Annotated in this window: 54 protein-coding genes and 2 tRNA genes (2 of these 56 only partly in view); 33 read left to right on the top strand and 23 right to left on the bottom strand. The window is 54.7% G+C overall.

Annotation, left to right across the window (positions count from 1 at the left end; all coding sequences use genetic code 11):
* From malX to add, 3 genes are all read left to right on the top strand, one after another.
* Positions 1-1,294, top strand: the 3' portion of a protein-coding gene (gene malX, locus JKP81_RS11580; protein ID WP_200551845.1) for a maltose/glucose-specific PTS transporter subunit IIBC. 320 nt of this gene lie to the left of the window's left edge; the window shows 1,294 of its 1,614 coding nt (coding positions 321-1,614); the start codon falls outside the window, past its left edge; its stop codon occupies positions 1,292-1,294.
* Positions 1,295-1,297: 3 nt separating this feature from the next.
* Complete coding sequence (locus JKP81_RS11575) at positions 1,298-2,482, top strand: MalY/PatB family protein (protein ID WP_200551844.1); 1,185 nt, start codon at positions 1,298-1,300, stop codon at positions 2,480-2,482.
* Positions 2,483-2,583: 101 nt separating this feature from the next.
* Entirely contained in the window at positions 2,584-3,585 is a 1,002-nt protein-coding gene (gene add, locus JKP81_RS11570) for an adenosine deaminase (protein WP_200551843.1), read from the top strand.
* A 40-nt stretch (positions 3,586-3,625) separates the two neighbouring features.
* Here add and JKP81_RS11565 read toward each other — a convergent pair whose 3' ends face one another.
* Complete coding sequence (locus JKP81_RS11565) at positions 3,626-4,666, bottom strand: oxidoreductase (RefSeq protein WP_200551842.1); 1,041 nt, start codon at positions 4,664-4,666, stop codon at positions 3,626-3,628.
* A gap of 203 nt (positions 4,667-4,869) precedes the next feature.
* Here JKP81_RS11565 and blr point away from each other — a divergent pair, with 203 nt between their 5' ends.
* The 10 genes from blr to nth all read left to right on the top strand — a co-directional run bounded on the left by blr (position 4,870) and on the right by nth (position 12,694).
* On the top strand, positions 4,870-5,007 hold the full coding sequence (gene blr / locus JKP81_RS11560; protein WP_200551841.1) for a division septum protein Blr: 138 nt from the start codon (positions 4,870-4,872) through the stop codon (positions 5,005-5,007).
* A gap of 245 nt (positions 5,008-5,252) precedes the next feature.
* Positions 5,253-5,468 (top strand): transcription modulator YdgT, encoded by a 216-nt coding sequence (gene ydgT, locus JKP81_RS11555; RefSeq protein WP_016496264.1) that lies wholly within the window; start codon positions 5,253-5,255, stop codon positions 5,466-5,468.
* Between the two features lie 86 nt (positions 5,469-5,554).
* Positions 5,555-5,995, top strand: a complete 441-nt coding sequence (locus JKP81_RS11550; RefSeq protein ID WP_200551840.1) for a DUF2569 domain-containing protein — start codon at positions 5,555-5,557, stop codon at positions 5,993-5,995.
* 77 nt (positions 5,996-6,072) lie between these two features.
* A complete protein-coding gene (gene rsxA / locus JKP81_RS11545; RefSeq protein ID WP_016496266.1) occupies positions 6,073-6,654 on the top strand; it encodes an electron transport complex subunit RsxA in 582 nt (193 codons plus the stop codon).
* A 1-nt stretch (position 6,655) separates the two neighbouring features.
* A complete protein-coding gene (gene rsxB / locus JKP81_RS11540; RefSeq protein WP_016496267.1) occupies positions 6,656-7,234 on the top strand; it encodes an electron transport complex subunit RsxB in 579 nt (192 codons plus the stop codon).
* Complete coding sequence (gene rsxC, locus JKP81_RS11535; protein ID WP_200551839.1) at positions 7,227-9,674, top strand: electron transport complex subunit RsxC; 2,448 nt, start codon at positions 7,227-7,229, stop codon at positions 9,672-9,674. The genes rsxB and rsxC overlap by 8 nt, the downstream gene beginning before the upstream one ends.
* Entirely contained in the window at positions 9,675-10,727 is a 1,053-nt protein-coding gene (gene rsxD / locus JKP81_RS11530; protein WP_200551838.1) for an electron transport complex subunit RsxD, read from the top strand.
* Between the two features lie 9 nt (positions 10,728-10,736).
* Positions 10,737-11,357, top strand: coding sequence for an electron transport complex subunit RsxG (rsxG, locus tag JKP81_RS11525; RefSeq protein ID WP_200551837.1), 621 nt, complete (start codon positions 10,737-10,739; stop codon positions 11,355-11,357).
* Between the two features lie 3 nt (positions 11,358-11,360).
* Positions 11,361-12,059: an electron transport complex subunit E gene (locus tag JKP81_RS11520; protein WP_200551836.1), complete on the top strand. Its 699-nt coding sequence runs from the start codon at positions 11,361-11,363 to the stop codon at positions 12,057-12,059.
* A complete protein-coding gene (gene nth, locus JKP81_RS11515; protein ID WP_016496272.1) occupies positions 12,059-12,694 on the top strand; it encodes an endonuclease III in 636 nt (211 codons plus the stop codon). The genes JKP81_RS11520 and nth overlap by 1 nt, the downstream gene beginning before the upstream one ends.
* A 6-nt stretch (positions 12,695-12,700) precedes the next feature.
* Here nth and JKP81_RS11510 read toward each other — a convergent pair whose 3' ends face one another.
* On the bottom strand, positions 12,701-13,126 hold the full coding sequence (locus JKP81_RS11510; protein ID WP_200551835.1) for a CopD family protein: 426 nt from the start codon (positions 13,124-13,126) through the stop codon (positions 12,701-12,703).
* A 743-nt stretch (positions 13,127-13,869) separates the two neighbouring features.
* On the opposite strand from JKP81_RS11510, the gene dtpA reads away from it, so the two are divergent.
* Together dtpA and gstA are read left to right on the top strand one after the other, a co-directional pair.
* The gene (dtpA, locus tag JKP81_RS11505) at positions 13,870-15,372 is read left to right on the top strand and encodes a dipeptide/tripeptide permease DtpA (protein WP_200551834.1); all 1,503 of its coding nucleotides are present in this window, start codon (positions 13,870-13,872) and stop codon (positions 15,370-15,372) included.
* Positions 15,373-15,479: 107 nt separating this feature from the next.
* On the top strand, positions 15,480-16,085 hold the full coding sequence (gene gstA / locus JKP81_RS11500) for a glutathione transferase GstA (protein ID WP_200551833.1): 606 nt from the start codon (positions 15,480-15,482) through the stop codon (positions 16,083-16,085).
* Positions 16,086-16,149: 64 nt separating this feature from the next.
* Here gstA and pdxY read toward each other — a convergent pair whose 3' ends face one another.
* The 5 genes from pdxY to anmK all read right to left on the bottom strand — a co-directional run bounded on the left by pdxY (position 16,150) and on the right by anmK (position 20,752).
* Positions 16,150-17,010, bottom strand: coding sequence for a pyridoxal kinase PdxY (gene pdxY, locus JKP81_RS11495; RefSeq protein WP_200551832.1), 861 nt, complete (start codon positions 17,008-17,010; stop codon positions 16,150-16,152).
* A 73-nt stretch (positions 17,011-17,083) separates the two neighbouring features.
* Entirely contained in the window at positions 17,084-18,358 is a 1,275-nt protein-coding gene (gene tyrS, locus JKP81_RS11490) for a tyrosine--tRNA ligase (RefSeq protein ID WP_200551831.1), read from the bottom strand.
* A gap of 142 nt (positions 18,359-18,500) precedes the next feature.
* Complete coding sequence (gene pdxH, locus JKP81_RS11485) at positions 18,501-19,157, bottom strand: pyridoxamine 5'-phosphate oxidase (RefSeq protein WP_175272814.1); 657 nt, start codon at positions 19,155-19,157, stop codon at positions 18,501-18,503.
* 57 nt (positions 19,158-19,214) lie between these two features.
* Positions 19,215-19,535, bottom strand: a complete 321-nt coding sequence (mliC, locus tag JKP81_RS11480; protein WP_017456609.1) for a C-type lysozyme inhibitor — start codon at positions 19,533-19,535, stop codon at positions 19,215-19,217.
* A 92-nt stretch (positions 19,536-19,627) separates the two neighbouring features.
* Positions 19,628-20,752 (bottom strand): anhydro-N-acetylmuramic acid kinase, encoded by a 1,125-nt coding sequence (gene anmK / locus JKP81_RS11475; protein ID WP_200551830.1) that lies wholly within the window; start codon positions 20,750-20,752, stop codon positions 19,628-19,630.
* A gap of 283 nt (positions 20,753-21,035) precedes the next feature.
* Here anmK and slyB point away from each other — a divergent pair, with 283 nt between their 5' ends.
* A complete protein-coding gene (gene slyB, locus JKP81_RS11470) occupies positions 21,036-21,503 on the top strand; it encodes an outer membrane lipoprotein SlyB (RefSeq protein WP_200551829.1) in 468 nt (155 codons plus the stop codon).
* 96 nt (positions 21,504-21,599) lie between these two features.
* Here the strand turns inward: slyB and slyA are convergent, their stop codons facing one another.
* Positions 21,600-22,040 (bottom strand): transcriptional regulator SlyA, encoded by a 441-nt coding sequence (gene slyA, locus JKP81_RS11465; protein ID WP_016496284.1) that lies wholly within the window; start codon positions 22,038-22,040, stop codon positions 21,600-21,602.
* Positions 22,041-22,239: 199 nt separating this feature from the next.
* On the opposite strand from slyA, the gene JKP81_RS11460 reads away from it, so the two are divergent.
* From JKP81_RS11460 to JKP81_RS11450, 3 genes are read left to right on the top strand one after another with little or no spacing between them, the layout of a single operon-like run.
* Positions 22,240-22,476: a DUF1656 domain-containing protein gene (locus JKP81_RS11460; RefSeq protein ID WP_200551828.1), complete on the top strand. Its 237-nt coding sequence runs from the start codon at positions 22,240-22,242 to the stop codon at positions 22,474-22,476.
* A 2-nt stretch (positions 22,477-22,478) separates the two neighbouring features.
* Complete coding sequence (locus JKP81_RS11455; protein WP_200551827.1) at positions 22,479-23,339, top strand: HlyD family secretion protein; 861 nt, start codon at positions 22,479-22,481, stop codon at positions 23,337-23,339.
* The gene (locus JKP81_RS11450) at positions 23,339-25,351 is read left to right on the top strand and encodes an FUSC family protein (protein ID WP_200551826.1); all 2,013 of its coding nucleotides are present in this window, start codon (positions 23,339-23,341) and stop codon (positions 25,349-25,351) included. The genes JKP81_RS11455 and JKP81_RS11450 overlap by 1 nt, the downstream gene beginning before the upstream one ends.
* Here JKP81_RS11450 and sodC read toward each other — a convergent pair.
* From sodC to JKP81_RS11435, 3 genes are all read right to left on the bottom strand, one after another.
* Positions 25,344-25,865 (bottom strand): superoxide dismutase [Cu-Zn] SodC, encoded by a 522-nt coding sequence (sodC, locus tag JKP81_RS11445; RefSeq protein ID WP_016496288.1) that lies wholly within the window; start codon positions 25,863-25,865, stop codon positions 25,344-25,346. The genes JKP81_RS11450 and sodC overlap by 8 nt on opposite strands.
* 77 nt (positions 25,866-25,942) lie before the next feature.
* The gene (locus JKP81_RS11440; protein WP_200551825.1) at positions 25,943-26,839 is read right to left on the bottom strand and encodes an aldo/keto reductase family oxidoreductase; all 897 of its coding nucleotides are present in this window, start codon (positions 26,837-26,839) and stop codon (positions 25,943-25,945) included.
* A 49-nt stretch (positions 26,840-26,888) separates the two neighbouring features.
* Entirely contained in the window at positions 26,889-27,128 is a 240-nt protein-coding gene (locus JKP81_RS11435) for a DUF1289 domain-containing protein (protein WP_200551824.1), read from the bottom strand.
* A 120-nt stretch (positions 27,129-27,248) separates the two neighbouring features.
* On the opposite strand from JKP81_RS11435, the gene JKP81_RS11430 reads away from it, so the two are divergent.
* The 4 genes from JKP81_RS11430 (at position 27,249) to rnt (ending at position 30,245) form a co-directional block, all read left to right on the top strand.
* Positions 27,249-27,845: a TetR/AcrR family transcriptional regulator gene (locus tag JKP81_RS11430; RefSeq protein ID WP_200551823.1), complete on the top strand. Its 597-nt coding sequence runs from the start codon at positions 27,249-27,251 to the stop codon at positions 27,843-27,845.
* Between the two features lie 56 nt (positions 27,846-27,901).
* Complete coding sequence (locus tag JKP81_RS11425) at positions 27,902-28,996, top strand: alkene reductase (protein ID WP_200551822.1); 1,095 nt, start codon at positions 27,902-27,904, stop codon at positions 28,994-28,996.
* A 95-nt stretch (positions 28,997-29,091) separates the two neighbouring features.
* Complete coding sequence (gene gloA / locus JKP81_RS11420) at positions 29,092-29,499, top strand: lactoylglutathione lyase (protein ID WP_016496293.1); 408 nt, start codon at positions 29,092-29,094, stop codon at positions 29,497-29,499.
* A gap of 92 nt (positions 29,500-29,591) precedes the next feature.
* The gene (gene rnt, locus JKP81_RS11415; RefSeq protein WP_200551821.1) at positions 29,592-30,245 is read left to right on the top strand and encodes a ribonuclease T; all 654 of its coding nucleotides are present in this window, start codon (positions 29,592-29,594) and stop codon (positions 30,243-30,245) included.
* Positions 30,246-30,283: 38 nt separating this feature from the next.
* Here the strand turns inward: rnt and JKP81_RS11410 are convergent, their stop codons facing one another.
* Positions 30,284-30,628, bottom strand: a complete 345-nt coding sequence (locus JKP81_RS11410) for a Grx4 family monothiol glutaredoxin (protein ID WP_016496295.1) — start codon at positions 30,626-30,628, stop codon at positions 30,284-30,286.
* A 339-nt stretch (positions 30,629-30,967) separates the two neighbouring features.
* Here JKP81_RS11410 and JKP81_RS11405 point away from each other — a divergent pair, with 339 nt between their 5' ends.
* Both JKP81_RS11405 and sodB read left to right on the top strand, forming a co-directional pair.
* Positions 30,968-31,798, top strand: a complete 831-nt coding sequence (locus JKP81_RS11405; protein WP_017456596.1) for a C40 family peptidase — start codon at positions 30,968-30,970, stop codon at positions 31,796-31,798.
* Positions 31,799-31,922: 124 nt separating this feature from the next.
* Complete coding sequence (gene sodB, locus JKP81_RS11400) at positions 31,923-32,504, top strand: superoxide dismutase [Fe] (RefSeq protein WP_200551820.1); 582 nt, start codon at positions 31,923-31,925, stop codon at positions 32,502-32,504.
* 55 nt (positions 32,505-32,559) lie between these two features.
* Here sodB and JKP81_RS11395 read toward each other — a convergent pair whose 3' ends face one another.
* Entirely contained in the window at positions 32,560-33,729 is a 1,170-nt protein-coding gene (locus tag JKP81_RS11395) for an MFS transporter (RefSeq protein ID WP_200551819.1), read from the bottom strand.
* Positions 33,730-33,897: 168 nt separating this feature from the next.
* Positions 33,898-33,987, bottom strand: a complete 90-nt coding sequence (locus tag JKP81_RS11390) for a YnhF family membrane protein (RefSeq protein ID WP_016496299.1) — start codon at positions 33,985-33,987, stop codon at positions 33,898-33,900.
* 297 nt (positions 33,988-34,284) lie between these two features.
* Between JKP81_RS11390 and purR the strand changes: the two genes are divergently transcribed.
* Positions 34,285-35,310 carry an HTH-type transcriptional repressor PurR gene (purR, locus tag JKP81_RS11385; RefSeq protein WP_065368641.1) on the top strand — a complete coding sequence of 342 codons (1,026 nt, stop codon included), beginning with the start codon at positions 34,285-34,287 and terminating at the stop codon, positions 35,308-35,310.
* An 18-nt stretch (positions 35,311-35,328) separates the two neighbouring features.
* On the opposite strand, the gene punR is transcribed toward purR, so the two are convergent.
* Positions 35,329-36,240 (bottom strand): DNA-binding transcriptional activator PunR, encoded by a 912-nt coding sequence (punR, locus tag JKP81_RS11380; RefSeq protein WP_200551818.1) that lies wholly within the window; start codon positions 36,238-36,240, stop codon positions 35,329-35,331.
* 111 nt (positions 36,241-36,351) lie between these two features.
* Between punR and punC the strand changes: the two genes are divergently transcribed.
* Together punC and cfa are read left to right on the top strand one after the other, a co-directional pair.
* Positions 36,352-37,548 carry a purine nucleoside transporter PunC gene (gene punC / locus JKP81_RS11375; protein ID WP_200551817.1) on the top strand — a complete coding sequence of 399 codons (1,197 nt, stop codon included), beginning with the start codon at positions 36,352-36,354 and terminating at the stop codon, positions 37,546-37,548.
* A 308-nt stretch (positions 37,549-37,856) separates the two neighbouring features.
* Positions 37,857-39,005 carry a cyclopropane fatty acyl phospholipid synthase gene (cfa, locus tag JKP81_RS11370; protein WP_200551816.1) on the top strand — a complete coding sequence of 383 codons (1,149 nt, stop codon included), beginning with the start codon at positions 37,857-37,859 and terminating at the stop codon, positions 39,003-39,005.
* A gap of 32 nt (positions 39,006-39,037) precedes the next feature.
* Here cfa and JKP81_RS11365 read toward each other — a convergent pair whose 3' ends face one another.
* Positions 39,038-39,679 carry a riboflavin synthase subunit alpha gene (locus tag JKP81_RS11365; RefSeq protein WP_200551815.1) on the bottom strand — a complete coding sequence of 214 codons (642 nt, stop codon included), beginning with the start codon at positions 39,677-39,679 and terminating at the stop codon, positions 39,038-39,040.
* Positions 39,680-39,992: 313 nt separating this feature from the next.
* Between JKP81_RS11365 and mdtK the strand changes: the two genes are divergently transcribed.
* The 3 genes from mdtK to JKP81_RS11350 all read left to right on the top strand — a co-directional run bounded on the left by mdtK (position 39,993) and on the right by JKP81_RS11350 (position 41,683).
* Positions 39,993-41,366 carry an MdtK family multidrug efflux MATE transporter gene (mdtK, locus tag JKP81_RS11360; RefSeq protein WP_200551814.1) on the top strand — a complete coding sequence of 458 codons (1,374 nt, stop codon included), beginning with the start codon at positions 39,993-39,995 and terminating at the stop codon, positions 41,364-41,366.
* 151 nt (positions 41,367-41,517) lie between these two features.
* Positions 41,518-41,594: transfer RNA gene (locus tag JKP81_RS11355), tRNA-Val, on the top strand.
* A 12-nt stretch (positions 41,595-41,606) separates the two neighbouring features.
* A tRNA-Val gene (locus JKP81_RS11350) sits at positions 41,607-41,683 on the top strand.
* A 175-nt stretch (positions 41,684-41,858) separates the two neighbouring features.
* Here the strand turns inward: JKP81_RS11350 and JKP81_RS11345 are convergent.
* A complete protein-coding gene (locus tag JKP81_RS11345) occupies positions 41,859-48,662 on the bottom strand; it encodes an AIDA repeat-containing protein (RefSeq protein ID WP_200551813.1) in 6,804 nt (2,267 codons plus the stop codon).
* A 31-nt stretch (positions 48,663-48,693) separates the two neighbouring features.
* A complete protein-coding gene (locus JKP81_RS11340) occupies positions 48,694-49,950 on the bottom strand; it encodes an autotransporter strand-loop-strand O-heptosyltransferase (RefSeq protein WP_200551812.1) in 1,257 nt (418 codons plus the stop codon).
* A gap of 998 nt (positions 49,951-50,948) precedes the next feature.
* On the opposite strand from JKP81_RS11340, the gene pykF reads away from it, so the two are divergent.
* Together pykF and JKP81_RS11330 are read left to right on the top strand one after the other, a co-directional pair.
* Entirely contained in the window at positions 50,949-52,361 is a 1,413-nt protein-coding gene (gene pykF / locus JKP81_RS11335; protein ID WP_016496308.1) for a pyruvate kinase PykF, read from the top strand.
* A 309-nt stretch (positions 52,362-52,670) separates the two neighbouring features.
* Positions 52,671-52,907: a major outer membrane lipoprotein gene (locus tag JKP81_RS11330; protein WP_007374746.1), complete on the top strand. Its 237-nt coding sequence runs from the start codon at positions 52,671-52,673 to the stop codon at positions 52,905-52,907.
* A gap of 70 nt (positions 52,908-52,977) precedes the next feature.
* Here JKP81_RS11330 and JKP81_RS11325 read toward each other — a convergent pair whose 3' ends face one another.
* The 5 genes from JKP81_RS11325 to sufC form a co-directional block, all read right to left on the bottom strand.
* Positions 52,978-53,994: a L,D-transpeptidase family protein gene (locus JKP81_RS11325; RefSeq protein ID WP_200551811.1), complete on the bottom strand. Its 1,017-nt coding sequence runs from the start codon at positions 53,992-53,994 to the stop codon at positions 52,978-52,980.
* A 102-nt stretch (positions 53,995-54,096) separates the two neighbouring features.
* Positions 54,097-54,513, bottom strand: a complete 417-nt coding sequence (gene sufE / locus JKP81_RS11320) for a cysteine desulfuration protein SufE (RefSeq protein WP_200551810.1) — start codon at positions 54,511-54,513, stop codon at positions 54,097-54,099.
* A gap of 14 nt (positions 54,514-54,527) precedes the next feature.
* Entirely contained in the window at positions 54,528-55,748 is a 1,221-nt protein-coding gene (sufS, locus tag JKP81_RS11315) for a cysteine desulfurase SufS (RefSeq protein ID WP_200551809.1), read from the bottom strand.
* The gene (gene sufD / locus JKP81_RS11310) at positions 55,745-57,016 is read right to left on the bottom strand and encodes a Fe-S cluster assembly protein SufD (RefSeq protein WP_200551808.1); all 1,272 of its coding nucleotides are present in this window, start codon (positions 57,014-57,016) and stop codon (positions 55,745-55,747) included. The genes sufS and sufD overlap by 4 nt, the downstream gene beginning before the upstream one ends.
* On the bottom strand, positions 56,991-57,486 hold the 3' portion of the coding sequence (gene sufC / locus JKP81_RS11305) for a Fe-S cluster assembly ATPase SufC (RefSeq protein WP_017456578.1). Its footprint extends 251 nt past the window's final position; 496 of the gene's 747 nt are visible here — the last part of the coding sequence; its start codon lies beyond the right edge, outside the window — the gene reads right to left on this strand; it ends in the stop codon at positions 56,991-56,993. Before sufC ends, sufD begins: the two co-directional genes overlap by 26 nt.

Below are 57,486 nucleotides of genomic sequence, written 5' to 3'. Positions count from 1 at the left end.
GATGAATCTGGCGGTGAATTTCTGGCTCACCGCGCAAGGCATATTGCCCACTACCGATGCGTCTCTGCTCAAAGCACATAACGTGCAGAATGTGCTCGGCATCCAGTCCATTGATACCGGCATCCTCGGCGCGGTGATTGCCGGGATTATTATCTGGCGTTTACATGAACGCTTTCACACCCTGCGCCTGCCGGACGCGCTGGCCTTTTTCGGCGGTACGCGCTCGGTGCCGATTGTCACCAGTGTCGTGATGGGTTTGGTGGGGCTTGCGATCCCGCTGGTCTGGCCGTGGTTTGCCATGGCGATTAGCGGCCTGGGGCACATTATCGATCGCGCCGGGGATTTCGGGCCGATGATTTTCGGCACTGGCGAGCGCCTGCTGCTGCCCTTTGGTTTGCAACATATTCTGGTGGCGTTGATCCGTTTTACGGAAGCTGGCGGAACGATGGAGGTCTGCGGACACAGCGTCAGCGGTGCATTAACCATTTTCCAGGCGCAGCTTAACTGCCCGCAAACACACGGTTTCGCCGAAAGCGCGACGCGTTTTCTCTCACAAGGCAAGATGCCCGCTTTCCTCGGCGGCTTACCCGGCGCGGCGCTGGCGATGTACCACTGCGCACGGCCTGAAAATCGCCATAAAATAAAAGGGTTGATGATTTCCGGCGTCATTGCCTGCGTGGTGGGCGGTACGACCGAACCGATCGAATTCCTGTTCCTGTTTGTCGCCCCGGTGCTCTATTTAATTCATGCCTTGCTTACCGGGCTGGGCTTTACCGTGATGGCCGTGCTCGGCGTGACGATCGGTAACACGGATGGCAACGTGATTGATTTTATTGTCTTCGGCGTGCTGCACGGTTTGGCGACGAAGTGGTATCTGGTGCCGCTGGTTGCTGCTATCTGGTTCGCCGTTTACTACGTCTTATTCCGTTTCGCTATCACCCATTTCGACCTGAAAACACCGGGCCGCGACAACGCCGTGGCGGAAAGCGCAGATTCAGCAACGCAAGGGGTGACGGGCAAATCCGGTTATGACGTGCCTGCCCTGCTTACCGCGCTTGGCGGAGCGGATAACGTCGCAACGCTGGATAACTGCATTACCCGCTTACGCCTGTCGGTCAATGAGATGGATAAAGTTAATGTTGACGCCCTCAAGGCCAACCGCGCGATTGGCGTTATCAAAGTGAACGAACATGACCTGCAAGTGGTAATTGGGCCGCAGGTGCAGTCGGTAAAAGATGAAATGGCGCAGCTCATCAAGACGCAACAATTTGGCACCCCGGTGGAGGCGGAATAAACAATGACTACGGATACGTTCGATTTCTCCACCCCCATTGACCGCCACGGCACCTGGTGTACGCAGTGGGATTATGTCGCCGATCGCTTTGGCCGCGCGGACTTACTCCCTTTCACGATTTCCGATATGGATTTTGCCACCGCGCCGTGCGTAATTAACGCCCTGCAACAGCGGCTTACGCATGGTGTGCTGGGTTACAGCCGCTGGAAAAACGAGGCGTTCCTGGGGGCTATTTCGCACTGGATGACCAGCCGCTTTAATACACAGATTGATGCTGAAACCATTGTTTATGGTCCGTCGGTTATCTGGATGATTGCCGAAATGATCCGCCAGTGGTCACGGCCGGGCGATGGGATTGTGGTTCATACCCCGGCGTACGATGCGTTTTATAAAGCCATTCAGGGGAATCAGCGGCAGTTGCTGGCCGTGCCGCTACAACACAACAATGCAGGCTGGTTTTGCGATATGGCGCAGCTCGACGCCGTGCTGGCAAGGCCGGAGAGTAAAATCCTGCTGCTGTGCAGCCCGCAAAACCCGACCGGGAAAGTGTGGACACGCCATGAACTGGAAACCATGGCCGCGCTGTGCGAGCGCCATAACGTGAAAGTAATAAGCGATGAAATTCATATGGATATGGTCTGGAGCAGCCAACCGCACATTCCCTGGCGCGCTGTTGCACGTGGGCCGTGGGCGCTGTTTAGTTCGGCATCGAAAAGCTTCAATATTCCTGCGCTGACCGGCGCGTGGGGGCTTATTGATGATGCGTCGTCGCGCAATGGCTGGCTTGATGCGCTGAAAAACAGCAACGGCCTCTCCTCTCCGGCAGTGCTGTCGGTCGTCGCACATATCGCCGCTTACCGCGACGGCGCGCCGTGGCTGGATGCGCTTCGCGCATACTTACGCGCCAATTTGGCTTATCTGGCAGAGCGCCTGAATAACGCCTTTCCTGCGCTGAACTGGCAAGTGCCTGAGTCTACTTATCTGGCATGGATAGATTTGCGCCCGTTAGGTATTGATGATTCCGCACTGCAAAAAGCGCTGATCGAGGAGCAAAACGTGGCCATTATGCGCGGCGATACTTACGGCGCGGAAGGCCGGGGGTTTGTGCGCCTGAATGTCGGTTGCCCACGGGTAAAACTCGAGCAAGGCGTGAAGGGATTAATCGCGGCCTTAGCGTCGCTTTATTAAGCCAAAATTTGCGCAACTCGCCCTCTGGGTTGCGCAAGATAGCTTTTTACCGCCTTTTATCTCTATAATGGCGAGCACTTTCTTAAAATAAGAGTGCGACCATGATTGATCCCAACCTGCCGTTAACTGATATTCATCGCCATCTCGACGGAAACATCCGTGCACAAACGATTCTGGATCTTGGCCGCCAGTACAATCTGCCCCTGCCTGCACAAACCCTTGAAGCGCTACGTCCGCACGTTCAGGTCACCTCTAATGAACCGGATTTGGTCAGCTTCCTCGCAAAACTCGACTGGGGTGTCAAAGTGCTGGCGTCGCTGGATGCCTGTCGCCGCGTCGCTTACGAAAACATGCAGGACGCGGCGCTGAACGGATTGCACTACGTTGAACTGCGCTTTTCGCCAGGCTACATGGCGATGACCCACAACCTGCCGGTAGCGGGCGTTGTGGAAGCGGTGATTGCCGGTGTACGCGAAGGGAGTCGTGATTTCAACGTGCAGGCGCGCTTAATCGGCATTATGAGCCGCACCTTCGGCGAGGCCGCATGCTTACAGGAACTCGATGCGCTGCTGGCGCACCGCGACGGCATTACCGCGCTGGATCTGGCCGGTGATGAGCTGGGTTTCCCCGGCAGTCTTTTCCTTTCACACTTTAACCGTGCGCGCGATGCGGGCTGGCAGATAACGGTTCATGCGGGTGAAGCCGCCGGCCCGGAAAGCATCTGGCAGGCGATTCGTGAACTCGGCGCCGTGCGAATCGGCCACGGCGTGAAGGCGATTGAAGATGCCGCGCTGATGGATTTTCTCGCCGAGCAACGCATTGGTATTGAATCCTGCCTGACGTCGAATATTCAGACCAGCACCGTGCCGTCCCTCGCTCGCCATCCGCTGAAAACCTTCCTTGAGCATGGCATTCTGGCGAGCATCAATACCGACGATCCGGCCGTACAAGGTGTCGAAATTGGTCATGAATATCAGGTTGCAGCCCCGGCTGCCGGGCTGAGTCGCGAACAGATTCGCCAGGCGCAGATTAACGGGCTGGAGATGGCCTTTCTCAGCGCGGCGGAAAAACAGGCGCTGCGCGATCGCATTGCGAAGGTATAAAAAGAAAAACCGCTCACGCATTGTCGTGAGCGGTAGTTTTTCAGGTCAGACTCAGCGTAGAACGATGTTTTGCAGATTCAATGCCCAGCTCAATCAGTTCCATTATCTGGATTGCCTGGCTGGCCGGAACCGGGTTTTCCCCCACGCCGTTCAGCGCATCGCGAATGGCCGCGTAATAGGCCGGGTAGTTGCCCGGTAGCGTCAGCCAGTTCTCTTCCTTACGATCTTCACCGTCAACGCGGGTTAACACGCCGTCGCGCATGTCATAACCCCAGTCGGCCTGCGGCAGCCGCGCACCACTTTTCAGGCACTCTTCCTGCGGGTCCAGCCCATATTTCACATAACTGCCGCGCGAGCCATGCACGATATAACGGGCCGATTCTGCGGCGGCCAGCATGGTGCCGTGCAGCACCACGCGCCGCTGCGGGTAGGCAAGCACCGCGTGAAAATAGTCTGTCGATTGCGCGCCAGGGCGCAGTTGCGCCAGATCTACCGTCAGTGATACCGGTAAGCCGAAGAGGTTAACCGCCTGATCAAGCAGATGCGGCGCCAAATCATACCAGATGCCGCTGCCGGGCCCGCCTTGCTCGCGCCAGCGGTTACGCACCTGCGGGCGGAAACGGTCAAAATGCGATTCGAAATAAGCCACTTCGCCCAGCGCGCCGTCAGCCAGCAAGGCTTTGAGCGTCAGAAAATCACTGTCCCAACGGCGGTTATGGAACACAGATAACACACGTCCGAGGCTACGCGCCAGCGCGTCCAGCTCACGCGCTTGTGACAGTGTCACCGTAAAGGGTTTATCCACCACCACATGTTTGCCCGCTTCCAGCGCCGCTTTGGCCAGCGGGAAATGGGTATCGTTCGGCGTGGGGATGACAATCAGGTCAATCGAGGGATCGTTAAACAGATGCTTCGGCTCAGAGACAACCGGCACGGCTGGCCAATCCGCTTTTACTTTCGCTTCGTCGCTGCTGGAAATCGCGGCCAGTTCCATTCCCGCCGTTCCGGCAATCAACGGCGCATGAAATGTTTTGCTGGCGTAGCCATAACCTATTAATCCGACACGGATATTATCGCTCATAGAGTGGTCTCTCCTTATTGGAACGTCTATTTCACACCATCTGCCAGGTGGCGACAACCGCTTCAGCAACCCATTAGCGAAACGAATGAATTTACCGCGCTCAGCCCTGGTTTCTGCCTAAAAAATCTGCTTAAATCTGCAACCGGGCGTCGGTTTTTATCGACAGCCGCAGACAAAAGTAAACATCAGGGAGTAGTAAAAGTATGGTCGGAATTTTCAATCGGATTATTGAATTAATGGGCTGGGTGGTGCTCGGCGTATCGACCATTCTTTTGGTTTTTGCCAGCCATATCGATAATTATCAGCCCCCTGAACAGAGCGTCGCGGCACAAAAGAAATAATTGCCGCCGTAAAACGCGCAAAGTGCAATTAAGCGTCATATGCTTATTGCCAGCCATGGCGAAGGGCGTTAATCTTCACAGCCGGGCGCTGTTCTGGCGCCTGGTTTCACCTGAAAAGAAAACTCTTAATTTAGTGGCAGACCATTCCTGCGCTATTTACGCCCGGGTAATAATGTTTATTATTCGTACAAAATTAGCCCGCGTATATTTTCTGCCTCTTTCTTATTATATGGACACCCCTCGACATGACCGTTCAGGACTATTTATTAAAATTCCGCAAAATCAGCTCGCTTGAAAGTCTGGAAAAATTGTTTGATCACCTCAACTACACGCTGACCGACAGCGGTGAAATTATCAACATGTACCGCGCAGCCGATCATCGCAGGGCTGAGCTGGTTTCTGGCGGCCGTCTGTTTGACATTGGGTGCGTTCCGCGCTCGGTATGGCGCTACGTGCAGTAACGCCGCTGGCATTCGTCGTGTAATGCTTTATACTCCTCGCCCGGCGAAATCATTCAGAGCATTAATGCCCTAACAGAGGAATACGCATGACAACGACTCCCGCAAAAAGAATCGGAGGCTGGTTACTCGGCCCTCTGGCCTGGTTGCTGGTCGCGTTATTAAGCACCTCGCTGGCATTATTGCTGTACGCTACCGCCTTAATGACACCTCAGTCGGTAACGGCGCTGGGCGCACAACCGCTGAAACAAACCATCCTTTGGTTCGTCTCTTTTGCCTTCGCTATTGCCATCTGGTATTACACCTTCTGGCTGGTTATCGCCTTTTTTAAACGCCGCCGCAGCGTGCCGAAGCACTATATTATCTGGCTTTTGGTTTGCGTATTGCTCTCCGTGAAAGCCTTTGCGTTCGCTCCCGTCACCGATGAACTGGCGCTGCGTCAGTTACTCTTTCCGCTACTTGCCGCCGCGTTGATGGTGCCCTATTTCAAGCGCTCAAGCCGCGTGAAAAGGACATTTGTTAATCCGTAATAACCTTACAGTTATCCTGTTGTCGCCCGGTGCTGTTTGACCGATAATAGGCGGCTTTTTTTATTTCAGGCCACATAATGACAGACTATCTGCTGCTATTTATCGGAACGGTACTGGTCAACAACTTCGTGCTGGTGAAGTTTCTTGGCTTGTGTCCGTTTATGGGCGTTTCCAAAAAACTGGAAAGCGCAATGGGCATGGGACTGGCGACCACCTTCGTGATGACGATGGCGTCTATCTGTGCCTGGCTCATCGATACATGGGTGCTGATCCCGCTGGATTTAGTCTATCTGCGCACGCTGGCGTTTATCCTGATTATCGCCGTGGTGGTGCAGTTCACCGAAATGGTGGTGCGCAAAACCAGCCCGGCGCTCTATCGCCTGCTGGGTATCTTCCTGCCGCTTATCACCACTAACTGCGCAGTGCTCGGCGTGGCCCTGCTCAATATCAATCTTGGGCACAATTTCATGCAGTCGGCGTTGTATGGCTTCGCCGCCGCCGTAGGGTTCTCACTGGTGATGGTGTTGTTCGCCGCGATTCGCGAACGCCTTGCCGTTGCCGATGTGCCCGCGCCCTTTCGCGGCAATGCGATTGCGTTAATCACTGCGGGCTTAATGTCTCTGGCCTTTATGGGCTTTAGTGGTCTGGTGAAACTGTAATATGAGTGCGATTTCCATAGCCGTTGCCGCACTGAGCGTGCTGGGGCTGCTGTTTGGCGTAATTCTGGGTTATGCCTCCCGTCGGTTTGCGGTTGAGGATGACCCGGTCGTTGAGCGCGTGGATGAATTATTGCCGCAAAGCCAGTGTGGGCAGTGCGGCTATCCTGGCTGTCGCCCTTACGCTGAGGCGGTCGGTCTGCAGGGTGAAAAAATTAACCGCTGCGCCCCCGGTGGCGAAGCGGTGATGTTGAAAATCGCCGCGCTATTGAATGTCGATCCGCAACCGATTGATGGCGATGCCGCAGCGCTTGAACCTGTGCGTATGCTGGCGGTAATCGATGAGAACAATTGTATTGGCTGCACAAAATGCATTCAGGCTTGCCCGGTTGACGCTATTCTCGGCGCAACGCGCGCTATGCATACGGTGATGAGCGATCTGTGCACCGGTTGTAACCTTTGTGTGGATCCGTGCCCAACGCAGTGCATTGAATTGCGTCCTGTGGAAACGACCACCCATAGCTGGAAATGGGATTTGCAGTCCATTCCGGTGCGTAATATTCCTGTGGAACACCATGCTTAAGTTATTTTCCGCTTTCCGAAAAGAGAAACTGTGGGATTTTCACGGCGGCATTCATCCGCCTGAAATGAAAACCCAATCAAACGGTACGCCGCTGCGCCAGTTGCCGCTGGCGAACCGCTTTGTGATCCCTCTCAAGCAGCACCTTGGCGCTGAAGGCGAACTGTGCGTGTGCGTGGGTGACAAGGTGCTGCGCGGCCAGCCGCTGACGCGCGGCCGTGGCCGTGGCCGTATGTTACCTGTTCATGCGCCGACGTCCGGCACCGTGGTCGCAATTGCGCCGCACTCCACCGCGCATCCCTCTGCGTTGCCTGAGATGAGCGTCATTATAGAAGCGGATGGTGAAGATCGCTGGATTGATCGTGACGGCTGGCCTGATTACCGTTCCCACAGTTATGAAGCGTTAATTGAACGTATCCATCAGTTTGGCGTTGCGGGGCTTGGCGGTGCAGGATTCCCTACCGCAGCAAAACTGCACGGCGGCGGCGATAAAATCGACACGCTGATTATTAACGCTGCGGAATGCGAGCCCTATATCACCGCTGATGACCGTTTAATGCAGGATTGCGCGGCGCAAATTATGGAAGGTGTGCGCATTCTGGCGCACATTCTTCAACCACGTCAGGTGCTTATCGGGATCGAAGATAATAAACCGCAGGCGATCTCGATGATGCGTGCGGTGCTGGCGGGTAGCCATGATATTCAGTTGAAAGTCATCCCAACGAAATATCCTTCCGGCGGTGCCAAACAGCTTACGCAGATCCTCACAGGCAAGCAGGTGCCGCACGGCGGGCGTTCGTCGGATATCGGTATTCTGATGCAAAACGTGGGTACCGCGTATGCGGTTAAACGCGCGGTTATCGACGGCGAGCCGTTAACGGAGCGTGTTGTCACGGTGACCGGTGAAGCGGTTACCCGACCAGGCAATGTCTGGGCGCGCCTGGGAACACCGGTGCGCCATCTGCTGGATTTCGCCGGTTTCTGCCCTTCCGCTGAGCAACTGGTCATTATGGGCGGCCCATTGATGGGCTTCACGCTGCCGTGGCTTGATGTGCCGGTAGTCAAAATCACCAACTGCCTGCTAGCGCCTTCCGCCAGCGAGATGGGCGAGCCGCAGGAAGAGAAAGGCTGCATTCGCTGCAGCGCCTGCGCTGACGTCTGCCCGGCCGATTTGCTGCCTCAGCAACTCTACTGGTTCAGCAAAGGCCAGCAGCACGACAAAGCAACGGCGCATAACCTTTCCGATTGCATCGAATGCGGTGCGTGCGCGTGGGTGTGCCCAAGTAATATTCCGCTGGTGCAATATTTCCGCCAGGAGAAGGCGGAGATTTACGCCATCGCCGGGGAAGAAAAACGCAACGCCGAAGCCAAAGCACGCTTTGAAGCGCGCCAGGCTCGCCTTGAGCGTGAAAAAATTGCCCGCCAGCAGCGTCATAAACAGGCTGCAGTTCAACCTGCCGCTAAAGATCAGCAGGCGATTGATGCCGCGCTTGCGCGCGTACGCGAAAAACAGACGACCGCCGCACAGCCAGTCGTGATTCAGGCTGGTGCCCAGCCCGATAACAGCGAAGCGATTGCGGCGCGTGAAGCACGCAAAGCGCAGGCACGCGCCCGCCAGGCAGAAAAAGTGCTGCAGACGGAAAACAGTGCCGCCACGGACGAAACAGCCGAACCGCGCAAAGCCGCCGTTGAGGCGGCAATTGCCCGCGCTAAAGCGCATAAGCTCGCCCAAAGCCAGCCCAATGCGTCCGAAGCCAACGCTGAGCAGCCGCAAGTGGAAGCCGAACAACAAGCTGAATCTGCACCGGCCGATCCGCGCAAAGCCGCCGTTGAAGCGGCGATTGCCCGCGCCAAAGCACGCAAGCTCGCGCAGAGCCAGCCCGATGCATCCGCAGCCAACGCTGCGCAGCCGCAGGTGGAAGCTGAACAATCGCTGGCTGAATCTGCACCTGTCGATCCGCGCAAAGCTGCGGTGGAAGCGGCAATTGCCCGCGCTAAAGCGCGTAAACTCGCGCAGAGCCAGCCCGCTGAATCTGCAGCCAACGCTGAGCAGCCGCAGGTGGAAGCCGAACAACAAGCTGAATCTGCACCGGTCGATCCGCGTAAAGCTGCGGTGGAAGCGGCAATTGCCCGCGCTAAAGCGCGCAAGCTCGCGCAGAGCCAGCCCGCAGAATCGACCGCAAACACTGAGCAACCACAGGCGGACGCCGGACAATCACCGGCTGAACCTGCACCGGTCGATCCGCGCAAAGCCGCCGTTGAAGCGGCGATTGCCCGCGCCAAAGCGCGCAAATCAGAACAACTACAAGCCGCCACGCAAACTGATGAGGTCTCGTCTTTTGCGCAGGCCGCCAATGACGACCCGCGTAAAGCCGCCGTCGCCGCAGCTATCGCCCGTGTTCAGGCGAAGAAGGCCGCACAGCAAGCCGTTAACGAGGATTAAATGGTTTTCAGAATCGCAAGTTCCCCTTATACCCATAACCAGCGCCAGACCTCACGTATTATGCTGCTGGTAACGCTCGCGGCCGTGCCGGGCATTGCCGCACAACTGTGGTTTTTCGGTTGGGGAACGCTGATACAGCTTATTCTTGCGATTATCAGCGCACTGGCTGCCGAAGCACTGGTACTGAAATTACGCAAGCAGAACGTTGGCGCGATCCTGGCGGATAACTCTGCCCTGTTGACCGGTCTGCTGCTGGCAATCAGCATTCCTTCTTTCTCCCCATGGTGGATGGTGGTGCTTGGCACCGTGTTCGCGGTGATTATCGCCAAGCAGCTTTACGGCGGATTGGGCCACAACCCGTTTAACCCGGCAATGATTGGCTATGTGGTGCTGTTGATCTCCTTCCCGGTGCAGATGACCAGTTGGCTGCCGCCGTATGAAATCGCACGCACCGTCCCAGGCTTTATGGATGCGTTACAGGTGATTTTCACCGGTCACACTGCCGCTGGCGCGAGTATGGAAACGCTGCGCATTGGTATTGATGGCGTCAGCCAGGCGACGCCGCTCGACACCTTTAAAACTTCATTGCATGCCGGACACAGCGTTGAGCAGATCCTGCGCTCCCCTATCTATAGCGGTGTTCTGGCCGGTGCGGGCTGGCAGTGGGTCAACCTCGGTTATCTGGCCGGTGGTCTGTTCCTGCTGTGGCAGAAAACCATTCGCTGGCATATCCCGGTAAGCTTCCTGCTGACCCTGACGATTTGTGCCACACTCGGCTGGATTTTCGCCCCGCAATCGCTGGCTGCGCCGCAATTGCATCTGTTCTCTGGCGCAACCATGCTGGGCGCGTTTTTCATTCTGACCGATCCGGTTACTGCCTCGACCACCAACAAAGGCCGTCTGATTTTTGGCGCGCTGGCGGGCGTGCTGGTGTGGCTTATCCGCAGTTTTGGCGGCTACCCGGATGGCGTGGCCTTTGCCGTATTACTGGCAAATATTACCGTGCCGTTGATTGATTACTACACGCGTCCGCGCGTGTACGGGCATCGTTAAGGAGCCGCCATGCTAAAGACAATGCGTAAACATGGCGTGACGCTGGCGCTGTTCGCCGCAGGTTCTACCGGGCTGACCGCCGCAATAGACCAAATGACCAAAACAACCATTGCCGACCAGGCTGCGCTGCAACAAAAGGCGCTGTTTGATCAGGTGATCCCAGGCGACAGCTATAATAACGCGCTACAACAGAGCTGTTTTCTGGTCAGCGATCCGGCGCTTGGCAAAGGGCAACACCATGTGTGGATCGCCAAAAAAGATGACAAGCCGGTTGCCGCTGTCCTTGAAGCGACCGCACCGGATGGTTACTCAGGCGCCATCCAATTGCTTGTCGGCGCAGATTTCAGCGGCACTGTGCTGGGTGTGCGGGTGACGGAGCACCATGAAACGCCAGGTCTCGGCGATAAGATTGAGCTGCGTATTTCCGACTGGATCACCCACTTCGCCGGAAAGCGGATTGAAGGCGCGACCGATGGTCACTTTGCGGTGAAAAAAGATGGCGGTGATTTTGATCAGTTTACCGGGGCGACCATCACGCCACGCGCGGTTGTTAACGCGGTAAAACGGACCGGCCTGTACGCGATGACACTACCGGAACAGCTTTCCCGTTTACCGGGTTGTGGAGAGTAAGCGATGAGCGAAGTCAAAGAGGTTATTGTTCAGGGGCTGTGGAAAAACAACTCTGCGCTGGTACAGCTGCTGGGTATGTGTCCGCTGCTGGCGGTGACGTCCACCGCCACCAATGCACTGGGTCTGGGGCTGGCGACAACGCTGGTGTTAACCCTGACCAACCTGTTTATTTCCACCCTGCGTCGCTGGACGCCGGATGAGATCCGCATCCCGATTTACGTGATGATCATCGCCTCGGTGGTCAGTGCGGTACAAATGCTGATCAACGCCTATGCGTTCGGTCTTTACCAGTCACTGGGCATTTTTATTCCGCTGATCGTCACCAACTGTATCGTGGTCGGTCGTGCTGAAGCGTTTGCGGCGAAAAAAGGCCCGGCACTTTCTGCACTCGACGGCTTCGCTATTGGTATGGGTGCAACCTGCGCCATGTTCGTGCTGGGTTCCCTGCGTGAGATCCTCGGTAACGGTACGCTGTTTGACGGCGCAGATGGGCTGTTAGGCGGCTGGGCGAAAGTGCTGCGCATAGAAGTGTTCCACACCGATTCTCCATTCCTGCTGGCAATGTTGCCGCCGGGCGCGTTTATTGGCCTCGGTATGATGCTGGCGGTGAAATACCTTATCGATCAGAAGATGAAAAAACGCCGTGAAGCGGCGGCGACTGCGGCAAACGACAGCACTCAGGCCGCGCCCGGGAAGGCATAATGAATAAAGCAAAACGACTGGAAATTTTAACCCGCTTACGGGAAAACAACCCGCACCCGACTACCGAGCTGAATTTCACCTCGCCGTTTGAGTTGTTGATCGCCGTACTGCTCTCCGCGCAGGCTACCGATGTCAGCGTCAATAAAGCCACCGCGCTGCTCTACCCGGTGGCAAACACGCCCAAAGCGATGCTGGAACTCGGTGTCGAGGGGGTGAAACAGTACATCAAAACCATCGGCTTGTTTAACAGCAAAGCGGAGAATGTCATCAAGACCTGCCGTATTTTGCTGGAAAAGCACAATGGCGAAGTGCCGGAAGACAGAGCCGCGCTGGAAGCCCTCCCGGGCGTCGGGCGTAAAACCGCCAATGTGGTGCTCAACACCGCGTTTGGCTGGCCGACCATCGCTGTGGATACGCATATTTTTCGCGTTTCTAACCGCACGCGTTTCGCGCCGGGTAAAAACGTTGAAGAAGTTGAAGAGAAGCTGCTGAAAGTGGTGCCTGCTGAATTTAAAGTCGATTGCCACCACTGGTTGATCCTGCACGGGCGATACACCTGCATCGCCCGTAAGCCGCGCTGCGGCTCCTGCATTATCGAAGATCTGTGCGAGTACGACAGTAAAGTCGATAGTTAATGCCCGTCAGAACGGGCGCATCACTGCCAGTAAAATAATCACCGCAACGGCGACAATGGTTATGCCGGTGGCATTGCGAATAGCCCCCATGCCTTTCACCGCTTCACCTGTCGCTATGCGGCGCAACGTGGCAGAGAGAAAACCATGCAGACCGGAAAGCAGCAGCACTACCACCACCTTGATTATCAGCCACAGATGCGGCATTTGACCGTGCGCAATCACCATTACCGCACCCGCAACCCACAGCAGTAACATTGCAGGCGTGGTGATTTTACGGCTCCAGCGGCGTACATCGCCCGCCAGCGCGCCACGCGCGGTGTTATCTGCTTGTGTTGCGCACCAGCCGGCAACGACAGCCATCACCAGCATTCCGCCTATCCAGACGATGGCCGCTGCGATATGTAACGCATTGAGCCATGGATGAAAGTTCATATTTCGACTCCAGTTTAATAAAGACCGCGGCAAGTCTGACAGCGTATCTGCCCCCTGTCATGAACAATGCGCGGCAAATAGCAGAAAAGGTCTCGTTATTGATCCCGGATTGGTTATCCAACGAATCGCGGATAAGGGAACTCGCTGATTTTATGTCATAACTTTATGTGATAACGCTCACGTCTCTGTAAATTACTCAAAACGTCGAATGATTGCGCACAAATCGTGATATTGAGCAAATAATCGTCCGCTTATGCGTATTTAATAAGGTTATTCCTTTTTTTAGAAGAAAAAAATCAAACTGATGGCTATTTCGGTGACTATTGCTAACACAATGTTAAAAAAGAGATTAACAATGTACATGGAATGGCTGCAGTGCAAACTTTAATCACGTTTAGCAAGAGATATGACCAGATTGATCACATAAACCAGCCCAATACACTACCATTTAGCCAAAATAGCAGAACATATGCCTTAATGTGCAATCTAACCCCCGGACTGTAGTAGAAAAATCCACTTTTATTTCCATGATGAAATTTAACTCTGAATAACAAATAAAAACACCGAGCATTGTAATGCTCTGGATCTATGTAACAGAATATGTCAAAAGACTTGCCTGAACGCGCTGGATAGTGAACATTAACCGCCGTTTTCCCCTCCCAATATAACTATAAGCGTGATGAACTCTGGTCATTGCGCGCTGAACACCCCCGTTAATATGGGATGTAAAAAAAGAGGTATATGTGTCAACTGCAAACAAACCAACGGAAAGCGTTAGTCTGAACGCTTTTAAACAACCGAAAGCGTTTTATCTGATCTTCTCTATCGAGTTATGGGAACGTTTTGGTTACTACGGCCTGCAAGGGATTATGGCTGTTTACCTGGTTAAACAACTGGGTATGTCAGAAGCGGACTCTATTACACTGTTCTCCTCCTTCAGCGCACTGGTTTATGGCCTGGTTGCCATCGGTGGCTGGCTGGGTGACAAAGTGCTGGGCACCAAACGCGTGATTATGCTGGGCGCGATCGTGCTGGCCGTCGGTTATGCGCTGGTGGCGTGGTCCGGTCATGATGCGAGCATTGTATATATGGGCATGGCGGCCATCGCCGTGGGTAATGGTCTGTTTAAAGCCAACCCGTCCTCCCTGCTCTCCACCTGCTATGCCAAAGACGACCCGCGTCTGGACGGTGCATTTACCATGTACTACATGTCCGTTAACGTCGGTTCATTCTTCTCCATGCTGGCAACACCGTGGCTGGCCGCGAAATTCGGCTGGAGTACCGCGTTTGGTCTGAGCGTGGTGGGTCTGCTGATCACCATCGTTAACTTCTCCTTCTGCAAACGTTGGGTGAAAAACCACGGTTCTAAACCGGATTTCGAACCGCTGCGCGTTGGCTATCTGCTGGCGACCATTGTCGGTATCGTGGCGCTGATCGCTATCGCTACCTGGCTGCTGCACAACCAGGGCATCGCACGTATGGTGCTGGGCGTTGTGGCGCTGGGTATTATCTGCATCTTCGCCAAAGAGACTTTCGCGCTGAAAGGCGCTGCTCGTCGTAAAATGATCGTCGCCTTCATTCTGATGGTACAAGCGATTGTCTTCTTCGTGCTCTACAGTCAGATGCCGACATCGCTGAACTTCTTTGCTATCCGTAACGTTGAGCACACACTGTTTGGTATCGCTTTCGAACCTGAACAGTATCAGGCGCTGAACCCGTTCTGGATCATTATTGGTAGCCCGATTCTGGCCGCTATCTATAACAAAATGGGCGATACACTGCCGATGCCGCACAAATTCGCCATCGGTATGGTGCTGTGCTCTGGCGCGTTCCTGGTGCTGCCGCTGGGCACGAAATTCGCCTCTGAGGCGGGTATCGTTTCCGTAAGCTGGCTGATCGCAAGCTATGGCCTGCAAAGTATCGGTGAACTGATGATCTCCGGTCTCGGTCTGGCGATGGTTGCGCAACTGGTGCCGCAGCGTCTGATGGGCTTCATTATGGGAAGCTGGTTCCTGACCACGGCTGGCGCGAACATTATCGCCGGCTATGTGGCTAATCAGATGGCTATCCCGGAAAATGTGACCGATCCGCTGATGTCACTGAACATCTACGGCTCCGTGTTCCTGCAAATTGGTATTGCCACGGCGGTTATCGCTTTGCTGATGATCGTCACCGCACCGAAGCTGAACCGCATGACGCAGAGCGAAGATACCACTCGCGAAACGTCGGAAACCGCTACGGCTTAATCGCCGCGGGGAACTCGAATTATTCAGCCGCTAACGCAAGTTAGCGGCTTTTTTTTTATTCCGCCGCGTAATAACCTATGCCGGAAATCAGCCATAAGGAAAAGATAATGAAACTGTTTTACAAGCCGGGCGCCTGCTCTCTCGCATCGCACATTGCTCTGCGTGAGACCGGAAAAGATGTGGATCTGATAAGCGTTGATTTGATGAAAAAACGTCTGGAAAACGGCGATGATTTTTTTGCTATCAACCCGAAAGGGCAAATTCCGGCGCTGCTGCTGAATGACAACACGCTGATCACCGAAGGCGTGGCGATTATGCAATACGTTGCTGACAGCGCACCTGAGAGCCAGTTACTGGCACCTGTTGGCACCTTGCCGCGTTACAAGACACTGGAGTGGCTGAACTTTATCGCAACCGAGCTGCATAAAGGCTTCACCCCGCTGTTCCGCCCGGATACACCGGAAGAGTACAAACCCACCGTACGCGCCTTGCTTGAGAAAAAATTGCACTACGTGAATGAATCCCTGAGCAATAACGCGTGGATCAGCGGTGCAAACTTTACCATTGCCGACGGTTATCTGTTTACCGTGTTGCGCTGGGCGCGCGCGGTGAAATTGAATATGGAAGGTCTGTCGAATATTGACGCGTATATGGCGCGTGTTGCAGCTCGTCCTCTGGTAGCAGCTGCAATGGCGGCAGAAGGTATTCAGTAAAATGTGATTGCCCGCGAAGGCACTGTTTAGCGGGCATGAAACAAGGCGGGGATCCCCGCCTTGTTTACAGCAATGTGGCGCTAAAAAGATGCTCTGGGTGCGCAATTCTCTCCTGTGCCGCGACCACCTGCAGTTCATATTCCTGCAAATTTTTAGTCGCCAGCATAATTTCATACACTGCCGCCGTTACGTGCTCCAGCGCTTCACGTACGCTCGCACCCTGCAACAATTTCACCAGTAACAACCCGCTGGTCACATCGCCCACACCGACAGGTTGACGTGCGCCAAAATCCACCAGCGGACGGCTAATGTGCCAGGCTTCACTGGGTGTCACCAGCAGCATTTCAAAGCGATCGGTGCTCAGTCCCGCACGCGCAAGATGTTTCACCAGCACAATTTGCGGCCCTTGCGCAATTAGCTTGCGCGCCGCAGCCACCGCGTCTTCCACCGTGTTAACCGCATGCTCGCAAAGGATCTCCAGCTCAATCAGATTTGGCGCAATGATATCGCTGGCAGGCAAAGCGTGGCGGGCATGAAACTCGGCAACCCCAGGCGCAACGATGCAGCCTTTCTCCGGGTGCCCCATGACCGGATCGCAGAAATATTTCGCCTGTGGATTGGCCGCTTTCACCTGACGGACGATGCCCAGAATATGCTCTCCCTGCTCTGCCGACCCCAGATAACCGGTCAGCACCGCGTCACAGCGTTTCAGTTGGTCAATCGCCGCAATGCCCTGCACAATTTCGGTCAGATGGGCTGGCGGCATCACGCTGCCGGTCCATTTGCCGTACTGGGTATGGTTAGAAAACTGCACCGTGTTCAGCGACCAGACGTTAACGCCCAGGCGGCGCATCGGAAACTCGGCGGCACTGTTCCCCGCATGACCAAAGACCACATGCGATTGAATGGCGAGGATATTCTTCATTGTTGGTAGCCTTGCAAGAATGGAGCAATGAAAAGAAGGGAGTGATTTCTCACTCCCTTCGGCAGGTCTGTTTTTATTTCCAGCAGATCAAGCAGTAGTTTTTCTTACCGCGGCGCAGCAGCGTGTAGCGACCAAACAGGCGATCGCCGTCAGTGAAGAAATACTCCGGATCGGATTGTTTTTCGCCGTTGATGGTAACGGCGTTGGACGCGATGGTTTTACGCGCCTGGCCGCGGGACGGCTGCAGCTCAGAATCAACCAGCGCCTGCATCAGATCGGCACCTTTTTCCATCTCAACCATCGGTACGCCATCCTGCGCCAGTTGCTCAAAATCGGCTTCGCTCAGATCACTCAGCGTACCGTTGAACAGGCTTTCGGTGATGCGTTTAGCGGCGGTTAAACCCTCTTCGCCATGTACCAGACGCGTCACCTGCTCAGCCAGCACATATTGCGCACGCGGCGCTTTACCGCTGTTTTTGTCTTCTTCTTCCAGCGCGTTAATTTCCGCGATATCCATAAAGGTGAAGAACTTCAGGAAGCGATAAACATCCGCATCGGCGGTGTTGATCCAGAACTGGTAGAACTTATACGGGCTGGTTTTCTTCGGATCCAGCCACACCGCGCCGCCTTCGGTTTTACCAAATTTTGTGCCATCGGCTTTAGTGATCAGCGGAACCGTCAGGCCAAATACCTGGTTTTGGTGCAGGCGGCGAGTCAGATCGATACCCGATGTGATGTTGCCCCACTGGTCGGAACCGCCAATCTGCAACACTACATCATGCAATTCGTTCAAACAGGCAAAGTCGTAACCCTGCAGCAGATTGTAGGAAAACTCGGTGAACGAGATGCCGACATCATCGCGGTTCAGGCGCTGCTTGACCGCTTCTTTGTTAATCATCTGGTTAACAGAGAAGTGTTTGCCGATATCGCGCAGGAAGGTCAGCACGTTCATGCTGCCAAACCAGTCGTAGTTATTCGCAGCGATAGCGGCGTTGTCGCCACAGTCGAAATCGAGGAACGGTGCGACCTGTTTGCGGATTTTATCCACCCACTCCTGCACGGTGTCTTCGGTGTTCAGTTTACGCTCGGTAGCTTTAAAGCTCGGGTCGCCAATCAGACCGGTTGCGCCACCCACCAGCGCCACTGGCTTGTGGCCAGCCTGCTGGAAGCGTTTCAGGCATAACAATGGAACCAGATGCCCCAAATGCAAGCTGTCAGCGGTAGGATCGAAGCCGCAATAGAGCGCGATCGGGCCCTGCGCCAGTCGCTCTGCTAACGCTTCCTCATCCGTCACCTGGGCCACGAGACCCCGCTCTTGCAATTGTTTAATCAAGTTACTGCTTGCCATCAAAATCTCCATGTATAAAACGGACTGCACCTTTGCCGGTACACGACTTTTCGCCAGATGCGAAAGGATACTTCATGGGGGGCAGATAGAATAAAGCGCCGGAACACGGAGTGCCAGCGCTTATAGCAACATTTTTCAGGGATTACGGCGCGAGGCGGTCAATTTTCCACGCAGCGTTCTCACGCTGGTATAAAAAACGGTCATGCAGGCGATTGGCACCACCTTGCCAGAACTCCATCTGGTCGATACTGACGCGGTAGCCGCCCCAGAAACTGGGTAACGGGATTTCGCCCTGCTGGAACTTTTGCTTAAGTTCAAGGAACTTGCTTTCCAGAATACCGCGCGCGGAGATGCGGCTCGATTGTTTCGATACCCAGGCGCCGATTTGGCTGTCACGCGGGCGACTATGGAAATACTTCACTACTTCCAGCGTTGAAAGCCGTTCTGCTTTGCCAGTGACCATCACTTGACGTTCCAGCATATGCCATGGGAACAGCAGACTGACAGCGGGGTTGTTTTCGATGTGATGCGCCTTGCGGCTGCCAAGGTTGGTATAGAACACCAGCCCTTTTTCATCGTAATGTTTAAGCAACACGATGCGCTGGTAAGGTTGGCCGTTTTCATCCACTGTCGCGACAACCATCGCGGTAGGATCGGCCAGCTGGGCTTCACAGGCCTGCCCCAGCCAGCGTTCAAATAATGTCAACGGTTCGGCGGGAAGGTCGCCGCGACGCAGACCACCTTTAGTGTATTCACGGCGCAGATGCGCGATTTGCTGCAATTGATCGTTATCAGACATGGCGTTAGCGAAAGTAATCATCAGGTGGGGCTTATTATGCGCCCCCCTGTAAAAATCTCAACGCTGCGGAATAAGCTGGCAATTATTCAGTACAATGCGATCGCGCTTGTAGACTGTCGCACTCTCACCCTTCGACCAGAAAACGTAGACGCCATCCGTATAGCGTGCACCAGAGGCTGAAAGCCCTTGCTGTAAAGTCAGCAATTTATCATCCCAGACAAAACTCGCCTGCTGACGAGTGTTATTAATTTTCACGGTGAGCGGTTTTTCGTCGCACTGGTAAACCAGCGTATCGGTATGCATGCGTTCTACAAACTGATTGTAATAGCTGCATCCGGCAAGCAGTGCAGGCAGACAGGCGATGAGTATTTTTTTCATAGAGTATTCCCGGGACGGTCCTGGTCACGGAGGGCGAAACGCCCTCCCTAAGCCTGGTCAGTCTAGCCCGGCGCAACTAAAGTGAAATGCGGTTAACTCTGATTCTGCCGCGGATTAGCGGGGTAAATCGCGCCGAGCACCGAGGCTGCGGACGCGCCAGTGACGGATGGCAGATTGCCAGGCAGTCCGGCCAGGGTTCGCCACGCAAGCCAGGCGAACGCCAGCGCTTCCATGTCGTCGCCGCTGATACCGGCTTCATCGGTGGTAGTGACTTCTGTACCTGGCAGCAGCCCCGCCAGACGGGCCATGACCAACGGATTTCGACTCCCGCCGCCGCAGACCAGCAGGCGTTCACAACCGCCACTGAGCAGCACCTGCTCGGATATTGTCATCGCCGTCAATTCAGCCAGTGTTGTCTGCACATCTCTGGCGCTTAACCCCGGGAAGTGCGCGAGGTGGCGCTCCAGCCAGCTGTAATTAAAATATTCACGACCGGTGCTTTTCGGCGCGGGCGTGGCAAAGTAGGCATCGCTTAGCATGTTTTGCAGTAGCGGCAGCACCACTTTGCCTTCGCTCGCCCACTGCGCATCTTTGTCGTAGGGTTTGCCTTTTTGCCGCCAAATCCACGCGTCCATGAGCATGTTGCCCGGGCCAGTGTCATAACCCCGGACCGGCTGACCGGGGATCAACAACGATAGATTGGCGATGCCACCAATGTTGAGCACCATGCGCCGTTCTACCGGGTGCGCCAGCAGTGCATGGTGAAAGGCAGGCACCAGCGGCGCGCCCTGCCCGCCAAGCGCGATATCACGGCGGCGAAAGTCACCGACCACCGTCACACCCGTACGCGCCGCGATTTGGTTATTGTCACCAATTTGCAGAGTATGCGGCGCAATACCTGTCGGTTCATGCCAGACGGTTTGCCCGTGACAGCCAATCGCGACGATATCTTCCGGGTGGAGTTGCTCTCGGTCCATTAGCGCCAGCACCGCGTCGGCGAACAATTGGCCCAGTTGGGTATCCAGCCGCCCCAGTTGCGAGAGTGTGAGTTGCTGCCCCTGACAAATGCCAAGAATCGCCTCTTTTAACGGCAGCGGAATCGGAAACGTCAGGCTCGCTTGCTGCGCGACCATGGTTTCATCGATTGCCGCCAGCACCACATCAACCCCATCCAGACTTGTTCCAGACATCACCCCAATGTAGCGACCCGATTTCATACGCCTTCCTTTAATGCGTGACCGAAGGGCACCACTCCACCATAAAGCGGGGGTTAACGCCATCGGCTGCAAACACTTTTTAACAATCGGCTGGATTTTCGTTAAGTGAAATTGCACCGGGCTGCGCTTATAATCGCTTCGTTTAAATCTGGTTAAACTCGCGTTGATTATTATTTTTGCCGGGATTTGGCAGAAGATATGACCTGGTATTGCTAAAATGCCATATAATTTAACCATGTCGGATGCCCGCAAGGGCGTTTCATGGTGAACAGGAGATTCATAAATGATGTTACGTGCACTGGCAGTTTCGCTGATTGGTTTTACTTTGGCTGGCTGCGTGAATAACGACACGCTTTCCGGTGATGTCTACTCTGCATCCGAAGCTAAACAGGTGCAGAATGTCACTTACGGCACCATTGTTAACGTCCGTCCGGTACAGATTCAGGGTGGCGATGATAACAATGTCATCGGCGCGCTTGGCGGTGCAGTGCTGGGTGGTTTCCTTGGTAACACCGTTGGTGGCGGCACAGGTCGTTCTCTGGCCACCGCAGCAGGCGCGGTAGCCGGTGGCGTTGCAGGACAATCCGTCCAGGGTTCACTGAATAAAACGCAGGGTGTTGAGCTGGAAATTCGTAAAGATGATGGCAACACCATTATGGTCGTACAGAAACAGGGTAACACCCGTTTCTCCGCAGGCCAGCGCGTCGTGATGGCAAGCAACGGTCGTCAGATTACCGTTTCCCCGCGTTAATTGCCGCATCAGGTGGTCACGCCAGTGGCCGCCCTTTCATATTGCCGATACTGAATGTTGATATAAAAAAGCCTTGCGGATGCAAGGCTTTGCTGGTCAGTCTCGCGACTGAAGTTCATTGATGTTTTGTTCCAGTCGGGCAATCATTTTAATCAACTGATCGAGTTCTTCCGCAGAGATCCCGGAAAGTATTTCCCCCCGGGTTTTACGAATAACCGTCTCCATCTCTTCAATGATTGGGTCCGCTTTTTCTGTCAATTTGATCCGCTTTGCCCGGCGATCGTTGGCACAGGTCTGGCGAGAAATAAGGCCTTTCTCTTCCAGTTGATCCAGCGTACGCACCAGCGAAGGCTGCTCAATGCCAATCGCTTTTGCCAGTTGAATTTGCGACTGATCGGGCGGCAGCTGATGAATATTATGCAGCGTTACCCAGTGAGTCTGCGTTAATTCCAGAGGTTTCAGGCGATGGTCAATCAAAGCGCGCCAGACGCGCACTAAGCGTGCCAGATCAGAACCTAATGGCGATTCCAATTTCATCTCCTTATAATTAGCTTGCTAAGTTATTATACTCATTTTAGAATAGTTTGCAGTATTTATATTGGTAAAACAAATGTATTGCGGTTCTCGCCGGGGCTTACGCTGAGATTCCACCTGCCTTAGCAACACGCAGTGGTTGGTACTTATCTAATGATAATCACCAATCTGGCGATCCGTTAGGTTGCACAGGACACAAAGTGTGAAGTTGAACCCAAGTTTCCCGAACTTACCCTTGCAAGACCTGATTTTTGGCGCATCGGTCTATTTCCCTCCCGTATTTAAAGTGGTCATGCTGGGCTTCCTGTTCTGGCTTATTGCTCATCGCCTGTTGCGCGGGTGGATTTATGCGGGTGATATCTGGCACCCCATCCTGATGGATCTCTCCTTATTTGTTATTGCGCTGAGCCTCGCCCTCGGCTTGCTAATTGTGTGGTAATTATGCGCCTGAAATCCCTGAAATATTTCTCCACGCTCCTGGTGCTGGCTGTGGCGATTGTCGCGGCCTGGTGGATGTGGAACTTTTATATGCAGTCCCCCTGGACGCGTGACGGAAAGATCCGCGCTGAGCAGGTCAGTATCACACCGCAGGTCTCAGGCAGCATCACCGAACTGAAAGTGAACGATAACCAGTTGGTTAAAGCAGGCGATCTGCTATTTCGTATCGACGATACGCCTTACCACATTGCCGTACTGAACGCCGAGGCTCAGTTGGCTCGTATGCAAACCGATCTGGCGAAAGCGAATAATGAAGCCAATCGCCGCCGCCATCTTTCACAAAACTACATCTCCGCAGAAGATCTCGATACTGCCAATATTAGTGTTAAAGCTGCACAGGCAAGCGTTGCGGCGGCGCAGGCGCAGCTGGCACAGGCACAATGGCAGTTGGCGCAAACTAAAGTGAAGGCACCGGTGGACGGCTGGGTCACCAACCTTTCCGCCCGCACCGGGAATTACGCCACCGCCGGGCAACCGGTTTTCGCACTGGTTGACAGCCATTCGTTTTATGTGATGGGTTACTTCGAAGAGACCAAATTGCGCCATATCCAGGAAGGGGCAGCAGCGAAAATCGTGCTTTATAGTGGTGATATTACGTTACAGGGTCACGTTTCCAGCATTGGTCGCGCGGTTTACGATCAAAGCGTCGAGACCGACAGCGGCCTGGTTGCCGATATCAAACCAAACGTCCCGTGGGTACGGCTGGCGCAGCGTGTGCCGGTCCGTATTCAGTTTGATAACCTGCCCGCCGGGCTGACGCTGGTTTCCGGTACCACCTGCACCGTGGCGATTGGCGGTCAGTAATGAAATCCCCTGTCTGGCTCTGGCAAAATCTGCCATGGGTGAAAGCCACGTACGGACAGTGGCGTTATGCGCTGCGTAACGGTATTGCGATGTGTCTGGCGCTCACGGTGGCTTATTATCTCGATCTCGATGAACCTTACTGGGCCATGACATCCGCTGCTGTTGTCAGCTTTCCCACCGTCGGCGGCGTGATCAGTAAAAGCCTTGGACGTGTTGCCGGGAGCCTGCTTGGAGCCAGCGCAGCGCTGATCATTGCCGGTCAGACGCTTAACGATCCGTGGCTGTTTCTGTTTGCTATGGCTACCTGGATTGGCTTTTGTACCTGTGCCTGTGCGCAGTTCACCAATAATGTCGCCTATGCCTTTCAACTGGCGGGTTATACCGCCGCGATTATCGCGTTTGCGATGGTCGATGTGACCGATATTACCGAGCTGTGGGTCATTGCTCAGGCGCGGGTGTGCGAAGTGATTCTGGGGATTTTGTGCGGCGGCATGATGATGATGATCCTGCCCGGCAACGCGGACGGAACCGCCCTGCTGACGGCATTGAAAAAAATGCATGCGCGGTTGCTGGAACATGCCAGCCTCCTGTGGCGGCCAGAAACCACAGACGCTATCCGCACCGCCCATGAGAGCGTTATCGGCCAGATCCTCACCACCAATTTACTGCGAATTCAGGCGTTCTGGAGCCATTACCGTTTTCGGCGGCAAAACAGTTTGCTGACCTGGTTACTGCACCAACAGTTGCGCATGACCAGTGTGATCTCCAGCCTGCGCAGAATGCTACTGAACTGGCCCGACGCGCCGGAAAATTTGCGCCCAATTCTCGAACAACTGCTCGCCGCGCTTGCTCATCCACGCGCGGATGCGCTTACCGTCGCACGTATTATCGCCCCGCTCGCGCCCGGCATAAGCGATGATTACCGGCACCACGCATTCTGGCAGCGGTTACGCTATTTTTGTCGTTTATACCTCACCAATAACCGCTGGCTGACGCGCGTGGAGAATGCTTCGCCGGTAAGCAGTTATACGCCGCCGAGAAGCCCGGGATTGATGCGTTATACGGATAATGCCGAAGCGCTGTGGAGCGGCATTCGCACCTTTTGCGCACTGAGTCTGGTCGGCGCATGGAGCATCAATACGCAGTGGGAATCGGGTTCGGCGGCGCTGACGCTGGCGGCTATCAGCTGTGTGCTTTACTCCGTCTCACCCGCGCCGTTTAACTCCCTGACGCTGCTGCTACGCACCTTAGTCTTGCTGTCGCTGTTCAGCTTTATGGTGAAATTTGGCCTGATGGTACAAATCAGCGAGCTGGCAGTGTTTCTGCTGTTTCTTTTCCCGCTGTTAACCACCCTGCAATTGTTGAAACTGCAAATGCCAAAGCTCGCCGGGTTGTGGGGGCAATTGATTGTTTTTATGGGCTCGTTTATCGCAGTGACCAATCCACCGGTTTATGACTTTGCGGACTTCTTAAACGACAACCTGGCGAAGATCTCAGGCGTCGCGCTGGCGTGGCTCGCATTCGCTGTTTTACGTCCGGGCTCGGATGCCCGCAAAAGTCGGCGTCACATTCGCACGCTGCGCCGCAGTTTTGTCGATCAACTAAGCCGCATGCCGCAACTGAGTGAGCATGAGTTTGAATCGGTGGTTTATCACCACATTAGCCAGTTAAGTCATAGCCAGGACGCGCAAGCACGCCGCTGGCTGCTGCGCTGGGGCGTCGTGTTGTTAAATTGCTCGCATGTTGTCTGGCAGTTACGCGGTTGGGAAATCCGCTCAGATCCCCTCGCCAAAGTGCGCGAGTTATGCATTGTTTTACTGCGGGATGTGATGAGTGAGCGTGGCGTCCAGCAACGAACACTTTCTGCCACGCTGGCCGAGCTGCAGCGGATTAGCGCGGTGCTGGGTAAACATCACCAGCCGGCCGCACGGGAGCTGGCCTCGGTTGTCTGGCGCTTATATTGCGCGCTCTCGCAGCTGGAGCAAGCCCCGGCTGCAGGGACGCTTACTTGATAACGCCACAGGCGTAACGTGCGCCGCCACCACCGAGCGGTTTCGGTTGATCGGACATATTATCGCCGCCGACGTGCACCATTAGTGCTTTGCCTTTCACATCCGCGAGTTTTTTCAGACGCGGCGCCACCACCGGGTCGGTCGCTTTACCGTCGTTGTTGACCACCAGCACCGGCAGGTCGCCTAAATGTCCGGCGCCCTCTGGTCCTTCATGTTTGCCGGTATGTTGCGGATCGAGGTGCCCTCCCGCAGCTTCCGCCGCAGAGGCTTTCCCCTCTTTAATCGCAGGCTGGCAACTGCCTTTGGCATGGACGTGAAAACCATGCTCGCCGGGCGGCAGGGCTTTCAGGTCTGGCGCAAATTCCAGCCCTTTATCGGTTTCGCTGATTTTTACACTACCAACAGACTGCCCAACGCCTTGCGCAGTGACCAGGTTCATTTCCACTTCTTCACTGGCGGCTTGCGCCCCGGCGCAAACAACGAGCGCCAGCACAGCCAGACTAAAACGCTTCATATGACCTCCTTTGGTCTGTTTTGCCCTGTAAGTTTAAACCAGGATGGCAGATTTCACCGGGAGGTCATTTGCCTGTGTTATGGCACGTCGTAACCAAGCGCCGCTTTGCGAATACGGAACCACTGCTGGCGCGTCATCTGAAGGTTCAGGGCCCCAAGCGCCGAACGCACGCGCTCAATTTTACCCGAGCCAATAATGGGCAGCGGCGCAGACGGCAGACGCATCACCCAGGCATAGACCACCTGTTCGATGGTTTCGGCATTCAGTTCCTGCGCAACGCGCGCCAACTCATCACGCAGCGGCTGGAACGCCGCATCGTTGAACAGACGCCCGCCGCCGAGACATGACCATGCCATCGGGCGAATACGCAGCTGTTGCAGTTGATCCAGCGTGCCATCCAGCAGTAGCGGCTGATGTACTGGCGAGATCTCGACCTGGTTGGTCGAAAGGGTAAACGGCAGGCGTGACTGCAACAGTGAGAACTGCGCCGGTGTGAAGTTGGAAACGCCGAAGTGGCGCACTTTTCCGCTCTGATGCAAATGCAGAAAAGCTTCCGCTACCTCATCGGCGTCCATCAACGGATCGGGACGGTGGATCAGTAACAAATCAAGGTGATCGGTGGCAAGATTCACCAGCGACTGTTCGGCACTGCGAATAATGTGGTCGCGTTCAGTAATGTAATGACCCAGCGCATGTTCCGGTTTCGCGGTGGTGGCGATCCCGCATTTGCTAACAATCTCCATGCGAGCACGCAGATGTGGAGCAAGCTTGAGCGCCTCGCCAAACGCGGCTTCACACAGATAACCGCCGTAGATATCCGCGTGATCGACGGTAGTCACACCGAGATCAAGATGAGACTCAATGAAGCTAACCAGCTGCTGCGGGGACATGTTCCAGTCCATTAAACGCCAGTAGCCCATCACAAAACGGGAGAATTCCGGGCCTTGCGGCGCGAGGGCAATACGTTGAACCATAATGATTTCCTCGAAGGTAATTTGCCTTCGAGTATACGCATTTTCGTTATTAAAACAGTGAAGGTTGCTGAGGTTCTTCCGCAGGGGATGCTTTGTTTGCGCGCATTTTGCGCTGCAAGCGCTGGCGGCACAAACGTAGCACCTCTTGCTTTTGCGTATCGGTCATTTTTTGCCAGTTAAAACGCTCATCACGGCTACGCATGCAGCCACGACAAAAGCCGCGCTCATCCGACTGGCAAATGCCGCGGCACGGGCTCTGGACGGGGAAAAACTCCAGTTGTTCTGGCACAGTCGTCTCCGGTAATACAGGCAGTTCTCTTTATTGAAGACTGCCTGTCGATAACGTGCAAGGTGAAAAGCGCACTGTTCGCCACTTGCAACAGACCGATCGGTCTAGTAGAGTGGCGCGATGAGCAGAAATACTGAACATGATACGCGCGAACATTTACTGGCGATCGGCGAGCAGCTTTGCATGCATCGCGGGTTTACCGGTATGGGCCTGAGCGAACTACTGAAAACGGCGGGAGTGCCAAAAGGCTCTTTTTACCACTATTTTCGCTCCAAAGAGGCGTTCGGTGTGGCGTTACTTGAGCGTCACTATGCCGCTTATCACCAGCGGCTGGCGACCCATTTCACCAGCGGTCCGGGAAACTACCGCGACAGGTTGCTGGCGTATTATCAGGAAACGCTCCGGCAGTTTAGCCAACAGGGAATTATTAGCGGTTGCCTGACGGTGAAACTGTCGGCTGAAGTGTGCGATCTGTCGGAAGATATGCGTTCAGCAATGGACAAAGGCGCGCGCGGCGTTATCGCCCTGCTCGCAGATACGCTGGAAAACGGGCGTAACGATCGCAGCTTAACGTTTCAGGGTGAACCGCTAACGCAGGCGCAAGTGTTGTACTCCCTGTGGTTAGGTGCCAATTTGCAGGCCAAAATTTCGCGAAGCGCCCTGCCGCTGGAAAGCGCGCTGGCGCACGCAAATAACATCATCGCAACGCCTGTCTGATAGCAGGCATTTTTATTTCACTTTTTACTAGTCGACCGGTCTATTCAGGAGTTGTTATGTCCAGTAAATTATTTACGCCGCTGAAAGTGGGCGCGATTACCGTTCCAAACCGCGTTTTTATGGCACCGTTGACGCGACTGCGCAGCATTGAACCGGGTGATATTCCTACGCCGTTAATGGCGGAATATTATCGTCAGCGCGCCAGCTCCGGCCTGATTATTAGCGAAGCCACGCAAATCTCTGCCCAGGCGAAAGGCTATGCTGGCGCACCGGGTCTGCACAGCGCGGAACAAATCACCGCATGGCAGAAAATCACCGATGCCGTGCATAGCGAAAACGGCCGTATCGCCGTACAGCTGTGGCACACCGGTCGTATCTCACACAGCAGCCTGCAACCGGGCGGCTCAGCACCGGTCGCGCCTTCAGCCATCAATGCGGGAACACGTACCTCTCTTCGTGATGCCAACGGTAACGCCACGCGTGAAGACACCTCCACGCCGCGCGCGCTGGAAACCGATGAAATCCCGGGTATTATTAATGATTTCCGCCAGGCCGTCGCCAATGCGCGCGACGCCGGGTTTGATCTGGTTGAACTGCACTCGGCCCATGGTTATCTGTTGCACCAGTTCCTTTCACCATCGGCGAACCAGCGTACCGACCAGTACGGCGGAAGCGTGGAAAATCGCGCGCGCCTGGTACTGGAAGTGGTCGACGCGGTAAGCAAAGAGTGGGACGCAGAGCGCATTGGTATTCGCGTGTCTCCAATCGGTTCTTTCCAGAACATGGATAACGGCCCGAACGAAGAAGCCGATGCGCTGTATCTGATTGAGGAACTGGGCAAGCGCGGCATTGCTTACCTGCATATGTCAGAGCCGGACTGGGCAGGCGGCGAACCGTACACCGACGCTTTTCGTGAAAAAGTGCGCGCACGTTTCCACGGCCCGATCATTGGTGCGGGTGCCTATACCCCGGAAAAAGCAGAAGAGTTGATAGAGAAAGGTTTGATTGACGCGGTAGCTTTTGGTCGCGCTTATATCGCCAACCCGGACCTGGTAAAACGTCTGCAACTGAAAGCGGAACTGAACCCACAGCGCCCGGAAAGCTTCTATGGCGGCGGCGCGGAAGGCTATACCGACTACCCTTCTCTGTGATCCTCTGATTGTTCATTGATAGCGGCGGGTCTGCGCCGCTATACTAAAACTGTGTTTCTATTCGGAACGTTAACACATTCATACAAGAGGACATTATGCGCTTACTTCACACCATGCTGCGCGTCGGCAACCTGCAACGCTCCATCGAATTTTATACTAACGTGCTGGGCATGAAGCTGCTGCGTACCAGTGAAAACCCGGAATATAAATATTCGCTGGCTTTCGTTGGCTACGGCCCGGAAAGCGAAGAAGCGGTGATTGAACTGACCTACAACTGGGGCGTGGAAAGCTACGATCTGGGTAATGCTTACGGTCATATCGCGCTGAGCGTGGAAAACGCGGCACAAGCTTGCGAAGCTATCCGCAACAACGGCGGTAATGTGACGCGTGAAGCGGGTCCGGTTAAAGGTGGAACCACGGTTATCGCCTTCGTTGAAGATCCGGACGGTTACAAAATCGAGCTGATCGAAGAGAAAGACGCCGGTAAAGGCCTGGGTAACTAATCCCCTCCGGGCGCGCTTTGCGCCCGCTGTTTTACATCCCTTCGTAAAATTTGCCATAATGCGCTGCCATTTTCCCGTATCAAGAGATCCTGATGTCCGATAACGCTCAACTGACTGGTCTGTGCGACCGTTTTCGCGGTTTTTACCCTGTGGTAATTGATGTTGAAACCGCCGGGTTTAACGCCAAAACCGACGCGCTGCTGGAAGTCGCCGCCATTACGCTGAAAATGGATGAACAAGGCTGGCTGATGCCCGACAGCACGCTGCATTTCCACGTTGAGCCTTTCGAAGGCGCGAATCTGCAACCCGAAGCGCTGGCCTTTAACGGCATTGATCCGAACAACCCGCTGCGTGGTGCGATAAGTGAGCATGACGCGCTGCATGCCATTTTTAAAATGGTGCGCAAAGGCATTAAAGATCAGGGTTGTAACCGCGCAATTATGGTGGCGCACAACGCAACGTTCGATCACAGTTTTATGATGGCCGCTGCGGAGCGCGCTTCGCTGAAACGCAACCCGTTCCATCCGTTTGTCACGTTCGATACCGCATCATTAAGCGGGCTGGCGCTCGGGCAGACGGTGCTGTCAAAAGCGTGTGGCGCGGCGGGCATCGCGTTTGACGCCTCGCAGGCGCACTCCGCACTGTACGATACAGAGCAAACCGCCCTGCTGTTTTGCGAAATCGTCAACCGCTGGAAGCGTCTCGGCGGCTGGCCGCTGCCCATCGCGGACGAAAATCAGGCATAAAAAAAGCGACCGTCAGGTCGCTTTTTTGTTGGCAGAAATTACTCTGCGCTCGGCTCGTCTTTATGTTTTGCCGCCGCTTCTTTGATAAGCGTCTGCAATTCACCGCGCTGATACATTTCAATCACAATATCGCAGCCGCCAACCAGTTCACCTTCAACCCACAGCTGCGGGAAGGTTGGCCAGTTAGCGTATTTCGGCAGTTCTGCGCGAATATCCGGGTTTTGCAGAATGTCTACATAGGCAAAACGTTCACCGCATGCAGAGAGCGCTTGCACCGCCTGGGCGGAGAAACCGCAGCTAGGCAGCTTCGGAGAGCCTTTCATATACAGCAGAATCGGGTTTTCAGCGATCTGGCGCTGGATTTTTTCAAGGGTTGTGCTCATTGTCTTGCTTCCTTCAACTTCTTCTACGGCAGATGTTCGCCATTGTAACGGTTCAGAGGGGCATCGGAAAATAACATTTTGTTCACCGTTCATGATTTTATCGTCTGTCGGCAAAAGTTGCCTTAGGAATATGACTTAACTCAACTCGCCATCCCGCTTGCAGCCTAACTCTTGAGCACATAGAAACGTTTTGCTGCTTTTTTTTGCGCTTGTTAACGAAACGAAGCTATAGATGCAAAAACAGTATTAACTTTTGGGGTTTTTATGGATTAGAATCGACGAGTTTTAAAAAACCATTTGCAGGCATATTAAATGCTTGCCCTAACAGGGGATTGCTCAGTGGCGCGGATACCAAAAGCTTCAATCACGCTCTGTGCTTTGTTGTTCACCACGCTTTCTTTCACGCCATTAGCGAGTGCCTCGGAACAGGCGCGAGCGTCGGCCGTGCAAAAAGCGCATCTGGCGAAAGCATCCGAACGTAAGAAAAAAAATACATCACAAAAGACATCAAAGAAAAACAGTCGCAGTCCGGCAGAAAAAACCACCAGCAAAAAAACAACGGAGAGCAAAAAAACTCCGGCAAACAAAAAAGTTACCACCAGCAAAAAAGCCAGCAAAATCACTTCGCGTCGTAATGCATCCAGCCCGTTAAAAACTACCGCCGTCACCTGGACTGAAAAATGTACGCCGCGCAAAGGTCACAAGCCGCATTGTGTGAAGGTCAAAAGCACGAACGCCATCGCCGATGTGCATAAAGTTCGCATTCAAAAAGCACAAAAAACCGCCATGTCCAAGCTGATGAATCAGATTGGCAAACCTTATCACTGGGGCGGCACCTCACCGAGCACCGGTTTCGATTGCAGCGGTCTGGTCTATTACGCGTATAAGGATCTGGTGAAATTCCGTATTCCGCGTACCGCCAATGAAATGTATCACCTGCGCGATGCATCGCCGGTGAATGTGGCGGAACTGGAGAGTGGCGATCTGGTGTTCTTCCGTACCCAGGGTCGTGGTACAGCCGATCACGTTGGCGTGTACGTCGGCAATGGTAAATTCATTCAGTCTCCGCGTAGCGGCCAGGATATTCAGGTCACCTCGCTGAGTGAAGATTACTGGCAGCGTCATTATGTCGGCGCGCGTCGCGTCGTGACGCCGAAAACCATTCGCTAACCCCTCACCTGCCGCATCGGCGGCAGGTAACTCCCTCTTTTGTCTGACCTTTCGATTTGCTACCCTAATCCGCACATCCAATAGGGCTATTGGGTGTCATTAAAATAATGAAAGGAGAATAGCAATGTCGTTCGAATTACCTGCATTACCGTATGCAAAAGACGCCCTGGCGCCGCATATCTCAGCCGAAACGCTGGAATACCACTATGGTAAACATCATCAGACGTATGTCACCAACCTCAACAACCTGATCAAAGGCAGCGCTTTTGAAGGTAAATCACTGGAAGAGATTGTGAAAAGCAGCGAAGGCGGCGTGTTCAACAATGCCGCCCAGGTCTGGAACCATACCTTCTACTGGAACTGCCTGGCTCCGAACGCTGGCGGCGAACCGACCGGTGAGCTGGCGGCGGCTATCGCCAAATCCTTCGGCAGCTTTGCCGAATTCAAAGCGCAATTCACCGATGCTGCGGTTAAAAACTTCGGTGCTGGCTGGACATGGCTGGTGAAAAAAGCGGATGGCGCATTGGCCATTGTGTCAACGTCTAATGCGGGCACTCCGCTGACAAGCGACGCAACCCCGCTGTTAACCGTCGATGTGTGGGAACATGCATATTACATCGATTACCGTAATGCGCGTCCGAACTACCTCGAACATTTCTGGGCGCTGGTAAACTGGTCATTCGTTGCCAAAAATTTAGCTGCATAAATGTGGCATGAAACAAAGGAGGGGCTAGCCCCTCCTTTTTTTGCATTTGTGCTATTTATTCTGCTGCGGCATAAGTACGTTCTGGCTGTGAGCGCCCAGAGAACAGCACCACCAGCAGGCCCAGCCCGGCAATAATCGCCCCCATAACCGGGACGAAATCATAACCCAACCCAGCGGAAATCACTGCCCCACCGGCTGCCGCGCCCAGCGCGTTACCGAGGTTAAAGGCACCGATATTAACCGACGATGAAAGCCCTGGCGCTTCGTGCGCAACTCGCATGACACGCATCTGCAACGGCGGAACCACCGCAAACGTCGCCGCGCCCCACACCACCATACTGATGGCTGCGCCCACTTCGCTGCGCGCCAGGAATGGGATCGCCAGCATGATAGCAATCAGCAAAATCAAAAAACCTTTCAGCGTGCCGGTGACCGAGCGATCCGCCAGTTTACCGCCGAGATAGTTACCAATGGAGAAGCCAACGCCAATCAATACCAGCATCGCCGTCACAAAAACGGAAGAGGCATCGGTAATGGTGTGCAGCACCGGTGCAATGTAAGTATAAAGCGTGAACATGGCACCTGCGCCGAGCACGGTGGTCAGCAATGCGGACAACACTTGTGGGCGCACCAGCACCGACAGCTCTTTACGAACGTCCGGGCGCTCACCAGCGCCACCTTTCGGCAACGAAAAGAACAGGCTCGCCATAGCAATCACCCCCAGTCCGGCGGTGGCCATGAACGACATACGCCAGCCAATGGTTTCACCCAGCCAGGTCGCGGCAGGTACACCGCCGATGTTAGCAATGGTCAGCCCCATGAACATAGTAGCGACCGCGCTGGCCTGTTTCTCTTTGGCGACCACGCTTGCTGCCACCACCGAGCCAAGACCAAAGAAAGCGCCATGGTTCAGGCTGGTGACGATACGCGCCAGCATTAATGTGGTGTAATCCGGCGCAATCGCCGACAGCACATTACCGAGCGTAAAAATCGCCATCAAAAAGATCAGGGCATTACGTCTGCCGCGGTGAGACAGCAACAACGTCATTAACGGCGCACCAACCATCACGCCGATAGCGTAGGCGCTAATCAGCATCCCCGCCGCCGGAATAGAAACGTCAACGCCGCGGGCAATAACCGGCAGTAATCCCATCGGGGAAAACTCGGTAGTACCAATGCCGAAGGCGCCAATCGCCAGGGCAAGCAAAGGGAAATTAATTTTCATCTATGACTCCAAAATAGACATGCCGACTTGCGACCCTGTCGCTGAAGTCAAAAGTATGACAGCTATCACAAAAAACAGAAGTTAGCAGAATGACAAAAGATTATTGCAGAAGTGATAACAATAGCGGGGAAGAAAACCGAGGGAGAAGAGGCTCTCCCTCGCGATAGATCAATGCAGCGCAGCAGTCAGACCGCCGAAAACAATCAGGCTCAGAACGATGACGGTAGTGATTAAAGAATACTTCAGATCGGTGCTCATCAATTTTCCCCTTTTTAATTTCCCCACAAAAAGTGAGATAATGCATTTTTGCACAAATTATCTTAAAAATCTTGCGGGAATTCGCAGGAGAAACGTTTTAATACTTCCCCTTTTGCTCAAGATCAGACAAAATTCGACGCTAAATTTATTAGCGTACCGGCCATTGACTCCCCTCCTGACGTCCAGTGTCGTTTTCCCGGCGTACCGCACCCCCTTTGATGGGTACAGGGTGATTAAAGGCAAACGTTTACCTTAAGTATTATCAGGAGCTTATGATATGGTCTGGAGTGATATCTGATGGCAACGATTAAAGACGTAGCGAAACGAGCAAACGTTTCCACTACAACCGTATCACATGTAATTAACAAAACCCGTTTCGTCGCCGAAGAGACGCGCAACGCCGTGTGGGCGGCAATTAAAGAGTTGCACTATTCCCCCAGCGCCGTCGCCCGCAGCCTGAAAGTGAATCACACAAAATCGATCGGCTTGCTGGCCACCAGCAGTGAAGCGGCCTATTTTGCTGAAATTATTGAAGCCGTAGAGAAAAAGTGCTTCCAGAAGGGTTACACCCTGATCCTCGGCAATGCCTGGAACAGCCTGGAAAAACAGCGTGCTTATCTGTCGATGATGGCGCAAAAGCGCGTCGATGGCTTGCTGGTGATGTGTTCCGAATACCCGGAATCACTATTGAGCATGCTGGAAGAGTACCGCCATATTCCCATGGTAGTGATGGACTGGGGCGAAGCGAAGGCCGACTTTACGGACTCCGTTATTGATAACGCCTTTGAAGGCGGTTATATGGCCGGTCGCTACCTTATTGACCGCGGACACCGCGATATTGGTGTGATCCCTGGCCCTCTGGAGCGTAACACTGGCGCTGGCCGTCTGGCCGGCTTTATGAAAGCGATGGAAGAAGCCCTTATCACCGTGCCGGAAAACTGGATCGTACAGGGCGATTTCGAGCCGGAATCCGGCTATCGCGCGATGCAGCAAATCCTCGGCCAGGCGCATCGCCCTACCGCGGTGTTTTGCGGTGGCGACATTATGGCGATGGGCGCGCTGTGTGCTGCCGATGAGATGGGTTTACGCGTACCGCAGGATATTTCCCTGATCGGTTATGACAACGTGCGTAACTCACGCTTCTTCACCCCGGCATTAACCACGATTCACCAGCCGAAAGATTCGCTGGGAGAAACGGCGTTTACCATGCTGCTTGATCGCATCGTCAACAAGCGCGAAGAGTCGCAGTCTATCGAAGTGCATCCGCGGCTGGTTGAGCGCCGCTCCGTGGCCGATGGCCCGTTTCGCGATTATCGCCGCTAACCACTTATTACGGAGCCGTTAATTCGGCTCCCGTAACCATTCGTCATTCAGCGTTTCACTGTCCCCCAGATATTCCAGCAGCCAGTTTAACGCCGGGGACGCCTCATTTTGTTGCCACGTCAGGCAGCACGCCGCATCCGGAAAGGGGTTTTCCAGGTTCAGCGCAACCCAGTCACCGCTATCGAGCCGCGGGCGGGCAAAGTGTGCCGGCACCATTCCCACGCATAACCCTGCCGATAAGCAAGCCTCCGACGATGCCCAATCAGGGACGATCACGCGTTTCTGATTATCCAGCAGCCAGGTAATACGTTTCGGCAACGAGCGGGACGTATCTTCCTGGATAAGTGAGGGCCAGTTGCGCAAGGTATCGTCGCTAAGCGGGCCTGTCAGTGACGCCAGCGGATGACGACTGGAAACCACGCATTTCCAGCTCAGCATTCCCATATCGCGAAACGCATAACGCCCACCGACGGGGATGGCCTGCGTTGCGCCGATCGCCAGCTCAACCCGCCCATCGGCAAGCGCATCCCAGACACCGTTAAAGACTTCCTGGTAGACCTGCAACTCAACATCGCTGAAATGGCGATAGAAATCGACGATCAATTGGCGGGTGCGTTCAGGTTTTACGATGTTGTCGACGGCAATTGCCAGTTGCCCGCGCCAGCCGTTGGCGATTTGCTGGCACTGCTGACGGGTGATCTGCATTTTTTTGATAACAGCTCGCCCTTCTTTCAAAAACCAGACCCCGGCAGGCGTAAGCTCAACATCACGATGGCGACGTTCAAACAGCGGAACAGCCAGCCACTCCTCAAGCTGTCGCACGGTATAGCTCACCGCAGAAGGTACACGGTGTAACTCCTGCGCCGCGCCGCTAAAACTGCCATTGCGCGCGACAGCATCAACCACTTCCAGCGAATATTCTGACCACATAATCTGCCTGCAAAAATTTTGAAACCACTACGCAAATATTAGCGTTTCACAAGCGCTAATGCACTCCTTACACTCGACAGCCCTGATTACCTGCAATAAAGAGAAACACTAATGCAACCTGGCAACGGATTTTTAGTCTGGCTCGCGGGATTAAGCGTGCTCGGCTTTTTAGCCACTGATATGTACCTCCCCGCTTTCAGCGCGATACAGCAGGATTTACACACATCGTCTGCGGTGGTTAGCGCAACCTTAAGCCTGTTTCTGGCGGGCTTTGCCATTGCGCAACTGGTATGGGGGCCTCTATCAGACCGCTATGGTCGCAAACCGGTTTTGCTGGCCGGGCTGGCGATTTTCGCGCTGGGCTGTCTGGGAACATTATGGGTACGCGATGCAACCCTGCTGCTGGTGCTGCGCTTTGTACAAGCGGTAGGCGTTTGCGCCGCGACAGTTAGCTGGCAGGCACTGGTGACGGATAACTACCCCGCGCATCGCGTCAATCGGATCTTCGCCACCATTATGCCGCTCGTGGGTTTGACACCAGCACTGGCACCGCTACTGGGCGCCTGGATCCTTGCGCATTTCAACTGGCAGACCATTTTCGCCACCTTACTGGCGATCACATTAATTCTGATGATCCCGGCGTGGCGGCTGAAATCGCCCGCGAAGAAAAGTGAACACCACGAACAACCGCTGACATTTATGGATCTGCTGCGAGCAAAAGATTATCGCGGAAATGTGATTATCTATGCCGCCTGCTCGGCCAGTTTCTTCGCCTGGCTGACCGGTTCGCCGTTTATTCTTCACGAAATGGGTTATGGCCCATCGGTTATTGGCCTCAGTTATGTGCCGCAAACTATCGCCTTTTTGGTTGGCGGTTACGGTTGCCGTGCCGCGTTGCAGAAATGGCAGGGTTCTCATTTGCTGCCGTGGCTGCTGGGGGCTTTTGCGTTAAGTGTTCTCGCCACCTGGGCCGTCGGTTTTATGCCGGACGTGTCGCTGACTGCGCTGCTCATCCCGTTTTGCTTTATGGCAATGGCCAACGGCGCGATTTACCCTATCGTGGTCGCGCAGGCGCTGCGCCCATTCCCGCAGGCCACCGGCCGCGCAGCCGCCTTGCAGAATACGCTACAACTGGGTTTATGTTTCCTGGCAAGCCTGGTCGTTTCGTGGCTTATCGCCACACCACTGCTGACGACGACCAGTGTTATGGTTGCAATGGTGTTGCTGGTCGCGTTGGGTTATCGGCTACAGCGCCGCACTCACGATGAACTGGCCGAAAAAGAGGTTGTGGCTCCCTCGTCGCATTAGCATTAATAGTTGCGCAAGCGACTATCAATAACTCAGCGGTTAGCTTGCTAATGGCTTTTTATTGAATCACCCGATTTTGACGCCTATACTCATTTTCGGCTGTTTGATAAATACGATAAATATTATGCATTAACGGGTACCGGATTGTACCCGTTTACCCATGGAAGGCCTTTCGGCAAGGGTCCTCTCCCTTCCTCTGTTCTACGTCGGATATCAGCCTCACGGTGAAAACCGTGAGATTTCTCACAAGCCTGAAAAAGCGTCTACGCTGTTTGAAGGTTCTGATCACTGCGAGTGATGGAGAAGTTATGAGTTCATCGTGTATAGAAGAAGTTAGCGTACGGGATGACAATTGGTTCCGTATAGCAAACGAACTGCTGGGTCGCGCAGGTATTCGCGTTAACGGCCCCGCAGCTTCAGATATTCAGGTGAAAAACCCTGATTTTTTCAAACGCGTTTTACAGGAAGGTTCGCTCGGACTCGGCGAAAGTTATATGGACGGCTGGTGGGATTGCCCCCGCCTGGACATATTCTTTACCAAAGTCCTGCGCGCCGGGCTGGAAAACCAACTTCCGCACCATCTCAAAGACACACTCCGCATTGCCGGAGCAAGATTATTTAATCTGCAAAGTAAAAAAAGGGCCTGGATTGTGGGCAAAGAACATTACGATCTCGGTAATGATCTGTTTACCCGCATGCTGGATCCGCAGATGCAATACTCTTGCGCCTACTGGAAAGACGCTGAAACGCTGGACGACGCACAACGGGCAAAACTGCGGCTTATTGGTGAAAAGCTCACGTTAAAACCCGGCATGCGCGTGCTGGATATTGGCTGTGGATGGGGTGGTCTGGCGCAGTTTATGGCGCAAAATTACGGCGTCAGTGTGGTTGGCGTGACGATTTCTGCAGAACAGCAAAAACTGGCGCAGAAGCGTTGCGAAGGGCTGGATGTCGATATTCGTTTGCAGGATTATCGCGACCTTGACGAGCAATTTGACCGCATTGTCTCCGTTGGCATGTTTGAACATGTCGGGCCAAAAAACTACGCAACCTATTTCCGCGTCGTCGATCGTAACCTGAAGCCCGATGGCATTTTTTTACTGCACACCATCGGCTCAAAACGTACCGATCACAATGTTGATCCGTGGATCAACCGCTACATCTTCCCGAATGGTTGTCTGCCTTCTGTGCGCCAGATTGCGGATGCCAGCGAATCACACTTTGTGATGGAAGACTGGCACAATTTCGGTGCGGATTATGACCGTACGTTAATGGCGTGGTATGAGCGTTTTCTTGCCGCCTGGCCGGAAATCGCCGACAACTATTCGGAACGCTTTAAACGGATGTTCAGCTATTACCTCAATGCCTGCGCGGGGGCGTTTCGTGCGCGCGATATTCAGCTCTGGCAGGTGGTTTTTAGCCGGGGTATTGAACACGGATTGCGCGTGGCGCGTTAAAAAAATAAACCCCGGCATGCCGGGGTTTATTTTTACTCTTCGCTGGCTGCGGCAACGATCGCCGCTTCTTTCGAGGCCAGCACGCGCTCCACGGTGTCAACAACCGCCTGCGTTTGCGGGTCGATTTCGATATTCACGCGATGCCCCAGCTTTTTTGCGCCAAGCGTCGTACGCTGCAGCGTTTCCGGAATTAAATGCACGCAGAAGCGGCTACTGGTAACTTCACCAACCGTCAGGCTGATGCCGTCGATGCCGATAAAACCTTTGTACAGAATGTATTTCATCAGTGCAGGATCCTGCACTTTAAACCAGATCTGGCGGTTATTTTCCGAGGTGAGAATTTTAACGATTTCGGCAGTGGTCATAATATGACCCGACATTAAGTGACCGCCAATTTCGTCACTGAATTTTGCGGCGCGTTCTACGTTTACCGTGTCGCCCACATTCAGATCACCGAGGTTAGTGATACGCAGCGTCTCTTTCATCAGATCGAAGCTAATATGGCTACCGTTAATCGCCGTCACTGTCAGGCAGCAACCATTATTGGCAATGGAAGCGCCGGTCTCAATGCCATCCAGCATCGTCTCAGGCAACTCAACAACGTGAGTGCGGAAATTGGGTTTATCATCAATGGACACCAGTTTCGCCGTGCCCTGTACAATACCCGTAAACATGCTTACCACTCCTGTTCCATTCATTCGGACATTACCGTGTTCTTTACGCACAATAACAGGTGAAATTTACCCTTGCCAGTTTCAATCGCCCTGCCGCCTTTTTTGCCGCCACTCTGGCGAGATGATAAGCGTAGCGCCGCGTGCTAAAAGATAATTTTGCTTTATGACTGGCATGGCAAAAGCGCGCCATAGCAGGTAATATTTGTACACATGTCGCACCCATCGCTGTGCGGCATCCTTTTTAGCACAAGGAAAAACTCCTTCCTGATTAGTCGTTCCATTCTTCTTATAACAACAAGATAAAGGTGTTCTCGTGCAGAAGTATATGAGAGAAGCGAGTCAGTTACTGGCACTCGCCGTGCCGGTTATTTTCGCGCAGGTCGCCCAGACAGCCATGGGTTTCGTCGATACGGTAATGGCCGGTGGCTACAGCGCCACGGATATGGCGGCGGTGGCAATCGGGACGTCAATCTGGTTTCCCGCCATTCTGTTTGGCCACGGTCTGCTGCTGGCGATGACGCCAGTGATTGCCCAGTTAAATGGTTCCGGACGTCGCGAAAGAATTGCCCATCAGGTCGGTCAAGGCTTCTGGCTGGCGGGTCTGGTCGCGGTGTTGATCATGATTGTGCTATGGAATGCCGGTCATATTATTTACGCCATGCATAACATCGATCCGCAACTGGCGGATAAAGCCGTGCGTTTTTTACGTGCGTTGATGTGGGGGGCGCCGGGTTATCTCTTTTTCCAGGTAATGCGTAATCAGTGCGAAGGCCTTGCCCGCACAGTTCCGGGTATGCTGATGGGGTTTGTCGGCCTGCTGGTGAATATCCCGGTGAACTACATCTTTATTTACGGCCATTTCGGTATGCCCGAACTTGGCGGCGTAGGCTGCGGCGTGGCAACCGCGTCCGTCTATTGGGTGATGTTTATCTGCATGCGCCTGTATGTTAAACGCGCCCGCGCGATGCGTGATATTCAAGCGATGCAACGTTTTGCCCAACCTGACTTCGCGGTGTTAAAACGCCTGACACAGCTCGGGCTGCCCATTGCGCTGGCGCTCTTTTTCGAAGTGACGCTGTTTGCCGTGGTGGCACTGCTTGTTTCACCGTTGGGCATTGTCGATGTCGCCGGGCATCAGATCGCGCTGAATTTCAGTTCGCTGATGTTTGTTTTACCGCTCTCGCTGTCAGCGGCGGTGACAATTCGTGTCGGGTTCCGTCTCGGCCAGGGTTCAACACTGGATGCGAAAACATCGGCGCGCACAGGGCTCATCGTCGGCATCTGCATGGCGGCATTAACAGCGATTTTCACCGCGTTAATGCGTGAACAAATCGCCCTGCTCTACAACGATAATCCAGAGGTCGTGACGCTGGCATCGCATTTGATGTTGCTGGCGGCGATTTACCAAATCTCCGACTCCATTCAGGTGATTGGCAGCGGTATCCTGCGTGGTTATAAAGATACGCGCTCGATCTTTTTTATCACCTTTATTGCCTATTGGGTGCTGGGTTTACCGGTGGGTTACACGCTGGCGTTAACCGATTTTGTGGTCGACAAAATGGGCCCTGCGGGTTTCTGGATGGGTTTTATTATTGGCCTGACGTCGGCGGCGATAATGATGATGCTGCGGATGCGTTTCCTGCAACGCCAGCCCTCGGCGACCATTTTGCAGCGTGCTGCGCGCTAAAACGTTGGTAGCCGCCCTTTGGCGGCTACTTTCACGACATTTTGCTCAGTTGTTCCGCAATCAGGTGAATTACGTAAGAAATCTGCCATTTTCCACTTGCCACATCTCCGGCCTGCCGCTAATATTCGTCCCCGTTGTCAACCACAACACTGCGTTCATAGCTCAGTTGGTTAGAGCACCACCTTGACATGGTGGGGGTCGTTGGTTCGAGTCCAATTGAACGCACCATTCCTTTTCAGTGCGTCCGTAGCTCAGTTGGTTAGAGCACCACCTTGACATGGTGGGGGTCGATGGTTCGAGTCCATTCGGACGCACCATTCTTAGTTATTCTCATTTTTATTCTTCCGTTTCATCTCAGCATACTCCTTACCACCACGCCGACTGCGTGTTAGCGACAGTGATAAAGCGACCTTCCCTTGTATGCGCGCTGCTGCATTAGCAAATAAAAAAGCCGCACCTTGCGGCACGGCTTTTCGAGTTACTTCCTGGCTATCAGAAGCCGACTTTCAGCGTGATTTGACCGCCGTAGCCGCCAGTTCCTGCGTCGTCGATGCTCCGGGTGTAACCCGCGCGCACCCCGAGGGTAACATTATCGCGGATCTGGCCGTCGATGCCGACATCCAGCGAGGCAGCGGTGCCGTCCTGATCCGGATTAAATGCGACCTCACTGCCTGCTACGCCAGGCGCGCTGACGTTCACTGAGCCCTTCGAGTCGAAGGTCTGGATGAAGGACGGACGCACCCACCAGCTTACCGGCACCGGTTTGCCTGTCTCTTTCAGCGTTGCGTTGTTGCCCAGACGCAGACCGGCACGCACCTGCTGGCTGTGACCGTCGCCGAACTGCACGTCTGCAACGTCATCATTGCCATCTTTCAGGTTCACGCCGCGATACTGGTACTGCACCTGCGGTTCCAGCACCAGGCCGCCGCCGATCTCAAACGGCAGACCGGTTTCGAAAGAACCCACATAGCCCCAGCCGTGAGTTTTCAGACCGTCGCCATCGCGCGGGTTGGTATCGAAGTTGTGGCGTGTTCCCTGGGCCACCACATCCATCCACCAGCCGCTCTCATGCACACCGTTGAGATAGAGGCCGCCGCTGTAGGCGTCATCACGTACCGTACCGGCTTTCGACTTGTCGTTGCGCTGCACGTCGACGGCAGAAAGCCCCGCCGCACCGTACACCCCAACAGTCCATTCCATCGTTGAAGCCGATCCCTGCCACAGATCGCTACCGATCTGCAGGAAGGTATAGCCGCCTTTACTGTCCGGTGTGTTGCCGTTACGCAGATCGTTGCTGCCGTGATCGTGGCTCAACTGACCGGCCTGGAAACGGGCCCACATGTTGCTACCGCTTTCGGCTGCGGTACGCGCCGCATAGCGACGGGCATCCAGCGAACCGAGCAGCGCACTGTCGTAGTCCATGGCCTGCGCATAGACAGAGCTATAAAGATACGTCGCCGAACGGTAGTTCTGCGGGCCGTTCTCGTTGCCACCGGCTTCAGCAGTCGTCAGATACCAGCTCTCGTCGGCGCTGCCCTGTTGCAGGGTGTAGTTATACGCCCCCGCCTGCAGGCTGCCGCTGAGACTGAAAGCATCATCGGTCGTGGTCGCGCCATTAATGGCATTCACCACCTGGATGCCGTTACCGGTGGTACGTGCACCCAGACCGCCCTGGCTGCGAATGGCGATCCGCGTATTACCGGTGGCGGTGCCGCCGTCCAGCACCAGGCTGTCGCTCACTGCGCTATTACCGTTAAACAGCGTGTTCAGGGTAATGGTGCCGCCATTGCCCACCAGGTTGGTGACGGTCAGGGTTTTCGGAACGAACGTCCCGGTCGGTGCCTGGTAATCGATCGAGCCGCCCAGCGTCAGGTTATTGAGCAGGGAGTCTGCGGTCATCAGCCAGCTTGAACCGGCATCGACGGTCAGGTCGGTCGGGTCGATCATCCCGGTCAGCGTAGTGCCGTTGGTCAACTGCAGCGAGGTGCCGCGCTGGGCGATGATGTCGGTCACAGCATCCAGCCCGCTGAACACCAGCGTACCGCTCTGCAGGTAAGTACCGCCCGCCTGATTAAGCGCACCGCTCAGGGTCAGCGTGTTATCACCTTCTTTATACAGCGTACCGCTACCGTTGATGGCCGCGTTAACAGTGTTGGCACTGGTATCAGTGGTAATACGCAGTTCGCCGCTGTTGTTAACATTGCCGGCAAGCGTAGCGCCGTCGTTGACTTTGGTTATCCCGGTCAGCATCCCGCCTTCGGCGACACTCAGCGTACCGTTCTCACTTACCACGGTGTTGTTGGCACTGCCGTCAGCGGCAACCGACAGCAGACCGCCGCCTTCCAGCAGCACGCTATCGGCAACTTTATTGGCAATGGAGAAGCTGCCAAGTGCGTTGGTGCCGTTGAGCGTGGTATCGGTGCCCGCCATCAATGCTGCGCCGCTATTGAGATTGATATTGGTGACCGTTGCGCCATCTTCCAGCGCCAGCACGCCGCCGCGCTCAATCGCCGTCAGATCCGCCGTGCCACCGGCGCGCACGAACTGGGCGCCGCCTTTGCTGACGGTCGTGGCAATCGCCGTGCCGCCAAAGGTGACACTCTGGGTACCGTTTTCGCTAACAGTGGACGAGGCGACGGTGCCGCCCTGATTGACCACCTGATCGCCAACCACTTTGTTGTCGATAACGATCGCGCCGTCATTGACGTTCTGGATCCCGCCCTCACGGATAATGGTGGAGATCACCGTCCCGCCACTATTCACGTTCTGGGTACCGCCATTGTTAATGGTGGTGCTGATGGCGGTACCGCCGTTCAGCACGTTCTGGATCCCACCGGCCTGGATGACAGCAAGTATTGATGAACCGCCGCTGAAGATATTCTGGATGCCGCGCTCGTAGATCGCCGTGCGAGTCGCGGTCCCGCCGCGGTAGACGTTCTGCACGGCATTCGCGGAAAGATCGGTATCAACGGCACTGCCGCGCACATTCTGCTGGCTGGAGTTGATCATCGACGTGTTCACCGCCGTTGCGCCCGCAGCGATGTTCTGCACGGCAAAATCATCCATCAGGTTGTTTTCTGCACGCCCACCGCTGTACAGGTTCTGGATGCTGTTGCGGTTACGGGTATCGGTCACTATCGCGCCGTCGTAAATCCCCTGAACCGCACCATCGCTCAGCACGGTAGAGGTGGCTGAACCCCCGCTATAGATGCGCTGTTCCGCCCGGGTGATCTCCGATCCGGTGGTGGTGCCAAAGACCTCCTGAATACCACCATCAATCACCACAGAGACTTCGGCATTGGCATTTTTGTTGACAACCTGACGCCCGCCGTTTTTCACGATGCTGACAATCGAGGTACCGTCAACCACCTGCAGGCCACCATCGACAAAGGTGAAGTCGGTTACGCCGCCGGAGGCAACATTTTGTCTGCCGCCGGTGGAGATGGTGCCACCGTAGGTGTAACCGCCCGCGTTAACGTTCTGCACGCCACCCTTTTCAACGAAAGTTTCGAAGGCCTGCCCGCCGCTGCCGATATTCTGCGTACCGCCCAGCAGGCGCGCGGCGAAAGATTTCGCGCCGTTATTGACGTGCTGCTCACCGCCGTTCATCACGGTAGAGATCGCCACAGCGGAGTTACTGAGGATCTGCGTCCCGCCAGCGTTAATGACGCTCTGGCGCGCCCAGCCATACGGGTCAACGATCTGCGCACCGCCGTTATTAATCACCGCGTCGAACGACTGTCCGTGTACGCGTTGTACGCCACCGCTGTTAATCAGCGTGCCGCTGGCCTGACCGCTCTTGGTCACCAGTTGTACCCCACCATCGCTGATGCTGGTGCCGGAAGCCGAGCCTTCTACCAGTTGGGTACCGCCGCCGAACACCGTGCCGTCGGACGCCGCACCGCCGGCTGAGATGTGCTGCACCCCGCCGTTTTTCACGATCGAACCGGCAGCGAGGCCGCCGTAGTTGACGATTTGCTGGCCACCGTCATTGATCACGGACGAGATAGCCGTACCGTCTACGCTCTGCACGCCGCCGCTGTTGATATGGGTGTCGGTGGTTTTACCGCTCCCTGCCACCAGTTGCGTACCGCCATCGTTCACGCTGGCACCGGAGGCGGTACCTTCCACCAGCTGTTTGCCGCCGCCGAAGATGGTGCCGTCCGACGCCGCGCCGCCGAGATTGATGTGCTGCAGGCCGCCGCTATTCACCGTGGTGCCTGCCGCCAGACCGCCCTTATTCACCAACTGGATGCCGCCGTTGCGCACCACTGCCGAGGTCGCGTTGCCATCAACGCTCTGCACACCGCCGCTGTTGATCAGGGTGCCGGTCGCTTTCCCGGTAGTCGTGACGATCTGATAGGCGCCATCGTTCAGGCTGGTACCGGACGCCGTGCCCGCTACCACCTGTTTACCGCCGCCGAAGATAGTGCCATCAGACGCCGCGCCGCCGAGGTTGATGTGCTGCAGACCGCCGCTGTGAACGGCGGTACCTGCCGCCAGGCCGCCGTTATTCACTAACTGGATGCCGCCATTGCGTACCACGGATGAGGTAGCGCTGCCGTCGACACTCTGCACGCCGCCGCTGTTAATTTGGGTGCCGGAGGTTTTGCCGCTGGCCTGCACGATCTGCAGACCACCATCGCTGATGCTGGTCCCGGATGCGGTCCCTGCCACCAGCTGTTTGCCGCCGCCGAAGATAGTGCCATCAGACGCTGCGCCACCAAGGTTGATGTGCTGCAGGCCACCGCTGTTGACGATAGAGCCCGCGGCCAGCCCACCGCTGTTCACCAACTGCACGCCGCCATTGTTCACCACGGCGGAGGTCGCCGAACCGTCAACACGCTGCAAACCGCCACTGTTGATAAGCGCTCCCGCAGCAATGCCGCCCACCTGGACGTGCTGAATGCCGCCGTCGCCGATAACCGTGTCGCCCGCCATACCCGCAACCTGCTGCGTTCCGCCCAGCAGCGTCGTTTTTGATGCCGCGCCGCCAGCACGGACAATCTGCACACCATCTTTATCGACGCGGGTGTCGTTCGCATGGCCGCCACTGCGGATCAGCTGTTTACCGCCGGTGTAGACGATCGTGCCATTAGCCGTGCCGTCAACATCCTGGAAACCGCCGTCATAGATTTTGCTGTCGATGGTTTTCCCGGTAACGTGAACTTGCTGCACACCGCCTGAGTCTACGCGGGTGTCTGATGCCGTGCCTTCAACAATCTGGGTACCGCCAAACAGCAGCGCATCCGAGGCAGCGCCGCCTTCATTGATATGCTGCAGACCACCGGAATTAACCAGCGAGCCCGCGGCAAGCGCGCCGGAATGGATCAATTGCACCCCGCTATCATTGACCACAGCGGAAATCGCCGTGCCGTCAACTGCCTGAGTACCGCCGCTGTTGATGATGGTGTCGATAGCTTTACCGGTGACCTGTACAAGCTGGTAAGCGCCATCATTGATGCTGGTGCCGGAGGCCGTACCGGCAACAACTTGCCGACCGCCGCCAAACACCGTGGTGTCGGACGCAGCGCCGCCTTCATTGATATGTTGCAGGCCGCCACTGTTAACGGTCGCGTTATCCGCCAGCCCCCCGCTGTTCACCAACTGGATGCCGCCGTCATAGATAACCGATGAGTTGGCTGTGCCATCCACGCGCTGCAGGCCGCCTTCATTAATCAGCGATCCGCTGGCGCTGCCACCGACCTGAACGTGCTGTACGCCGCCGGCACCGATAATGGTATCTGCCGCTACGCCCGCCAGTTGCTGAATACCGCCCAACAGCGTGGTGAAGGCGGTTGATCCACCTGAGAGCACACTCTGAATCCCGCCACTGTTGATCACCGCGCTGGTAGCGGCGCCACCACTGCGGACTTTCTGCAGGCCGCCGTCGTTCACTTCAGCGGAGAACGAAACGCCGTCCACATCCTGTTCACCGCCAGCGTTAACCACCGCATCACTGCTCATGCCGCTGGCGTGGATCTGCTGCAGACCGCCGTTATTAATGATGGTGCCGGAGGTGGTGCCTTCCACCAGTTGGGTGCCGCCGAGCAGAATGGCATCAGATGCCGCACCGCCTTCGCTGATATGCTGCAGACCGCCGGTGTTTACCACACCGCCTGTTGCCAGCCCGCCGCGATTAACCTGCTGCGTCCCTCCAGCATTGACGACAGAAGAGATAGCCTGGCCGTCTACGGTCTGCGTGCCGCGATTGTTGATGATGGTTCCGGTGGATTTGCCGGTTTTCTGCACCAGCTGCGCACCGCCATCGTTGACGCTGGTGCCGGATGCGGTTCCCGCCAGTACCTGAGTGCCGCCGCCAAACACCACGCCGTCGGAGGCCGCGCCGCCCTGATTGATATGTTGAACCCCACCGCTGTTCACGATAGTGCCCGCCGCCAGCGCGCCGCTATGCACCAGTTGGGTGCCGCCGCCGTTGACAACGGCGGAGATAGCTGTGCCGTCTACGGTCTGCGTGCCGCGGTTGTTGATGATGGTGCCGGTGGCTTTGCCGGTTTGCTGAACCAGTTGCGCGCCACCGTCGTTGAGATGCGCACCCGATACCGTACCGGCCACGACCTGATTGCCGCCGCCAAAGATGGCGGTGTCGGCAGCGGAACCGCCGACGTTAACGTGCTGGAGCCCCCCGCTGTTGACTGTCGCGTCCTGAGAGAATCCACCGCTGTTGATGAGCTGGATGCCGCCTGCGTTAATAACGCCCTGGACGGAACTGCCGTTAACGGCTTGCACGCCGCCAGTGTTAATAATCGTCTGGCTTGCCACCCCGCTTTCCTGCACAGTCTGCACACCGCCAGCACCGACAATGGTGCTATTAGCCTTACCGGCGACTGCCTGCGTGCCGCCACTGTTAAGCTGCGTGCCTGTTGCCGTCCCGTCGACTTCAACAATCTGTGCCCCGCCAGTGACAACGGTTCCGGTCGTCTGGCCGTTCTGCCGCACAATCTGCGAACCACCGTCCTGAACGCGGGTATCCACGGTCTGCCCGCCCACCACTATCTGCGTACCACGGGTGCTGATGGTATGGTTGGTAGTTAAGCCGCCGGGACGTACGTTCTGTACGCCTTCCTGCACCACCTCATCCTGCGTCGAACCAGTGACATCAGGGGTGAACGCCATCGCCCCGCTGCTTGCGAACAGGCCCCCCACCGCCGCTGAGATCAATACCGCGCCGCCTGCGCGCTTGCCTTTCGCTCGGGTCAGTTCTGAAACCACCACAAACGCCCGCTGAACGTCATTCCACACCAGCCGGTAACTGCAGTTAAGACTTTTTTTCATTTCTATGTCCTCGAAACCCGTCTCTCATCCGTCAGGCGGCGTGTTGATCGGGGTCTGCCAATGCTGTTGTTTTGATGCCAAAGGGATTGCTTCGCAGGGCAATCAGCCGACGAAGATGACCGATGACCTGCTTGCCAGTGATAAAACGTGTGCATTCGTACTGCCGGTCCGTGCCTTTGTGGCGCGGACACCAGAAATAGTCCTGATGATCAAAATTGAATCGCACGTCATCCCAGCAGCCGTTGCAGACATGGGTGTTGATGACGCGCCAGGGGGTATGAAATTCGCTGTTCGGCAGGCTAAATCCGCTGATCAGCACCACCGGAATGCGGCAGCCCCAGGCAAGCCAGGAGAGACCGCTGCCGAGACCGATAAAAAATTCGGCGTGTTCCAGCAACGCCACGCGTTCAGCGAGGGGCAGGTTGCCGGTGAAATCTTCCGCGCCGTGGGGGATTTTGTTCCAGATGTAACCGCGGCCTACCACGCGCTCTTTGTCGATACACAGCACGCGGTAGCCCTGCTCTTTCAGATGGTCGATAACTTCATGCCAGCCGTTGCCGTTGTTCCAGAACTTGGCCTGGCTGGTGGACTGGGTGGCGATGCAGACGTAGGGTTCAGCGATACGACGCGCGCTGTGCTGGCGCAGATCCGGAACGATTTCCGTGGGTTCGACGCCAAGAATATGTCCGGCGGTGCGGTGCAGACCCACGGCGCGAAAATCAAATGGTTGCTTGTCGAGATCGCCGTGAAAAAACAACCCGACGCGCCAGCTGGCGTAGGGCGGCTCGCTCACGCCCGGTCCGGCTTGCCACTCCTCGGGGGTAGCGCAATTAAGCTGCGGATAGGCCGGCTTGAAGAGATCGACGATCGGCTGTGCCATGGTGCAATAAACGTTGCACTGATTCGTCTGCCGAAAGCGTTCGGCGTAAGGTACCCAGCCAATGAGGTCGCCCAGCGTACCGCCGGGAAATGAAACCAGTACCGTTTTCCCGCGCATATCCAGAACGTGGTCCAGCACCGACTCCGACTGGACGCCGTCCCAGACCCGTAGGCGAAACGGCACATAATATTTTTTTGTGCTGATCACCCAGCCCTGCGCGACATCGTCGGCAAACAGGATATTTCCCGTTTCATCATCGCTTATTTCTACCCGCCAGTTACCGGCCGGCAGCAATAACCGGGCACCGTCATTAAAATCATACAGGATGCCCATCGGTCCCTGCTGAGTAGGAATTTCTGGCGGAGGAATAAAAGCATAGCCCTGCCCAACAACAGCGGAAGTTGTCATCACCCAACCTTCATCATGAGTAAACGCATTAAATAGGGCTGGCAGTAAATAATAAGCAGGCACCAGCCGACCTCCGGAGTTAATTATCCGGAACGAAATTTTTTATAAATTTTTCGGGTCTCATCAAGAGTCGATTAAGAGTAGTAACAAGGCGTTTTATTGCAAATTCTTTCTAAAAGTTAAAGGCCATAAGTATCAACTATTTAGTTTTCTACCACTTTCGCAATTCCTTCTGCTTTTTAATAAAAAACAATCATTTAAACATCAACAAAAGCAAGAATTTTAAGATTATCCTTAAAACAAATTTCATGCAAAAACGTGATGTTAATTCAGAAATATAAAATATATTTCCGCCCTTTTACGCAGTCCCCATCGGATATATCCGCCTCGCTTATGCAGAAGGGATAAGTAAAAACACGCAGCCTCGACAATTATTTAAAAAGCAAACTGGAGCACACTTTTTATTAAATTAATATCCACTATCCCTTGCGAACAAAAATAAACAGAACAATCTTATTGTTTATTTTGCAATCTCAGGAGGCGAGAAAGTAAATAAGCAGAGCCGTAGAAGAGAAATAACGCGGCGTGAGAGTGGATCAAACTGATGCCATTACGATGGTCAAGCCGCGGGCTGCCTCGACTACGCAACGGTTGCGCAATTATGTGATAACGGTTACACAACAAATCGATAAGGACGATAAATTCGCATTTTGAAACAGCGTTTTTAATTCCTTTCTGTCGATGTCGACGCTATAATGCCGCCATCCTAATTTGAATGGATTCAGCTGATTGAACTGTAAAACAAATTACTCACATCAACTTTTCCCCGATCTGGCTGAATCTCAGGCACACATTCTTCTGCACGCTTTTTTGATGTCACCTATCCTTAGACTGTGGCATCGCTCTTTTCGCAACACAGGTTTGACTCCGGAGCCGTGCGCTAACCGGAGCGTAAATTCCCAATCCTTCTCAACTCAAACTTAAAGACCAGAACTGTCATGAAAAAGACCAAAATTGTTTGCACCATCGGTCCGAAAACCGAATCCGAAGAGATGCTGGCGAAAATGCTGGACGCTGGCATGAACGTCATGCGTTTAAACTTCTCTCACGGTGACTATGCTGAGCACGGCCAGCGCATCAAAAACCTGCGCAACGTGATGAGCAAAACCGGTAAAAAAGCGGCAATTCTGCTGGACACCAAAGGTCCGGAAATCCGCACCATCAAACTGGAAGGTGGCAACGACGTCTCCCTGAAAGCAGGTCAGACATTCACCTTCACCACTGACAAATCTGTTGTCGGCAACGCGGATACTGTTGCCGTGACGTACGAAGGTTTCACCAACGATCTGAGCGTTGGTAACACCGTACTGGTAGACGATGGTCTGATCGGTATGGAAGTGACCGAAATCGTTGGCAATAAAGTTATCTGTAAAGTGCTGAACAACGGTGACCTCGGTGAAAACAAAGGCGTAAACCTGCCTGGCGTTTCCATCGCCCTGCCGGCGCTGGCTGAAAAAGATAAGCAAGACCTGATTTTCGGTTGCGAACAAGGCGTCGACTTTGTTGCTGCCTCCTTCATCCGTAAACGTTCTGACGTGGTTGAAATTCGTGAGCACCTGAAAGCGCACGGCGGCGAGAACATTCAGATCATCTCCAAAATTGAAAACCAGGAAGGCCTGAACAACTTCGACGAAATCCTCGAAGCCTCCGACGGCATCATGGTTGCGCGCGGTGACCTGGGCGTTGAAATCCCGGTTGAAGAAGTGATCTTCGCGCAGAAGATGATGATTGAAAAATGTATCCGCGCGCGCAAAGTCGTTATCACTGCGACCCAGATGCTGGATTCAATGATTAAAAACCCGCGTCCGACCCGCGCTGAAGCTGGCGACGTGGCGAACGCCATTCTCGACGGCACCGACGCAGTGATGCTGTCTGGCGAATCCGCTAAAGGGAAGTACCCGCTGGAAGCGGTGACCATTATGGCCACCATTTGCGAGCGCACCGATCGCGTGATGACCAGCCGTCTGGATTTCAACAACGACAGCCGGAAACTGCGCATCACGGAAGCGGTTTGCCGCGGCGCTGTTGAAACCGCTGAAAAACTAGAAGCTCCGCTGATTGTTGTTGCGACTCAGGGCGGCAAATCTGCTCGCGCTGTGCGTAAATACTTCCCGGATGCCACTATTCTGGCGCTGACCACCAACGAAGTGACCGCGCGTCAGCTGGTGCTGAGCAAAGGCGTTATCCCGCAGTTGGTGAAAGAGATCTCTTCTACAGATGATTTCTACCGTCTGGGTAAAGAAGTGGCGCTGGAAAGCGGCCTGGCAAGCAAAGGCGACGTGGTTGTTATGGTTTCCGGCGCGCTGGTTCCGAGTGGCACCACAAACACCGCTTCCGTCCACGTTCTGTAATAATAACCGGACAATTCGGACTGATTAAAAAAGCGCCCTTGTGGCGCTTTTTTTATATTCCCGCCTCCATTTAAAATAAAAAATCCAATCGGATTTCACTATTTAAACTGGCCATTATCTAAGATGAATCCGATGGAAGCTCGCTGTTTTAATACGCGTTTTTTAACCTTTTATTGAAAGTCGGTGCTTCTTTGAGCGAACGATCAAATTTAAGTGGATTCCCATCAAAAAAATATTCTCAACCTAAAAAACTTTGTGTAATACTTGTAACGCTACATGGAGATTAACTCAATCTAGAGGGTATTAATAATGAATCGTACTAAACTGGTACTGGGCGCGGTAATCCTGGGTTCTACTCTGCTGGCTGGTTGCTCCAGCAATGCTAAAATCGATCAGCTGTCTTCTGACGTTCAGACTCTGAATGCTAAAGTTGACCAGCTGAGCAACGACGTGAACGCAATCCGTTCCGACGTTCAGGCTGCTAAAGATGACGCAGCTCGCGCTAACCAGCGTCTGGACAACCAGGCTCACTCTTACCGTAAGTAAGAGTTCCTGTAATGAAATGGCGCACTCGGTGCGCCATTTTTTTTGCCTGTAATTTGCCCTTCCTTTTCGTCTACTGCGTTACCGCCTTCTGTTGGGCTTCTGCATCCACCGTCGTTTCTTTAGCGCCGTTCTGCACGGACAACACGCTTTCCGGCGATGCTGCTGCCGCTGTCTTAACCGGAATCGCTATCGGGTAACCTGCCCGACGATTCAGTGCCTGCGTAATCATGCCGCTATCACCGCCGGCATTGTGAATAAAAGCCTCCAGCGCGGGAGAGAAGTTAATCGGCACCGTCTGCGTATTTTCTTCAACTTTTTGTGCCAGCGGACGATGCACTTCAATAAAATGTCGACCGTCAGGCTCTACGGCGTATTTCACCGGTTCGTTGATAATCGTCACGCGCGTACCAGCCGCAACCTGAGTAAACAGCGCCTGGATATCCGGTGCATTCATGCGAATACAGCCTGAACTTACCCGCAACCCAACGCTGTCCTGTGCATTTGTTCCGTGAATAAGATATTCACCGTTGCCAATGCCCAGACGCAGCGCAAAGCGTCCTAACGGGTTATTTGGGCCGGCGGGTATCACCGGCGGTAATTCAATGCCGTTTGCTAGTGAACGCGCGCGAATGCCCACTGTCGGTGTCCAGGTTGGGTTCGGGATCTTCTGGCTGACTCGCGTCACGGAAACCGGCGTTTCCAGCCCCTGTTGCCCAATACCAATCGGGTAAACCTGGACACTGTTTTTTCCCGGCGGGAAATAATACAGGCGCAGCTCAGCCAGATTAACCACGATCCCTTCGCGCGGTGTATCGGGCAAAATCATTTGTGAAGGGATGGTGACGATCGTACCCGGCCGAGGTACGGGTGCAATCGTATTATTGGCTTCAAGGATCAACATTGCTGCTGTGTCGAAATGGCGGGCGATCGCCTGCAGGTTTTTATCCCCCGCCTGCACGGTGTAAGTCTGGTTTTGCCCAATGACCCGGCTACCATCGGCAGGCAGGGGATATTCTGCCGCACGAGCCACCTGGAGTGCGCTTAAAGCGCCGAAAAGACATAAGGAGAGCAAAGACGCGCGTTTCATACGGGAGTTCCTGTATCCACTGACAAGGTGTCAGAAAGCTGAAGATCCAGCGAGGCGCCTAACGCCTCGCGTCGTAACAGGATGAAATATGGTCTTTTAAGTTTAGCTAATGTTGGCGGCTTTGTTGCGAATCGCGCGAATCATTGCCTCAAGCCCCTGCGAGCGAGAAGGCGTCAAATGTTGTGTGAGGGACATCTTTTCAAACCACGGGCGCACATCAAACGCCACAATATCTTGCGCGGTCATCTGCTGGTAAAGCACAAAGACGATGGCAATAAGCCCTTTGACAATCGCGGCGTCGCTGTCGCCAGCCAGTTCCATCAAGCCCGCTTCATTGCGATGCATGACAATCCAGACCTGGCTCTGACAGCCCTGAATAATGTTCTCAGGATTGTGCGCTTCGGCACTTAATTCCGGTAGACGCTGCCCCAGCTCAATAATATAGAGGTACTTCTCTTCCCAGTTGGCACAGCGGCTAAAATTGCGCAGCAGTTTCTCTTTGTCGGGTAATGCGGCCATTTTTGCCTCTCAAGTTATCCCAGCAACTGATGAATGCGTTTCAGGCCAGCCACCAGACGATCCACCTCTTCTTCCGTATTGTACATAACCAGCGACGCACGACACATGGCGGGCACATTGTAAAACGCCATCAGCGGCATCGCGCAATGGTGTCCGGTGCGCACCGCAACACCGTAATTGTCGAGGAAACTGCCGACATCATAAGCATGATGTTTCCCAAGATTAAACGCGATGACGCCTTTGCGCTGCGCCGGGCCATAAAGCGTCAGATCCGGCACGTCCGCCAGCGCGTTGAGTGCGTAATGCATCAGCGTCTGCTCGTATTCACCAATCGCCTCCAGCCCCAGCTTGCGCACATATTCAATTGCCGCGCCAAGACCGATAATGCCACCTGTATTGGGCGTGCCGGCCTCAAAACACCACGGCGCTTTTGCATAGGTTGTGCCTTCAGTCAGGCTAACGGTGGCGATCATCGAACCGCCCCCTTCCCACGGTGGCATATTCTGCAAAATGTCCTCTTTGGCATACAGCACGCCGATGCCGGTAGGTCCATACAGCTTATGACCGGAGAAAACATAGAAATCGCAGTCCAGCGCCTGTACATCCACCGGGTGATGCATAACCGCCTGCGCGCCATCCACCAGCACTTTCGCGCCATGCTGATGCGCCAGCGTAATAATTTCCGCCACCGGGTTTTCGGTTCCCAGTACGTTCGACACCTGCGTGATCGCCAGCAGCCGCGAGCGTTCATCCAGTAGCGTTGGCAACACGTCCAGTTGCAGCGTGCCATCCTGGTTAAGCGGGATCACGCGCAACTCAGCCCCCACGCGCTCGCACAGCATCTGCCACGGAACGATATTGGCATGGTGTTCCATCGCGCTAATGATAATGTTGTCGCCCGCGCGCACCTGGCTGTTCCCCCAGCTATTCGCCACCAGGTTAATTCCCTCGGTTGTGCCGCGCACAAACACCAGCTCTTCCGGCAAACGTGCGTTAAGAAACGCCGCCGCCTGCACTCGCACATTTTCCATCCGCTGGGTGGCTTCCGCGCTCAGCGTATGAATGCCGCGGTGTACCGCCGCATAACCGTGGCGGAAAAATTCAGCTTCGGCATCAATCACCTGGTTCGGCTTTTGCGCACTGGCCGCGCTGTCGAGATAGGCCAAAGGTAGTCCGTTCACTTCACGCTGCAGCACCGGAAAATCGGCGCGAACGGCGTTCACGGGAAAACTCATACTCTGCCCCCTGCCAGGCGCTGGCTGATACGCGCCAGAACCTGTCGTTTCAATGCTTCGTCGCTAATGGCTTCAGTCAGTTCAGCTGCGAAGGCATGGATTATCATCTGTTGCGCCGCCTGTTGATTGATCCCGCGCGAGCGCAAATAAAACATCTGTTCATCATCAATGCGGCCAACCGTCGCACCGTGGCTGCATTTCACATCATCGGCATAAATTTCCAGTTGCGGCTTGGTGTCCACCTCCGCCAGACGCCCGAGCAACAGATTATTGTTGGTCATCTGCCCGTCGGTTTTGATGGCATGTTGCGCAACTTTGATCAGGCCATTAAACACCGCGCGGCCTTTATCGCTGACGATGGTTTTATGCAACTGGCGGCTGTTGCAATATCCCTGATTATGCTCAAGCCAGGTGCGGGTATCACACACTTCCGATTTCACCGGCATCGCCAGGCTGTTGATGCGCAACTGCGTGTTTTCACCATTAAGTTGCGTGCTGGTGTTATGGCGCAACACCGCGCCGCCGAGCAGGAAACTATGGCTATCTGACGCCGCATCTGCCGCAAGCAAGATGTCATTATGCGCAAAGTGGTAGCTTTGCGGGTTTTCAAACGCCAGTTTGACATGATGCAGGTGCGCATTCGCCGCCACATTCATCGTCAGGCGTGACCCCGTAAAGTGGCGGGCGTCGTTCAGGCTGACGTAATGTTCGTACACTGTCGCTTCCGCGCCCTCGTCAAGCTCAAGATGGTGGCGGTAATGGGCAGTATTCATCTCGTCGCCCGCCAGCCCTTGAGTAATGTGCATAAGCAGCAACGGCTTAGCGGGACGCTGATTACGCGCCACCTGAATCCAGGTCACACTCTGCGCCAGGCTTTCTGTCAGATGCAGGAACACTTCCGGCTGCACTGGCGCAGGCAAATCCTCCCGCACATCAGCAATGCTGATCTCAAAACCGGAACCGGCAGTGTCGTCGCTCAGCGCCGCGTTAAACTGACCATCGACAAACACCAGCCGCACGGCATCCACCGGCAATGCCAGCGCATCGCGCTGTGCGGCACCGATCGTGCCTGTGGTGCTAACAAACTGGCTGTTCAGCAAGCCTTCCAGCGGCGTGTATTTCCAGTTTTCATGTTTGCGTGTCGGCAACCCTAAACGCAGCATTTGCTGCAGATGCTGCTGCGCCGATTCAGAACGCGCGCCGCCCTGGGTTTCAAACAGATGATGCCACTGTTGCAGCGCGTTACTGCTGTTCGGTAAGCCAGCCATAGCCCTGCTCCTCCAGTTGCTTAACCAGCGTGAAATCACCGGATTTCACGATGCGCCCCTGATACAACACATGAACGAAATCCGGTTTGATGTAATCCAGGATCCGCTGATAGTGCGTGACAATGATAAATGCGCGTTTTTCATCACGCAGCGCATTCACCCCTTCAGCAACAATTTTTAGCGCATCAATATCAAGACCGGAGTCCGTTTCATCCAGGATGCACAGTTCAGGTTCCAGCACCGCCATTTGCAGAATGTCGTTACGTTTTTTCTCACCGCCGGAGAAACCGACATTGACCGAACGGGTGAGCAGGTCTTCGGGCATTTTCAGCAGCTTGATTTTGTCTTCCATCAGATCCTGGAAGTCAAACCGGTCCAGCGCCTCTTCGCCGCGATATTCACGCACCGCATTAAGCGCCGTTTGCAGGAAAAACTGATTACTGACGCCGGGGATCTCCACCGGATACTGG

Origin of the sequence: Kosakonia sp. LAM2021 (assembly GCF_016620385.1) — a bacterium.
Taxonomy (GTDB): domain Bacteria; phylum Pseudomonadota; class Gammaproteobacteria; order Enterobacterales; family Enterobacteriaceae; genus Kosakonia; species Kosakonia sacchari.
This window is presented reverse-complemented; position numbering and strand designations above follow the sequence as displayed.

Excerpts from the sequence above, each read along its gene's own strand:
- slyA (WP_016496284.1), bottom strand. The coding sequence starts at position 22,040 with ATGAAATTGGAATCGCCATTAGGTTCTGATCTGGCACGCTTAGTGCGC.
- JKP81_RS11325 (WP_200551811.1), bottom strand. The coding sequence starts at position 53,994 with ATGAAACGCGCGTCTTTGCTCTCCTTATGTCTTTTCGGCGCTTTAAGC.
- gloA (WP_016496293.1), top strand. The coding sequence starts at position 29,092 with ATGCGCTTACTTCACACCATGCTGCGCGTCGGCAACCTGCAACGCTCC.
- JKP81_RS11410 (WP_016496295.1), bottom strand. The coding sequence starts at position 30,628 with ATGAGCACAACCCTTGAAAAAATCCAGCGCCAGATCGCTGAAAACCCG.
- pdxH (WP_175272814.1), bottom strand. The coding sequence starts at position 19,157 with ATGTCTGATAACGATCAATTGCAGCAAATCGCGCATCTGCGCCGTGAA.
- anmK (WP_200551830.1), bottom strand. The coding sequence starts at position 20,752 with ATGAAATCGGGTCGCTACATTGGGGTGATGTCTGGAACAAGTCTGGAT.
- sufE (WP_200551810.1), bottom strand. The coding sequence starts at position 54,513 with ATGGCCGCATTACCCGACAAAGAGAAACTGCTGCGCAATTTTAGCCGC.
- JKP81_RS11450 (WP_200551826.1), top strand. The coding sequence starts at position 23,339 with ATGAAATCCCCTGTCTGGCTCTGGCAAAATCTGCCATGGGTGAAAGCC.
- sufD (WP_200551808.1), bottom strand. The coding sequence starts at position 57,016 with ATGGCTGGCTTACCGAACAGCAGTAACGCGCTGCAACAGTGGCATCAT.
- tyrS (WP_200551831.1), bottom strand. The coding sequence starts at position 18,358 with ATGGCAAGCAGTAACTTGATTAAACAATTGCAAGAGCGGGGTCTCGTG.
- nth (WP_016496272.1), top strand. The coding sequence starts at position 12,059 with ATGAATAAAGCAAAACGACTGGAAATTTTAACCCGCTTACGGGAAAAC.
- JKP81_RS11345 (WP_200551813.1), bottom strand. The coding sequence starts at position 48,662 with ATGAAAAAAAGTCTTAACTGCAGTTACCGGCTGGTGTGGAATGACGTT.
- rsxA (WP_016496266.1), top strand. The coding sequence starts at position 6,073 with ATGACAGACTATCTGCTGCTATTTATCGGAACGGTACTGGTCAACAAC.
- JKP81_RS11575 (WP_200551844.1), top strand. The coding sequence starts at position 1,298 with ATGACTACGGATACGTTCGATTTCTCCACCCCCATTGACCGCCACGGC.
- blr (WP_200551841.1), top strand. The coding sequence starts at position 4,870 with ATGGTCGGAATTTTCAATCGGATTATTGAATTAATGGGCTGGGTGGTG.
- punC (WP_200551817.1), top strand. The coding sequence starts at position 36,352 with ATGCAACCTGGCAACGGATTTTTAGTCTGGCTCGCGGGATTAAGCGTG.
- pdxY (WP_200551832.1), bottom strand. The coding sequence starts at position 17,010 with ATGAAGAATATCCTCGCCATTCAATCGCATGTGGTCTTTGGTCATGCG.
- sufS (WP_200551809.1), bottom strand. The coding sequence starts at position 55,748 with ATGAGTTTTCCCGTGAACGCCGTTCGCGCCGATTTTCCGGTGCTGCAG.
- gstA (WP_200551833.1), top strand. The coding sequence starts at position 15,480 with ATGAAACTGTTTTACAAGCCGGGCGCCTGCTCTCTCGCATCGCACATT.
- punR (WP_200551818.1), bottom strand. The coding sequence starts at position 36,240 with ATGTGGTCAGAATATTCGCTGGAAGTGGTTGATGCTGTCGCGCGCAAT.
- ydgT (WP_016496264.1), top strand. The coding sequence starts at position 5,253 with ATGACCGTTCAGGACTATTTATTAAAATTCCGCAAAATCAGCTCGCTT.
- JKP81_RS11440 (WP_200551825.1), bottom strand. The coding sequence starts at position 26,839 with ATGGTTCAACGTATTGCCCTCGCGCCGCAAGGCCCGGAATTCTCCCGT.
- cfa (WP_200551816.1), top strand. The coding sequence starts at position 37,857 with ATGAGTTCATCGTGTATAGAAGAAGTTAGCGTACGGGATGACAATTGG.
- rnt (WP_200551821.1), top strand. The coding sequence starts at position 29,592 with ATGTCCGATAACGCTCAACTGACTGGTCTGTGCGACCGTTTTCGCGGT.
- rsxD (WP_200551838.1), top strand. The coding sequence starts at position 9,675 with ATGGTTTTCAGAATCGCAAGTTCCCCTTATACCCATAACCAGCGCCAG.
- JKP81_RS11430 (WP_200551823.1), top strand. The coding sequence starts at position 27,249 with ATGAGCAGAAATACTGAACATGATACGCGCGAACATTTACTGGCGATC.
- slyB (WP_200551829.1), top strand. The coding sequence starts at position 21,036 with ATGATGTTACGTGCACTGGCAGTTTCGCTGATTGGTTTTACTTTGGCT.
- rsxG (WP_200551837.1), top strand. The coding sequence starts at position 10,737 with ATGCTAAAGACAATGCGTAAACATGGCGTGACGCTGGCGCTGTTCGCC.
- JKP81_RS11520 (WP_200551836.1), top strand. The coding sequence starts at position 11,361 with ATGAGCGAAGTCAAAGAGGTTATTGTTCAGGGGCTGTGGAAAAACAAC.
- add (WP_200551843.1), top strand. The coding sequence starts at position 2,584 with ATGATTGATCCCAACCTGCCGTTAACTGATATTCATCGCCATCTCGAC.
- JKP81_RS11365 (WP_200551815.1), bottom strand. The coding sequence starts at position 39,679 with ATGTTTACGGGTATTGTACAGGGCACGGCGAAACTGGTGTCCATTGAT.
- JKP81_RS11565 (WP_200551842.1), bottom strand. The coding sequence starts at position 4,666 with ATGAGCGATAATATCCGTGTCGGATTAATAGGTTATGGCTACGCCAGC.
- JKP81_RS11395 (WP_200551819.1), bottom strand. The coding sequence starts at position 33,729 with ATGAAAATTAATTTCCCTTTGCTTGCCCTGGCGATTGGCGCCTTCGGC.
- JKP81_RS11330 (WP_007374746.1), top strand. The coding sequence starts at position 52,671 with ATGAATCGTACTAAACTGGTACTGGGCGCGGTAATCCTGGGTTCTACT.
- rsxB (WP_016496267.1), top strand. The coding sequence starts at position 6,656 with ATGAGTGCGATTTCCATAGCCGTTGCCGCACTGAGCGTGCTGGGGCTG.
- JKP81_RS11390 (WP_016496299.1), bottom strand. The coding sequence starts at position 33,987 with ATGAGCACCGATCTGAAGTATTCTTTAATCACTACCGTCATCGTTCTG.
- sodC (WP_016496288.1), bottom strand. The coding sequence starts at position 25,865 with ATGAAGCGTTTTAGTCTGGCTGTGCTGGCGCTCGTTGTTTGCGCCGGG.
- mliC (WP_017456609.1), bottom strand. The coding sequence starts at position 19,535 with ATGAAAAAAATACTCATCGCCTGTCTGCCTGCACTGCTTGCCGGATGC.
- JKP81_RS11340 (WP_200551812.1), bottom strand. The coding sequence starts at position 49,950 with ATGACAACTTCCGCTGTTGTTGGGCAGGGCTATGCTTTTATTCCTCCG.
- JKP81_RS11550 (WP_200551840.1), top strand. The coding sequence starts at position 5,555 with ATGACAACGACTCCCGCAAAAAGAATCGGAGGCTGGTTACTCGGCCCT.
- purR (WP_065368641.1), top strand. The coding sequence starts at position 34,285 with ATGGCAACGATTAAAGACGTAGCGAAACGAGCAAACGTTTCCACTACA.
- sodB (WP_200551820.1), top strand. The coding sequence starts at position 31,923 with ATGTCGTTCGAATTACCTGCATTACCGTATGCAAAAGACGCCCTGGCG.
- rsxC (WP_200551839.1), top strand. The coding sequence starts at position 7,227 with ATGCTTAAGTTATTTTCCGCTTTCCGAAAAGAGAAACTGTGGGATTTT.
- pykF (WP_016496308.1), top strand. The coding sequence starts at position 50,949 with ATGAAAAAGACCAAAATTGTTTGCACCATCGGTCCGAAAACCGAATCC.
- JKP81_RS11425 (WP_200551822.1), top strand. The coding sequence starts at position 27,902 with ATGTCCAGTAAATTATTTACGCCGCTGAAAGTGGGCGCGATTACCGTT.
- JKP81_RS11510 (WP_200551835.1), bottom strand. The coding sequence starts at position 13,126 with ATGAACTTTCATCCATGGCTCAATGCGTTACATATCGCAGCGGCCATC.
- JKP81_RS11455 (WP_200551827.1), top strand. The coding sequence starts at position 22,479 with ATGCGCCTGAAATCCCTGAAATATTTCTCCACGCTCCTGGTGCTGGCT.